This is a genomic window from Reyranella sp. (genome assembly GCF_044224635.1).
Lineage (GTDB): Bacteria > Pseudomonadota > Alphaproteobacteria > Reyranellales > Reyranellaceae > Reyranella.
In genome coordinates, this window is record NZ_JBGAKA010000006.1 from 1 (window position 1) to 55,267 (window position 55,267).

The 55,267-nt window shown below is 65.9% G+C and carries 52 protein-coding genes, 3 tRNA genes and 1 pseudogene; 35 read left to right on the forward strand and 21 right to left on the reverse strand.

Annotated features, from left to right (window positions below):
* A partial coding sequence (locus ACILR9_RS07435) for a hypothetical protein (RefSeq protein WP_395709276.1) occupies positions 1-542 on the reverse strand: 542 nt, incomplete at its 3' end.
* 295 nt (positions 543-837) lie between these two features.
* On the opposite strand from ACILR9_RS07435, the gene ACILR9_RS07440 reads away from it, so the two are divergent.
* Complete coding sequence (locus tag ACILR9_RS07440; RefSeq protein WP_395709277.1) at positions 838-1,608, forward strand: SDR family NAD(P)-dependent oxidoreductase; 771 nt, start codon at positions 838-840, stop codon at positions 1,606-1,608.
* 169 nt (positions 1,609-1,777) lie between these two features.
* Positions 1,778-2,746, forward strand: coding sequence for a Bug family tripartite tricarboxylate transporter substrate binding protein (locus ACILR9_RS07445; RefSeq protein ID WP_395709278.1), 969 nt, complete (start codon positions 1,778-1,780; stop codon positions 2,744-2,746).
* 144 nt (positions 2,747-2,890) lie between these two features.
* Here the strand turns inward: ACILR9_RS07445 and ACILR9_RS07450 are convergent, their stop codons facing one another.
* Complete coding sequence (locus tag ACILR9_RS07450) at positions 2,891-3,631, reverse strand: 2OG-Fe dioxygenase family protein (protein ID WP_395709279.1); 741 nt, start codon at positions 3,629-3,631, stop codon at positions 2,891-2,893.
* 196 nt (positions 3,632-3,827) lie between these two features.
* On the opposite strand from ACILR9_RS07450, the gene ACILR9_RS07455 reads away from it, so the two are divergent.
* The gene (locus tag ACILR9_RS07455) at positions 3,828-4,709 is read left to right on the forward strand and encodes an alpha/beta fold hydrolase (protein ID WP_395709280.1); all 882 of its coding nucleotides are present in this window, start codon (positions 3,828-3,830) and stop codon (positions 4,707-4,709) included.
* Between the two features lie 249 nt (positions 4,710-4,958).
* Here the strand turns inward: ACILR9_RS07455 and ACILR9_RS07460 are convergent, their stop codons facing one another.
* The 6 genes from ACILR9_RS07460 to ACILR9_RS07485 are packed head-to-tail and all read right to left on the reverse strand — an operon-like array spanning position 4,959 to position 11,625.
* On the reverse strand, positions 4,959-6,131 hold the full coding sequence (locus ACILR9_RS07460) for an ABC transporter substrate-binding protein (protein ID WP_395709281.1): 1,173 nt from the start codon (positions 6,129-6,131) through the stop codon (positions 4,959-4,961).
* A 39-nt stretch (positions 6,132-6,170) separates the two neighbouring features.
* Positions 6,171-8,033, reverse strand: coding sequence for an AMP-dependent synthetase/ligase (locus ACILR9_RS07465; RefSeq protein WP_395709282.1), 1,863 nt, complete (start codon positions 8,031-8,033; stop codon positions 6,171-6,173).
* A gap of 37 nt (positions 8,034-8,070) precedes the next feature.
* Positions 8,071-8,856, reverse strand: coding sequence for an ABC transporter ATP-binding protein (locus ACILR9_RS07470; RefSeq protein WP_395709283.1), 786 nt, complete (start codon positions 8,854-8,856; stop codon positions 8,071-8,073).
* A 1-nt stretch (position 8,857) separates the two neighbouring features.
* Entirely contained in the window at positions 8,858-9,616 is a 759-nt protein-coding gene (locus ACILR9_RS07475; RefSeq protein WP_395709284.1) for an ABC transporter ATP-binding protein, read from the reverse strand.
* Positions 9,613-10,755, reverse strand: coding sequence for a branched-chain amino acid ABC transporter permease (locus tag ACILR9_RS07480; protein ID WP_395709285.1), 1,143 nt, complete (start codon positions 10,753-10,755; stop codon positions 9,613-9,615). The genes ACILR9_RS07475 and ACILR9_RS07480 overlap by 4 nt, the downstream gene beginning before the upstream one ends.
* Before the next feature lie 9 nt (positions 10,756-10,764).
* On the reverse strand, positions 10,765-11,625 hold the full coding sequence (locus ACILR9_RS07485; protein ID WP_395709286.1) for a branched-chain amino acid ABC transporter permease: 861 nt from the start codon (positions 11,623-11,625) through the stop codon (positions 10,765-10,767).
* Between the two features lie 142 nt (positions 11,626-11,767).
* On the opposite strand from ACILR9_RS07485, the gene ACILR9_RS07490 reads away from it, so the two are divergent.
* From ACILR9_RS07490 to ACILR9_RS07500, 3 genes are read left to right on the forward strand one after another with little or no spacing between them, the layout of a single operon-like run.
* Positions 11,768-12,949, forward strand: a complete 1,182-nt coding sequence (locus ACILR9_RS07490; protein ID WP_395709287.1) for an acyl-CoA dehydrogenase family protein — start codon at positions 11,768-11,770, stop codon at positions 12,947-12,949.
* A gap of 9 nt (positions 12,950-12,958) precedes the next feature.
* Complete coding sequence (locus ACILR9_RS07495) at positions 12,959-13,447, forward strand: PaaI family thioesterase (RefSeq protein ID WP_395709288.1); 489 nt, start codon at positions 12,959-12,961, stop codon at positions 13,445-13,447.
* The gene (locus ACILR9_RS07500; protein ID WP_395709289.1) at positions 13,444-13,905 is read left to right on the forward strand and encodes a PaaI family thioesterase; all 462 of its coding nucleotides are present in this window, start codon (positions 13,444-13,446) and stop codon (positions 13,903-13,905) included. Before ACILR9_RS07495 ends, ACILR9_RS07500 begins: the two co-directional genes overlap by 4 nt.
* 135 nt (positions 13,906-14,040) lie before the next feature.
* Here ACILR9_RS07500 and ACILR9_RS07505 read toward each other — a convergent pair whose 3' ends face one another.
* Complete coding sequence (locus tag ACILR9_RS07505; protein WP_395709290.1) at positions 14,041-14,163, reverse strand: helix-turn-helix domain-containing protein; 123 nt, start codon at positions 14,161-14,163, stop codon at positions 14,041-14,043.
* A 268-nt stretch (positions 14,164-14,431) separates the two neighbouring features.
* Between ACILR9_RS07505 and ACILR9_RS07510 the strand changes: the two genes are divergently transcribed.
* From ACILR9_RS07510 to ACILR9_RS07525, 4 genes are all read left to right on the forward strand, one after another.
* Positions 14,432-15,160 (forward strand): transglutaminase family protein, encoded by a 729-nt coding sequence (locus tag ACILR9_RS07510; RefSeq protein WP_395709291.1) that lies wholly within the window; start codon positions 14,432-14,434, stop codon positions 15,158-15,160.
* Complete coding sequence (locus ACILR9_RS07515; RefSeq protein WP_395709292.1) at positions 15,157-16,374, forward strand: multidrug effflux MFS transporter; 1,218 nt, start codon at positions 15,157-15,159, stop codon at positions 16,372-16,374. Before ACILR9_RS07510 ends, ACILR9_RS07515 begins: the two co-directional genes overlap by 4 nt.
* 111 nt (positions 16,375-16,485) lie before the next feature.
* Positions 16,486-17,403: an SDR family NAD(P)-dependent oxidoreductase gene (locus tag ACILR9_RS07520; RefSeq protein WP_395709293.1), complete on the forward strand. Its 918-nt coding sequence runs from the start codon at positions 16,486-16,488 to the stop codon at positions 17,401-17,403.
* Between the two features lie 31 nt (positions 17,404-17,434).
* Complete coding sequence (locus tag ACILR9_RS07525) at positions 17,435-18,580, forward strand: M20 family metallopeptidase (protein ID WP_395709294.1); 1,146 nt, start codon at positions 17,435-17,437, stop codon at positions 18,578-18,580.
* Between the two features lie 168 nt (positions 18,581-18,748).
* Here ACILR9_RS07525 and ACILR9_RS07530 read toward each other — a convergent pair whose 3' ends face one another.
* Positions 18,749-19,363 (reverse strand): NAD(P)-dependent oxidoreductase, encoded by a 615-nt coding sequence (locus ACILR9_RS07530; protein ID WP_395709295.1) that lies wholly within the window; start codon positions 19,361-19,363, stop codon positions 18,749-18,751.
* Positions 19,360-20,259 (reverse strand): alpha/beta fold hydrolase, encoded by a 900-nt coding sequence (locus tag ACILR9_RS07535; protein ID WP_395709296.1) that lies wholly within the window; start codon positions 20,257-20,259, stop codon positions 19,360-19,362. The genes ACILR9_RS07530 and ACILR9_RS07535 overlap by 4 nt, the downstream gene beginning before the upstream one ends.
* A gap of 71 nt (positions 20,260-20,330) precedes the next feature.
* Here ACILR9_RS07535 and ACILR9_RS07540 point away from each other — a divergent pair, with 71 nt between their 5' ends.
* Complete coding sequence (locus ACILR9_RS07540; protein ID WP_395709297.1) at positions 20,331-22,034, forward strand: amidohydrolase family protein; 1,704 nt, start codon at positions 20,331-20,333, stop codon at positions 22,032-22,034.
* A 40-nt stretch (positions 22,035-22,074) separates the two neighbouring features.
* On the opposite strand, the gene ACILR9_RS07545 is transcribed toward ACILR9_RS07540, so the two are convergent.
* Together ACILR9_RS07545 and ACILR9_RS07550 are read right to left on the reverse strand one after the other, a co-directional pair.
* The gene (locus tag ACILR9_RS07545; protein ID WP_395709298.1) at positions 22,075-22,857 is read right to left on the reverse strand and encodes a hypothetical protein; all 783 of its coding nucleotides are present in this window, start codon (positions 22,855-22,857) and stop codon (positions 22,075-22,077) included.
* Positions 22,858-22,880: 23 nt separating this feature from the next.
* Complete coding sequence (locus ACILR9_RS07550) at positions 22,881-23,486, reverse strand: 2-hydroxychromene-2-carboxylate isomerase (protein WP_395709299.1); 606 nt, start codon at positions 23,484-23,486, stop codon at positions 22,881-22,883.
* Positions 23,487-23,548: 62 nt separating this feature from the next.
* On the opposite strand from ACILR9_RS07550, the gene ACILR9_RS07555 reads away from it, so the two are divergent.
* The 5 genes from ACILR9_RS07555 to ACILR9_RS07575 all read left to right on the forward strand — a co-directional run bounded on the left by ACILR9_RS07555 (position 23,549) and on the right by ACILR9_RS07575 (position 26,626).
* Entirely contained in the window at positions 23,549-24,289 is a 741-nt protein-coding gene (locus ACILR9_RS07555; RefSeq protein WP_395709300.1) for a glutamine amidotransferase-related protein, read from the forward strand.
* A 160-nt stretch (positions 24,290-24,449) separates the two neighbouring features.
* Complete coding sequence (locus tag ACILR9_RS07560) at positions 24,450-25,415, forward strand: SPFH domain-containing protein (RefSeq protein ID WP_395709301.1); 966 nt, start codon at positions 24,450-24,452, stop codon at positions 25,413-25,415.
* Positions 25,416-25,424: 9 nt separating this feature from the next.
* Complete coding sequence (locus ACILR9_RS07565; RefSeq protein ID WP_395709302.1) at positions 25,425-25,868, forward strand: NfeD family protein; 444 nt, start codon at positions 25,425-25,427, stop codon at positions 25,866-25,868.
* A gap of 84 nt (positions 25,869-25,952) precedes the next feature.
* Positions 25,953-26,192 carry a FitA-like ribbon-helix-helix domain-containing protein gene (locus ACILR9_RS07570; protein ID WP_395709303.1) on the forward strand — a complete coding sequence of 80 codons (240 nt, stop codon included), beginning with the start codon at positions 25,953-25,955 and terminating at the stop codon, positions 26,190-26,192.
* Positions 26,189-26,626, forward strand: a complete 438-nt coding sequence (locus ACILR9_RS07575) for a type II toxin-antitoxin system VapC family toxin (protein WP_395709304.1) — start codon at positions 26,189-26,191, stop codon at positions 26,624-26,626. Before ACILR9_RS07570 ends, ACILR9_RS07575 begins: the two co-directional genes overlap by 4 nt.
* 183 nt (positions 26,627-26,809) lie before the next feature.
* Here the strand turns inward: ACILR9_RS07575 and ACILR9_RS07580 are convergent, their stop codons facing one another.
* Entirely contained in the window at positions 26,810-27,748 is a 939-nt protein-coding gene (locus tag ACILR9_RS07580; protein WP_395709305.1) for an acetamidase/formamidase family protein, read from the reverse strand.
* 72 nt (positions 27,749-27,820) lie between these two features.
* Here ACILR9_RS07580 and ACILR9_RS07585 point away from each other — a divergent pair, with 72 nt between their 5' ends.
* The gene (locus tag ACILR9_RS07585) at positions 27,821-28,684 is read left to right on the forward strand and encodes a 23S rRNA (adenine(2030)-N(6))-methyltransferase RlmJ (protein ID WP_395709306.1); all 864 of its coding nucleotides are present in this window, start codon (positions 27,821-27,823) and stop codon (positions 28,682-28,684) included.
* On the opposite strand, the gene ACILR9_RS07590 is transcribed toward ACILR9_RS07585, so the two are convergent.
* Positions 28,626-29,864: an MFS transporter gene (locus tag ACILR9_RS07590; RefSeq protein WP_395709307.1), complete on the reverse strand. Its 1,239-nt coding sequence runs from the start codon at positions 29,862-29,864 to the stop codon at positions 28,626-28,628. The genes ACILR9_RS07585 and ACILR9_RS07590 overlap by 59 nt on opposite strands.
* Complete coding sequence (locus tag ACILR9_RS07595; protein ID WP_395709308.1) at positions 29,861-30,709, reverse strand: polyphosphate kinase 2 family protein; 849 nt, start codon at positions 30,707-30,709, stop codon at positions 29,861-29,863. The genes ACILR9_RS07590 and ACILR9_RS07595 overlap by 4 nt, the downstream gene beginning before the upstream one ends.
* 62 nt (positions 30,710-30,771) lie before the next feature.
* Here ACILR9_RS07595 and ACILR9_RS07600 point away from each other — a divergent pair, with 62 nt between their 5' ends.
* Genes ACILR9_RS07600 through ACILR9_RS07615 form a run of 4 tightly spaced genes read left to right on the forward strand, consistent with a single transcriptional unit; the run spans position 30,772 to position 34,534 of the window.
* Positions 30,772-31,929, forward strand: a complete 1,158-nt coding sequence (locus ACILR9_RS07600; RefSeq protein ID WP_395709309.1) for an MlaE family ABC transporter permease — start codon at positions 30,772-30,774, stop codon at positions 31,927-31,929.
* Positions 31,930-31,985: 56 nt separating this feature from the next.
* Complete coding sequence (locus ACILR9_RS07605; protein ID WP_395709493.1) at positions 31,986-32,762, forward strand: ABC transporter ATP-binding protein; 777 nt, start codon at positions 31,986-31,988, stop codon at positions 32,760-32,762.
* Positions 32,763-32,774: 12 nt separating this feature from the next.
* Complete coding sequence (locus ACILR9_RS07610; RefSeq protein ID WP_395709310.1) at positions 32,775-33,809, forward strand: MlaD family protein; 1,035 nt, start codon at positions 32,775-32,777, stop codon at positions 33,807-33,809.
* Positions 33,806-34,534, forward strand: a complete 729-nt coding sequence (locus ACILR9_RS07615; protein ID WP_395709311.1) for an ABC-type transport auxiliary lipoprotein family protein — start codon at positions 33,806-33,808, stop codon at positions 34,532-34,534. Before ACILR9_RS07610 ends, ACILR9_RS07615 begins: the two co-directional genes overlap by 4 nt.
* A gap of 45 nt (positions 34,535-34,579) precedes the next feature.
* Here ACILR9_RS07615 and ACILR9_RS07620 read toward each other — a convergent pair whose 3' ends face one another.
* On the reverse strand, positions 34,580-35,638 hold the full coding sequence (locus ACILR9_RS07620) for a phosphotransferase (RefSeq protein ID WP_395709312.1): 1,059 nt from the start codon (positions 35,636-35,638) through the stop codon (positions 34,580-34,582).
* Between the two features lie 139 nt (positions 35,639-35,777).
* Between ACILR9_RS07620 and ACILR9_RS07625 the strand changes: the two genes are divergently transcribed.
* Positions 35,778-36,794, forward strand: coding sequence for a hypothetical protein (locus tag ACILR9_RS07625; RefSeq protein ID WP_395709313.1), 1,017 nt, complete (start codon positions 35,778-35,780; stop codon positions 36,792-36,794).
* Positions 36,795-37,079: 285 nt separating this feature from the next.
* Here the strand turns inward: ACILR9_RS07625 and ACILR9_RS07630 are convergent, their stop codons facing one another.
* Complete coding sequence (locus ACILR9_RS07630) at positions 37,080-38,639, reverse strand: fatty acid--CoA ligase (RefSeq protein WP_395709314.1); 1,560 nt, start codon at positions 38,637-38,639, stop codon at positions 37,080-37,082.
* A 161-nt stretch (positions 38,640-38,800) separates the two neighbouring features.
* Here ACILR9_RS07630 and ACILR9_RS07635 point away from each other — a divergent pair, with 161 nt between their 5' ends.
* Positions 38,801-39,775, forward strand: a complete 975-nt coding sequence (locus ACILR9_RS07635; RefSeq protein WP_395709315.1) for a UDP-glucuronic acid decarboxylase family protein — start codon at positions 38,801-38,803, stop codon at positions 39,773-39,775.
* Positions 39,776-39,923: 148 nt separating this feature from the next.
* Here the strand turns inward: ACILR9_RS07635 and ACILR9_RS07640 are convergent, their stop codons facing one another.
* On the reverse strand, positions 39,924-40,946 hold the full coding sequence (locus tag ACILR9_RS07640; protein ID WP_395709316.1) for an NAD-dependent epimerase/dehydratase family protein: 1,023 nt from the start codon (positions 40,944-40,946) through the stop codon (positions 39,924-39,926).
* Between the two features lie 312 nt (positions 40,947-41,258).
* On the opposite strand from ACILR9_RS07640, the gene ACILR9_RS07645 reads away from it, so the two are divergent.
* The 3 genes from ACILR9_RS07645 (at position 41,259) to ACILR9_RS07655 (ending at position 45,051) form a co-directional block, all read left to right on the forward strand.
* The gene (locus ACILR9_RS07645) at positions 41,259-43,013 is read left to right on the forward strand and encodes a carbamoyltransferase (RefSeq protein ID WP_395709317.1); all 1,755 of its coding nucleotides are present in this window, start codon (positions 41,259-41,261) and stop codon (positions 43,011-43,013) included.
* A gap of 240 nt (positions 43,014-43,253) precedes the next feature.
* Positions 43,254-44,252: a UDP-glucose 4-epimerase GalE gene (galE, locus tag ACILR9_RS07650; RefSeq protein ID WP_395709318.1), complete on the forward strand. Its 999-nt coding sequence runs from the start codon at positions 43,254-43,256 to the stop codon at positions 44,250-44,252.
* A gap of 10 nt (positions 44,253-44,262) precedes the next feature.
* Positions 44,263-45,051, forward strand: coding sequence for a glycosyltransferase family 2 protein (locus tag ACILR9_RS07655; protein WP_395709319.1), 789 nt, complete (start codon positions 44,263-44,265; stop codon positions 45,049-45,051).
* A gap of 181 nt (positions 45,052-45,232) precedes the next feature.
* On the opposite strand, the gene ACILR9_RS07660 is transcribed toward ACILR9_RS07655, so the two are convergent.
* Positions 45,233-45,307: transfer RNA gene (locus ACILR9_RS07660), tRNA-Thr, on the reverse strand.
* Between the two features lie 316 nt (positions 45,308-45,623).
* Here ACILR9_RS07660 and ACILR9_RS07665 point away from each other — a divergent pair.
* The 6 genes from ACILR9_RS07665 (at position 45,624) to ACILR9_RS07690 (ending at position 52,727) form a co-directional block, all read left to right on the forward strand.
* Positions 45,624-46,889: an MFS transporter gene (locus ACILR9_RS07665; RefSeq protein WP_395709320.1), complete on the forward strand. Its 1,266-nt coding sequence runs from the start codon at positions 45,624-45,626 to the stop codon at positions 46,887-46,889.
* Between the two features lie 204 nt (positions 46,890-47,093).
* Positions 47,094-48,095 carry an ABC transporter ATP-binding protein gene (locus ACILR9_RS07670; RefSeq protein ID WP_395709321.1) on the forward strand — a complete coding sequence of 334 codons (1,002 nt, stop codon included), beginning with the start codon at positions 47,094-47,096 and terminating at the stop codon, positions 48,093-48,095.
* On the forward strand, positions 48,092-49,090 hold the full coding sequence (locus tag ACILR9_RS07675; protein WP_395709322.1) for an ABC transporter ATP-binding protein: 999 nt from the start codon (positions 48,092-48,094) through the stop codon (positions 49,088-49,090). Before ACILR9_RS07670 ends, ACILR9_RS07675 begins: the two co-directional genes overlap by 4 nt.
* Before the next feature lie 156 nt (positions 49,091-49,246).
* On the forward strand, positions 49,247-50,743 hold the full coding sequence (locus ACILR9_RS07680; protein ID WP_395709323.1) for an ABC transporter substrate-binding protein: 1,497 nt from the start codon (positions 49,247-49,249) through the stop codon (positions 50,741-50,743).
* 90 nt (positions 50,744-50,833) lie between these two features.
* Entirely contained in the window at positions 50,834-51,802 is a 969-nt protein-coding gene (locus tag ACILR9_RS07685; protein WP_395709324.1) for an ABC transporter permease, read from the forward strand.
* 13 nt (positions 51,803-51,815) lie between these two features.
* Positions 51,816-52,727, forward strand: coding sequence for an ABC transporter permease (locus tag ACILR9_RS07690; RefSeq protein WP_395709325.1), 912 nt, complete (start codon positions 51,816-51,818; stop codon positions 52,725-52,727).
* A gap of 51 nt (positions 52,728-52,778) precedes the next feature.
* On the opposite strand, the gene rlmB is transcribed toward ACILR9_RS07690, so the two are convergent.
* Entirely contained in the window at positions 52,779-53,561 is a 783-nt protein-coding gene (rlmB, locus tag ACILR9_RS07695; RefSeq protein WP_395709326.1) for a 23S rRNA (guanosine(2251)-2'-O)-methyltransferase RlmB, read from the reverse strand.
* Between the two features lie 150 nt (positions 53,562-53,711).
* Between rlmB and ACILR9_RS07700 the strand changes: the two genes are divergently transcribed.
* The 3 genes and pseudogenes from ACILR9_RS07700 (at position 53,712) to tuf (ending at position 55,161) form a co-directional block, all read left to right on the forward strand.
* Positions 53,712-53,798 (forward strand) — tRNA-Tyr (locus ACILR9_RS07700).
* A gap of 35 nt (positions 53,799-53,833) precedes the next feature.
* Positions 53,834-53,907 (forward strand) — tRNA-Gly (locus ACILR9_RS07705).
* A 66-nt stretch (positions 53,908-53,973) separates the two neighbouring features.
* Positions 53,974-55,161: pseudogene (gene tuf, locus ACILR9_RS07710) on the forward strand (elongation factor Tu).
* Positions 55,162-55,267 lie beyond the last annotated feature (106 nt).

Sequence of the window (55,267 nt, forward strand, 5' to 3'; positions counted from 1 at the left end):
GCAAAGCGGTTCTGCTGCTCGCTGAAGATCACGCGGAACAGCTCGCGAAACAGGCGCTCGATCCTGGGATCGGTCGGCCCCGAGGCGTCGGTCCAGGCGGTCGTGTAGGACAGCATGCGATCGTTGCGGCAGTAGATTGCGTAGACATAGAAGCGGCCGGGCTGCTGCGGCCGATGGCGGACCTGCGTCCCGGCGCAGACCGGATCGGCGTTGAGGTCGTTGGCCGGATCGAAGACCAGCACGAGCCGGTAGTTGGGCCGGGGCGGCGGAGATGGCTCGACGTAGCTGAAGGTGAGCGCGGGCCGCGGCTTGGCCGATTGCATCATCGGCAGCAGGTCGCGCGCCACGATCGACGGATCGATGCCGGGAAAGGGATTGCCGTCGAGCACCACCTGGAACGGTCGGCCGTCGGTGGCGGCCCAGAATTCGCGGAAGTCGTACTGCGGCGCGAAGTACGTGCCGCCGATCGTCGCGGCGAAGGCCGCGATCGATCCGACGAGCAAGGCCGAGAGGCCGACGGCGAGTCCGCGGAAGAGCCGCATTTGAGAACCTCGTTCGATGGATGCCGGACAGTATCGGACTCTTGCCACCACACGCGCCATCACGATGCGTTGAAACACGCAGCAATGATCCAAACACCGGGCAATGCCATTGTCATTTCACGCCAGCACAGGGCTTGTCCGTTGCCGGGTCGCTAGCGCCTGCCGGGCTGGTGATCCTGAGCGCGTCTCGCCGCACTGTTCGCGCATCGCGCGGGTCGAACGAGGGAGCCAGATTCCAGGTCCGTCGGCCGCACGCGTTTGCTATGAAGTTTCCGTCATCCCTGGAGGAAACCGCATGGCATCGCCGCTTTTCGACCTCACCGGCAAGGTCGCCGTCGTCACCGGCTCGAGCAAGGGCATCGGCAAGTCGATCGCCCTTCATCTCGCGCTGCAGGGCGCCAAGGTCGTGGTGTCGAGCCGCAAGGCGCCGGTGTGCGAGGAGACAGCGGCCGAGATCCGGAAGGCCGGCGGCGATGCCACGGTCATCCCCTGCAACATCTCGCAGAAGGAGCAGTGCGAGAACCTGATCGCCGAGACCCGCCGTCAGCTCGGTCCGGTCGACGTGCTGGTCTGCAACGCCGCCACCAACCCGTACTACGGGCCGACCGAGAAGATGCCGGATGAGGTCTTCATGAAGATCATGCAGAACAACATCCTGTCGAACATCTGGCTGATCAATCTCTGCCTGCCCGACATGCGCGCCAAGAAGGACGGCTCGATCATGATCGTGTCGTCGATCGGCGGCGTGCGCGCCAGCACGGTGATCGGCGCCTACTGCATCTCAAAGGCGGCCGACATGCAGCTCGCCCGCAACCTCGCCGCCGAGCTCGGGCCCGACAACATCCGCATCAACACCATCGCCCCCGGCCTGGTGCGCACCGACTTCGCCAAGGCGCTGTGGGACGATCCGAAGTATCTTGAGAAGCGCCTGGTGACTGCGCCGCTGCGTCGCATCGGCGAGCCCGACGACATCGGCGGCATCGCCGTCATGCTGGCCGGCAAGGCCGGCGCCTTCATCACTGGCCAGACCATCATTGCCGACGGCGGGGTGACGATCGGTGGCTGACATCAGGGGAGCCCCCAGTACGCCCGGCGCGCACCACGATGCCGAGGAAATGACAGTCGCTCATGGCTGGAGCGCGCCACTCCAGTGGCGCGTCTTCTCCGTGATCAACAATGATCGCGCCACTGGATGGAGTGGCGCGCCCCCAGCGCATTTTCATAGGAGGGGTGCCATGAAGTCGATGAAGCGTATCTGGCTCAGCGTCCTCGCTCTGCTGCTCGCCCTGCCGGCGGCGGCGCAGACCTATCCGGCGAAGCCCATACGCATCGTCGCCCCGTTCCCGCCCGGTGGCGTTGCGGACGTGCTGGCGCGGGCGCTGGCGCCAGAGCTGCAGGCCGCCCTCGGCCAGCAGGTGATCGTCGACAACAAGCCGGGCGCCGGCGGCAATCTCGGCGCCGAGATCGTCGCCAAGGCCGAGCCCGACGGCCACACGCTGCTGCTCGCCTCGGCTGGCATCCTGACGATCAATGAATTCCTCTATGCCAGGATGCCGTTCGACCCGGCGACGGCGTTCGCGCCAATCACCGTGGTCGGCGACATGCCCAACATCGTGGTCGTCCACCCGCGCACCGGCCTCACGACCCTGCAGGGCCTGATCGACAAGGCCAAGGCCGAGCCTGGCAAGCTCAATTTCGGTTCGGCGGGGAATGGCACGACAACCCATCTCGCCATTGTGCTGCTCGAGCAGGCGGCCCGGATCAAGCTCGCCCACGTGCCCTACAAGGGCGCGGCGCCGGCGGTGCAGGATCTGGTGGCCGGCCAGATCGACGGACTGGTCGACAACCCGCCGCTGGTGCTGGGCCATATCCGCAGCGGCGCCATCCGCGCGCTCGCCTGGGCGGCGCCGCAGCGCATGGCCATCCTGCCCGACGTGCCGACTGCCGCGGAAGCCGGCCTGCCGGGCTTCGAGGCTTCGTCGTGGTTCGCCCTGATCGCACCGGCCGGCACGCCGCGAGAGATCGTCGCCCGGCTGAACGCCGAGGCAGCGAAGATCCTGCGCGATCCCAAGCTCGTCGAGACCTTCGCCGGCCGCGGCGTGCGCCTGGTCGGCAACACGGTCGAGGACTTCACCGCTTTCATCCCGCGCGAGCGTACCCGCTGGGGCGAGATCGTGAAGGCCTCGGGCGTGAAGTTGGAGTAGGAATTCTCTTCCGGACCGCGGGCGTCTCGCCCGCTCAAGTGCACGAGCGGACGAAACGCTCGCGGTCCAGAAGATCATGACCCCGCCCTCGCCGTAAGACGGCGACACCTCCCCAGCGTTGGAGAGGAGAAGAGCGCGTAGATGTCAGGCCTTCTTGCGAAACGTCACCACCAGCACGTCACGGTAGGCTGGCTGGGCCGGGTTCTCCGGCTCGACCGGGGTTACGCCGTGATAGCAGCGGGCGTCGTCGACCAGCGCTGCATCGAGCGGGTCGGTCAGGGTAAAGCTGCCGAGCGTGCGCTTGTCGAGATCGTGCACCGTCGTGGTGCCGCTCCTGATGTTGCGCCGGTTGATCAGCAGCACCAGCACGTAGTCGACGCCGTCGCGGTGCATGCCCTCCGGAGTCGGCTTGCCGTGCTCGCCGCTGCGCGCCTCGATGCGGAACTGATGGACCTCGACGTGCCAGCGCGCCGTCTCGGGCGACAGGCGGCCGAACAGGGCGCGGCAATAGTCGAGGATGGTGCGCATCGATGCGCCATTGCCGATCTCCTCGGTGATCGGTTTGAACCAGCGCTCGATGCCGCCGTTCAGATGATTGTAGTCGAGCGTCTGGTAGTGCGGCCGGTGCGCGCCACGGGTGATGGCGTCCTGCTTGCCGGCCTCGTAGACGCCGAAGCGGCGCCTGCGATAGCGGCCCCCGTCGGCCATGTAGGTGTCGACCTCGAGATCGTTCCAGCTTTCTGCAAAGGCGGCCCAATCGGCCAAGGTGCCGAAGCGTAGCAGGGCGTTGCGCATGTCGGACGCTTCGACGAAGGCATACCCTGCCCGGGCCACCCCGTTGCGGATGCCCGTGGCGTTCTGAAGGCCGGTCCCGATCTCGCTCATAATTACAACTTTAACATTGGCGAGGCGCGATTGTTCATCCGGCGCCCATGAAGGATTCTAGGGGGCGGTGCGAGCGTATCGCAGTCCGGTCGCCCAACGGCAGGCCAGTGGACCTGTCGTGCCCTGACACGCCACAATCGACCGCCGCCGCGGCCTCGACCGCGGCGGCGATGCAAGGCTGCCAATGGGGGAGAGGATGCCGTTTGCCACCACGGATGACGGAGTGAAGCTCTACTACGAGGAGACCGGCGTCGGGGCTCCAGTCGTGTTCGTCCACGAATTCGCCGCCGACCATCGCTCGTGGGAGCTGCAGATGCGCCATTTCGGCCAGCGCTATCGCTGCGTCACCTACGGCGCCCGCGGCTATCCGCCCTCCGACGTGCCGGAGAAGCCGGAGCGCTACTCGCAGAACCGCGCCACTGATGACATCCTGGCGGTGATGGACCATTTGGGCATCGACAAGGCCCATGTCGTCGGCCTGTCGATGGGCGGTTTCGCCACCCTGCATTTCGGCTTCCGCCATCCGACGCGGGCGCGCTCTCTCGTGGTGGCCGGGGTGGGCTACGGCGCCGAGCGCGAGCAGCAGGCCAAGTTCCGCAGCGAGGTCGAGGTGGTGGCGGGCTCGCTCAAATCCGAGGGCATGGCGAAATTCGCCGAGAAGTACGCCTATGGACCCACCCGCGTGCAGTTCGAGAACAAGGACCCGCGCGGCTTCGCCCAGTTCAAGACGGAGCTGGGCGAGCACTCCGCTCTTGGCTCCGCCAACACCCAGATCGGCGTGCAGGGCCAGCGGCCGTCGCTCTACGACCTGGTCGACAAGATGAACGCGCTCACCGTGCCGACGCTGATCCTGACCGGCGACGAGGACTGGCCCTGCCTCACTCCCTCGGTGCTGATGAAGCGCGAGATTCCCTCGGCCGCCCTTGCCGTGATGCCGAACTGCGGCCACACGATCAATCTCGAGGACCCCGACCAATTCAATCGTATCGTCGGCGATTTCATCATCCAGGTGGAAGCCGGCCGCTGGCCCAGGCGCGACCCCCGGGCAATGGCCAATTCGATCACGGGGATGCGGTAGTCCCTTTGGATGGGGATCGAATGGCGACGCTTGCGGGGGCGGCGAGGCGGCCGACCTCGACGCCCGGGTCGCCATTGCCCAGTGCCAGGACGGCAACTATGCGGGCGGCATTCCGACCCTGCAGCAGAAGCTGCGGGATGCACGGGTCCCCGTGCCGCCGCCGCCGGCCTGATGGCAGGCAGCGTGACGGCAAAGAAAAACCCCGGGCGGCGAGGCCACCCGGGGTGAGAGGCGCGCCGTTCCGACCGGCTAGAAGCCGAGCGGCTCGGTCACGCGAACCCACTTGCCGTTCTTGACCTCGGCCAGGAACGAGGAGTTCGCGCCCTGACGGATGTTGGGACCGAAATTGACCTCGGGACCGTTGAAGATGTCCTTGTAGTTCTTGATCGCTTCCAGGCCCTTGATGAAGCTGTCGAGCGTCAGGTCCTTTCCGGCGTTCTTGAGGCCCTGGACGGCCAGGTCGGCGGCGACGTAGCCGTAGACCGCGCCGATGTTGGGGTCGACGTTGAAGCGCTTCTTGTAGTCCTCGACGAACTTCTTGACCGACGGGACCGGCGAATCGACGTACGGCATCTCGGTCAGGCCCATGGCATAGAAGCCGTCCATGCCCTGCGCCGCGCCAACGAACGAATCGTAGGACGAGGCGGCGCCGAGGAAGATCACGTCGTTCCAGCCGGCCTTGCGGGCGCTCGTGTAGGGCACAATCGAATCGCGCACGATCGAGCCCAACGCGATCAGCTCGCACTTGGCCTCGCGCAGCTTGGTGATCGGCGCGGTGAAGTCCTGGTCGGTCGGCTTGTGCGCCGTGGTCTCGACGATCTTGATGCCGAGCTTCTGGGCCTGTTCCTTGGCGCCTTCGAGGATTTCCTTGCCGAAGTCGGTGTCCTGGTACATCACGCAGACGTTCTTCACGCCCTTGTTCTTGACGAAGTAGTTGATGCCCGAGCGGATCTGGTCGACGTAGGATGCCGCCCCGTAGAACTTCAGCCGCTCATAGGGCTCGTACATCGAGCGCGCCGCCGACAGCGGGAAGAGGTTGGGCACGCCGGCCGCGAACTGGTCCTTGAAGCAGGCGTTGTTCATCGGCGTGCCGAGCGGGCCGACGAAGGCGAACACCTTGTCGCGGTTGATCAGCTTGTTGCAGGCCTGGACCGCCTTCGGCACCTGGTAGGCCTGATCCTCGACGATCACCTTGAGCTTGCGGCCGTTGATGCCGCCGGCCTCGTTGATCTCGTCGAAGCGCATCTTGACGCCGTTGGACGACGACACGCCGTAGGTCGCGGCCGGGCCCGACAGGTCGGTCGGCATGCCGAACACCACCTCGGTTGCCGTGACGCCTCGCGTTTGCGCCGAGGCGGCGGTGGCGAGCGTTGCGGCCGCAGTCGCTGCCGTCACCGCCTTGAAGATTGTCCACTTGCTCATCGCATTTCCTCCCTTGCGATTGGTTGCCACGTTAGCGGGTTACACAGTCTCGGCATACATGCCGTCGATCATCGCCTTGTACTTCTCGTTCACGAACTTGCGCTTGAGCTTCATGGTCGGCGTGACCTCGTCGTCCTCGGCGGTGAGCTGCTGCTCGATCAGCCGGAACTTCTTGATCGTCTCGACCCGCGCGAAATTCTGGTTCACGCGCTCGATCTCCCCCCAGATCAGGTCGTTGACCTCGCGCGCCCGGCACAGCGAGGCGAAGTCGGTGAACGGCACGTTGACGTCCTGGGCGTGCTTGGCGACGTTGTCGTAGTCGATCATGATCAGGCAGGTCAGGAACTTGCGCTTGTCGCCGACCACCACCGCATCGGAGATGTAAGGCGAGAACTTGAGCTGGTTCTCGATCTCCGACGGGGTGATGTTCTTGCCGCCGGCCGTGATGATGATGTCCTTCATGCGGTCGGTGATCTTGAGGTAGCCCTCGTTGTCCATCGTGCCGACGTCGCCGGTGTGCAACCAGCCGTCGCGCAGCGTTTCCGCCGTCTTCTCCGGCTGGTTCAGATACCCCATGAAGATATGCGGACCCCGCAGCAAAATCTCACCTTCCGGCGAGATCTTCGTCTCGGTGCGCGGGGCGGTGACGCCGACCGTGCCGAGCTTGATGCGGTCGGGCATGCCGGTTGCCAAGCCGCAATTCTCGGTCTGGCCGTAGACCTCGCGCATGTCGACACCGAGCGCGCGATACCATTTGATCAGGTCGGGCGCGATCGGCGCCGCGCCGGTGCCGGCAAAGCGAACCCGGTGCATGCCGATGGCGCGCTTGATGTTGTCCAGCACCAGGAAATCGGCGACGCGGTGCGCCGCCTTGAGGGCGGCCGACGGGCGGTCGCCGGCCAGCTCGGTTTCGGCGAGCTTCAATCCGACGCCGATCGCCCAGCCATAGGCCGTGCGGCCGAGCCAGGTCGCCTCCTTCATGCGGATGGCGATGCTGGAATAGAAGCGCTCCCAGATGCGCGGCACCGCGAAAAAGCTCGTCGGCGCCACCTCGCGGATGTTCTCGGGCACCGTCTCGACGCTTTCGGCAAAATTGGCGATGGCACCGGACCGCAGCGGCAGGAAGGCGGTGAAGGTGCGCTCGGCGACGTGACAGAGCGGGAGGAAGGCAAGCTGCTCGTCGTCGGTGCCCATCGGGATGAAGGCATCGGCATTGGATATCTGGAAGATCACGTTGCGGTGCGACAGCATCGCGCCCTTGGGTGGGCCGGTGGTGCCCGACGTGTAGACCAGCAGGGCGAGCTCTTCGGCCTTCGATCCGGCGACCAGCTTCTCCCACGCGCCGGGACTCGCCGCCTCGTGCGCCCGCCCCAGCGCCAGCAGATCGTCGAACGGCATGACCATAGGGTCGTTGAAGTCGGCCAGCCCCTCCATGTCGAAGACGAAGACCTTGACGATCGTCGGGCAGCGTTCGCGGATGTCGATGAACTTGTCGAGCTGCTCCTCGTTCTCGACGAACAGGAAGCGCGTGCGGCTGTCGTTGACGATGTACTCGACCTGCTTGGCCGAGTCGGTCGGATAGATGCCGTTGGAGACGCCGCCGGCGCCCGTCGTGCCCATGTCGGCGTAGAGCCATTCGGGCACCGTCTCGGCCAGGATCGAGACCACGTCGCCGCGCTGCAGGCCGAGCTTGGCAAGCCCCATGCCGACTGCGCGAGCGCGCTCGCCGTAATCCCGCCAGCCGGTGGCGCGCCAGATGCCGAGCTTCTTCTCGCGGAAGGCGGTGCGTCCGTCGCGCGCCTTCACCTGGTGCCAGAACAGCTTGGAGATCGTGTCGCAGCCTTCGATCTCGATCCGCTCGTTCGAGCCCGCCAACGTCCTCTCGCTTGCCAACCCGTCCATTGCATCGCCTCCCGACGGTCCTCGGCCCGTCGTCCGGTTATCTCCAGGTCTTGCGCTTCTTCCAGCGCCGCTTGCCGCGTGTGCCCTGCTCCTTGATGCCGAGATAGAATTCCTTGATGTCTTCCTTCTGCAGCAGCCGGGCGCAGGTATCGGCCATGACGATACGGCCGACTTCCAGCACGTAGCCATAGTCCGCGGTCTGCAGCGCCATGTTGGCATTCTGCTCGACCAGCAGGATGGTGACGCCGCGCTCGCGATTGATGCGCACGACGATCTCGAAGATCTCCTTCACCAGCTTGGGCGACAGGCCGAGCGACGGCTCGTCAAGCAGCATCAGCCTCGGCCGCGCCATCAGGGCGCGGCTGATCGCCAGCATCTGCTGCTCGCCGCCGGACAGCGAGCCGGCCCGCTGGTCGGCGCGCTCGCGCAGCACCGGGAAGTAGCCGAACACGTCCTCCAGGTCCTTGGCGACGCCGTCGGGATCCTTGCGCGTGAAGGCGCCCATGCGCAGGTTCTCGCGCACGCTGAGGAACGGGAAGACTTCGCGGCCCTCGGGCACGTGGCTGACGCCGAGCCGCATGACCTTGTCGGGGTCGACACCGCGGACGTCGCGGCCTTCGAACAGGACGCTGCCCTTCTGCGCATCCATGACGCCGGAGACGGTCTTCAGCACCGTGGTCTTGCCGGCGCCGTTGGCGCCCAGGATGGTGACGATGCCGCCCTTCGGCACCTCGAACGAGACACCACGGATCGCCATGATCGGCCCGTAGTAGGTCTCGATGTTGGAGACCTTGAGGAGGGGATCGGCTGCCGATGCGGTCATCTCACCCTCCCAGATACGCGCGGACGACCTCGGGATGCGACTGCACCTCGCCCGGCGTACCGGTGGTGATGGGGCGGCCGTAGTTCAGCGCCATGACCCGGTCGGAGACGGCGGAGACCAGGCTCATGTCGTGCTCGACCATCAGCACGGTGATGCCGAGAAGGTCGCGGATGTCCTGGATCCAGAACGCCATGTCGTCGGTCTCCTCGACATTGAGGCCGGAGGACGGCTCGTCCAGCAACAGCAACTTCGGATCGGTGCACAAGGCGCGCGCGAGCTCGGTGACCTTACGAACACCGTAGGGCAGGTTGACGATGAAGCTGTCGCGGTATTGTTGCAGGTCGAGGAACTCGATCACCTTCTCGACCGCCTCGCGATGCTCGAGCTCCATGCGCCTGACCGACGGCAGGAACAGCAGCTCGGAGAAGAAGCCCGAGCGTTTGTGGGCATGGCGTGCCAGCAGCAGGTTCTGCAGCAAAGTCGCATGCTCGAACAGCTCGATGTTCTGGAACGTGCGCGCGATCCCGAGCGCGGCAATGCGGTGCGGCGGCACGTTGGTGATGTCGTTGCTGTTGAAGATCAGCTTGCCGCCGGTCGGCTCATAGATGCGGCTCACCAGGTTGAAGATCGTGGTCTTGCCCGCGCCGTTCGGCCCGATGATGGTGAAGACCTCGCCCTGGTCGACGTCGAAGCTGACGCCATCGACCGCCTTGATGCCGCCGAAGTTGATGGACAGCCCGTCAGCCTGGAAGAAGCTCATCGCAGGCGCTCCGACCGCATGTAGGTTCGCTGACGCTTGAAGGTGGCGCGCTTGTACATCGGGAAGGTCGAGAAAAAGACACGGATCTTGATCCAGCGGCCGTACATGCCGAGCGGCTCGAGGAGGATGACCAGGACCAGGATCAGGCCGAAGATTCCGGCTTCGACGCCGGGCTTCTTGAGAAAGTTGCCGACTGCCTCGCCCAGGACGCCGATTGCCGAGATGCCGGTCGATTGTGCCGCATCGGTCATGCTGGCCGGGATCGAGTCGCGCAGGATGGCGATGACCGGCGGCAGGAGGGCGACGAAGATCGCCCCGAACACCGCGCCGTGCAACGACCCCAGGCCGCCCACGATCACCAGCAGCAGGAACTGGATCGACAGCAGGATGGTGAAGATGTCGGGCGCGAGATAGGCGATCTTGTGGGCGAACAGGGCGCCGGCCAGGCCCATCAGGGCCGCCGAGTAGGCGAAGGCGATGGACTTGTAGATCGCCAGGTTGACGCCCATCGACTGGGCGGCGATCTCGCTGTCGCGAATGGCGACCCAGGCGCGACCGGTCGGCGCGCGCAGCAGGTTGCGGGTCAGCCACAGCGCCAGCACCAGGAAGAACAGGCAGAGGTAGTAGAACGCCCGATCGTCGGCGAAGGAGATGCCGAGGATGACGGGCTTGTCGACCGGCATGCCGGCGAAGCCGTTCGTCACGTACTCCCAGCGGCTGAACACCTCCTGGATGATCACCGAGAAGGCGAGCGTGGCGATGGCGAGATAGATGCCGGTCATGCGCAGCGCCGGCAGGCCGACGATGATGCCCGATGCCGTGGTGATCAGGACGGCGAGGATCACCGATGGTATCCAGGGGATGCCGTGCTTCAGGAAGAAGGCGTGCGCATAGGCACCGATGCCGAGGAACGCGGCGTGCCCCAGCGACACCAGGCCGGTATAGCCGACCAGCACCATCAGGGAGATGCCGCACAGGGCGTAGATGAACACCCAGGCCGTCTCGCCGACGTAGTATTCGGACATCAGGAAGGGCAGGGCGATCACCACCACGCCAAGCAGCCCGTACCAGGAGGCGTCGACCCGGTCGCGGAAGATCTGGATGTCTTGCGCGTAGGAAGTCTTGAACAGGAAACGCATCGCCCGGGCCTACACTTTCTTGCGCGCCAGGGTGCCGAACAGACCCTGCGGGCGAACGATCAGCATGATCAGGAGCACGATATAGGGCGCCGTATCCTTGAAGCCCTCGGGCAGGGTGGCGCCAGCATAGAGCTCGATCAGGCCGATGATGATGCCGCCCAGCAGCGCGCCGGGGATCGAGCCGAAGCCGCCGAGCACGGCGGCGGCGAACGCCTTCAGCGCCACCGCGAGGCCCATGTTGATGTCGATCAGGGTCACCGGCGCCAGCAGGATGCCGGCGGCCGCGGCGACGCCGGCCGAGATCGCCCAGATCAGCGAGAAGATCAGCTTCACCGGGATGCCCATGTAGTAGGCCGCGAGCTGGTTCTGCGACGTCGCCTGCATGGCGACGCCGATCCGCGTGTGGTTGAAGAAGGCGTAGAGCACGCCGCACAGGACCAGGGTGCCGGCGACGATCGACAGGTACTGGTGGCTGAGCGTCACCCCGCCGACCTGCCACACGCCGCTGAAGGGCGTCGGCAGGGTGTAGATCTCGGAGCCCCAGGTGACGCTGGCGAACGTGCGGAACATGGCGCCGAGGCCGATCGTGAGCATAACAATGGCAAACTGGGGCTGCCCGATCACCTTGCGCAGCACGACGGCGTCGAGCAGGGCGCCGAAGGCGCCGACCGTCACCACCGAAAGCAGGAAGGCGAGCCAGTAGTCGAGTCCCCACCAGATGACCGCCATATAGGCGACGAAAGCGCCCAGCATGAGGAGGTCGCCCTGGGCGAAGTTGACCAGCTCGGTGGCCTTGTAAATCAACACGAAGCCCAAGGCGACCAAGCCATAGATGCAGCCGACCGCCAACCCATTGAGGGTGAGTTGCAAAAAAGTAACCAGTTTCCTACCCCTGCCAACAAGCGATCTGATGTCGCCTTGATTTCCAACCAATATGAACGGCTGTTCAGCGCTGTCAACGCGCTAGAGCCGTTTCTCGGAAAGTGTAACAACACTCAGTGAGGAGTGCCCGATGCCCATTGCCGATTCAGTGAGACCGCAGCTGCCCGAAGCCGTGCCGGCAAGCCCGTTCTACTCCGAGGAGCATCAGATATTCCGGCATACCGTCCGGCGCTTCGTCGAGCGCGAGATCATGCCACACGTCGACCAGTGGGACGAAGCAGAGGAATTCCCGCGCGAGCTTTACAGGAAGGCATCGGCCGCCGGCCTGCTGCAGCTCGGTTTTCCCGAGGAATATGGCGGCGTGCCGACCGACCCCTTCTTCGGCATCATCAAGGCCGAGGAGATGGCACGCCACGGCAGCGGCGGCCTGAATGCCAGCCTGAACAGCCATACGATCGGCTCGCCGCCGATCGCCGCCCTGGGGCCGGAATGGATGAAGCGCAAGGTGCTAACCGAGGTCCTGGCCGGCGAGAAGATCAGCGCGCTTGCCATCACCGAGCCGTCGGGCGGCTCCGACGTCGCCAACCTCAAGACCACGGCGAGACGCGACGGCGATCACTATGTCGTCAACGGCTCCAAGATGTTCATCACCTCGGGTATGCGGGCCGACTACTACACCGTGGCGGTGCGCACCGGCGGGCCGGGGGCGAGCGGCGTGTCGCTGCTGCTGATCGAGCGCGACCGCGAGGGCTTTGCCCGCACCAAGCTCAAGAAGATGGGCTGGTGGGCATCCGATACCGCACAGCTCTTCTTCGACAATGTGCGCGTGCCGGTCGACAACCTGATCGGCCAGGAGAACAAGGGCTTCATCGGCATCATGCTGAACTTCAATCAGGAGCGGCTCGGCATGTCGGCTGGCGCCTGCGGCTATGCCAAGGTCTGCCTGGACGAGGCGATCGCCTACGCCCGCGAGCGCCACACCTTCGGTAAGCCGCTGATCGCCAACCAGGTGGTGCGCCACCGCCTGGTCGACATGGCGATGCGCATCAACGCCGTGAAATCGACCCTCGAGCTGCTCGCTTGGCGGGTCGCGCAGGGCGAGAAGCCGGTGGCCGAGATCTGCATGCTGAAGAACCTTGCGACCTCGACCCTGGAGTTCTGCGCCAACGAGGCGGTGCAAACCTTCGGCGGCGCCGGCTACCTGCGCGGCGCCAAGGTCGAGCGCATCTATCGCGAGACCAAGGTGATGTCGATCGGCGGCGGCTCGGTCGAGATCATGAAGGACCTCGCGGCCCGGCAGATGGGTCTCTAGAAGGGCGCCATGAAACCGCCCCTCACCACCCGCGAGGAACGCCTCGCCTTCTTCCAGCAATGGTTCGCCGATACCATCCCGCACAGCCGGGCCCTGGGAATCAAGATCGTCGATGCCCGCTGCGGCTTTGCCGCCATGCGCCTCGAGTGGCGCCAGGAGTTGGTGGGTAACCCGGAAACCGGCGTGCTGGCGGGCGGGCCACTGACCGCCCTGCTCGACGGCTGCTGCGGCATGGCAGTGGCGACCATGCTGCGGGAGCCCAAGCCGTTCGCGACGCTCGATCTCCGCATCGACTACGTGAAGCCGGCGGCGCCGGGCCAGGCGGTGATCGCCGAGGCCGAGTGCTACCGGGTCACCCATTCGGTCGCCTTCACGCGCGCCTTTGCCCATCACGGCGACGCCAAGGACCCGATCGCCGCGGCCGCCGGCACCTTCATGCTCGACACCAAGGGCGAGGTGATCCGGGCTCAAACCGTCGGCTCGGAGGTGAAGCGGTGAGCTCTTTGCTCGAACGCCTCGCCGAGGTCCGCAAATCGGGTGAGGTTGGCCGGCTCGCCGAGGCGATTCCGTACGCCCGCTGGATGCGCATCGCGCCGGAGAACGGCACCGGCGAGCTCCTGACCCGCATGCGCTATCACGAGGACCTGATCGGCAACACGTTCCTGCCGGCGATCCATGGCGGCACGCTCGGTGCCATGCTCGAGATGACGGCGATCTTCCATCTCTTGTGGGAGACCGAGACCGAGACGGTGCCCAAGATCGTGAACATCACGGTCGACTATCTGCGCTCGGCGCGGCCGGCCGACGTCATTGCCTCGGCCAAGGTGACCAAGCAGGGCCGCCGCATGGTCAACGTCTTTGCCGAAGCCTGGCAGGACGACCGCTCCAAACCGGTCGCCACGGCGAACGCGCATTTCCTCGTCATTTCCCCGGACGACGCGCCACCGTCGCTGTAGTCTTCTCCTCCTCAGCGAAGCTGGGGAGGTGTCTCCGTCATACGGCGAGGGCGGGATCATAGGCCTGGAGCGCGCCACTCCGTGGCGCTCTTCTTGTCGATCATATCCCATGAGCGCCACAGACAGCTTGTGAGCTTATTGCTGATGTCGCTTTCGATCCGAAGTTGCAGCGATTTGCCGGACCGACTTGCCCGCTCGATGTAGCTCGGCAATGTGACACCGCTTGTCGAGCGTGATCTGATTGTAACGGGTTCCCATGACAACACCCTTCTAGCAAGGTGTTGCACTTCGTTTGAGACCCCGGGGGGGGACCTTTCCTTTCTCGGATCTGCAGCCAAAGTCGATGCCGCAAATAAATTCACAAGCTCGAAGCGGCGCGCTCCCGGCGAAGACTCATGACCCCTCCGTCCACGAAGATGTGTCCATTCCCGTAGCAGCGGAACTGGGGAGGGTGAGGCGCATGGGTGCCTTGCGCGTCGACTTGGCTCATGAAATCGCCGGCGGCTTGCAGTAAACCCGCGACACCATGGATTACGATGCGCTGAGGAATTCGGCCGACGATATCGTGCGCGACGGGGCGGCCTTCGAGGCCTACCTCCGTCCGGGCGACCTGATCGACTCGGAACATGCGCGAATTCAAGCCCACGCAACCGAGGTTGCCGGCGAGGGCAGCGACCGCGAGAAGTCGCTCCGCCTCTACTACGCGGTGCGTGACGGGCTGCGCTACGACCCCTACAACACGCCGATGAAGCGCGACGCCTATCGGGCGAGCGTCACGCTGGCCGCAGGGCATGGATATTGCGTGAACAAGGCGGGGCTGATGGCGGCGCTTTGCCGCGCAGCCGGCATCCCTGCCCGGGTCGGCTACGCCGACGTGCGCAATCACATGACCACCAAACGGCTCTCCGACCTGATGGGCAGCGACGTCTTCTACTACCACGGCTACACCGAGGTCTGGCTCGACGGCCATTGGGTGAAGGCGACGCCAGCCTTCAACAAGGAGCTGACGGAGCGCTTCGGCCTGAAACCGCTGGAATGGGACGGGGTCGCCGATTCAATCTACCACCCGTTCGATCTCGGCGGGCGGCGTCACATGGAGTACCTCGCTTATCGCGGCGTCTTCGCCGACATCCCGTTCGACGAAATCCGTGATGCCTTCCGTCGCTATTATCCCAAGATGAGCCGAGCCCAGGAGGCGATGCCGCTGGGCGGTGATTTCGGCGCCGAAGGGGCGTTGGAAGTCTCCAGGAAGTGACCATCGTTCCGCGTTCGGTCGGCTACGTCGCCCTCCTGGTGGCGTTGGGCAGCTTCGGCCCCCTGACGATGAGCATCTACACGCCGGTCATGCCGTCGGTCGGCGTTTCCTTCGGCGCCAGCTCCGATAGCGTGAAGCTCACCCTCACGACCTACATGCTGGGCTTCGCCGTCGGCCAGCTCTTCTACGGTCCCCTGAGCGATCGCTACGGGCGGCGGCCGATCCTGATGTTCGGCGTGCTGTTCTTCACCGTGGCGACCTTCGCCTGCTCCTTCGCGCCGTCCATCGCCGGCCTGATCGGCCTGCGCATCCTGCAAGGACTCGGCGCGGCGTCAGGGTCGGTCCTGAGCCGGGCGTTGACGCGCGATGCCTACAGCTTCCGCGAGATGCCGATGGTGATGAGTTGGATCTCGCTTTCCATGAACATTGCGCCTTCGCTCGCGCCGACCCTCGGCGGTTTCCTGGGCGAGAGTTTCGGCTGGCGCGCCACCTTCTGGTTCGTCGGCGGCTTCGCCCTGGTGCTGCTGGTCGTGGCGGCGCTCGGCCTCGGCGAGACCAATCGCCATCGCAGTGCGGCGCTCGATTTCAAGAGCCTGCTGCGCGGCTCGGGCGAGATGCTGCGCGACAGGCACTTCCTCGGCTACGTCCTGCCGATGGGTTTCGCGTTTGCCATCAATTTCGGCATGCTGGCGGGCACTCCCTTCATCCTGCAGGAAAGGCTTGGTTTCTCGCCGCAGGAGTTCGGGCTTATCGTGCTCATATCGGTCGGCGGTTTCACGGCCGGGACCTTCGTGAACAACCGCCTGATCGGTCGCGTCCCGTCGACCTCCATCATGCTGTGGGGCGGCTGGTTCCATGTCGCGGCGCTCGGCGCGATGGGCGCCCTGTCGCTGGCGGGCTTCGAGGCGTGGTGGGCCATCATCGGGCCGCACATGGTGCTGAGCTTCGGCTCGGGCTTCCTGGTGCCGACCAGCAGCGCCGGCGCGGTCGGCATGTTCCCCAGGCTGGCGGGAACCGCGGCCTCGTGGGTCGGGCTGGCTCAGATGGGGATGGGCGCCCTGGGCACGATCGCCGTTGCCCTGCTGACCATGGCCGGCAGCCGCTTCATCGCCATGCCGTTGGTGGTGGGCCTGCTGCCGTTTGCGCTGCTCACCGTGCTCAGTGCCCGCCTGCTGCGCAGCCCCCGCACGACGGCGATCGAGCCGCACGACTGAGCCGGTTTCGCCGCGCAAAGCGCGGTGGCGATCGGGCCTGCAACGAGGCTTCCCGGCGGAGATCGACCTGGGCTACATGCAGGTCAGGACATCACGACGGGAGAAGCGGACATGGCCGACATGCTGAAGGGTAAGGTCGTACTGGTTACCGGTGCAGGTGGCGGCATCGGCCGCGAGATGGCGCTGCTGGCCGCCAGGGAAGGCGCCAATGTCGTGGTTAACGACCTCGGCGGCGCCGTCGACGGCGAGGGCTCCGGCAGCGCGACGCCGGCGCAGAAGGTGTGCGACGAGATCAAGGCGGCGGGCGGCAAGGCGGTGCCCAATGCCGACAGCGTGACCGATCCGGCCGGCGCCGAGCGCATGATCAAGACGGCGGTCGAGAATTTCGGGCGCATCGACGGCGTCATCAACAATGCCGGCATCCTGCGCGACCGCATCTTCCACCGCATGAGCCATGTCGACTGGAAGATGGTGATCGACGTTCACCTGAACGGTGCCTTCAACGTCAGCCGCGCCGCCGCCAACCACTTCAAGGAACAGAAGTCGGGTGCCTTCGTGCACTTCACCTCGACGTCGGGCCTCGTCGGCAATTTCGGTCAGGCCAACTACTCGGCGGCCAAGATGGGCATCGTCGGCCTGTCGCGTTCGATCGCGCTCGACATGGCGGCCTTCAACGTCCGCTCGAACTGCATCTCGCCGTTCGCCTGGACGCGCATGATCGGGACCATTCCCGCCGACACCGAGGCGCAGAAGGCGCGCCTGGAGCGCTCCAAGCGGATGACGCCGGCCAAGATCGCGCCGATGGCGGTGTTCCTGCTGAGCGACGCCGCCGACGGCATCACCTCGCAGATCTTCGGCGTGCGCATGAACGAGATCATGCTGTTCAACGCCAACCGCCCGGTCCGCTCGGTGCACAATTCGGAGGGCTGGACGCTCGAATCGATCGCCGAGCAGGCCGTGCCATCGATGAAGCCCTACTTTACCGACATGAAGCGCTCGCCCGAGTACTTCACCTGGGATCCGGTGTGAGGGTCATTCATACACGGGAGTTTGCTGGACGATGCCAACGCAACGCGAGAACGAACCGAAGATCGATCCCCAGGAAGTGCTCGAAGGCATCGTCGAATGGATCAGCATCGAAAGCCCGAGCCACGACGGCAAGGCTGTCAACGTCATGGTCGACAAGGTCGAGGGCCAGTTCCGCGACCTCGGGCTCAAGCTCGAGCGCATCCCTGGACGTGACGGGTTCGGCGACATCCTGGAGGCCAAGACGCCGTGGGGCGAGGGCAGGGGCATCCTGGTGCTCGCCCATCTCGATACTGTCCATCCGATCGGCAGCATCGAGAAGGAGCTCAAGGTCCGCCAGGAAGGCGACAGCGTGTTCGGCCCGGGCATCTACGACATGAAAGCCGGCGGCTACATCGCCTACTACGCGCTGCGCCACCTGATCCGCCAGGGCAAGCGCCCGAAGCTGCCGGTGACCTTCCTGTTCATTCCCGAAGAGGAGGTCGGCAGCCCGACCTCGCGGGCGCGTATCGAGGAAGCAGCCAGGGGGCATAAATATGCGCTGGTCATGGAGCCAGGCCGCGACGGCGACCGCGTGGTGACGTCGCGTAAGGGCGTCGGCCGGTTCGTCATCACGGTGAAGGGCCGGGCCTCGCATGCCGGCGTGCGCCACGAGGACGGCCGCAGCGCCATCCTCGAGATGGCGCGCCAGATCCTGCGCATCGAGAGCTGGACCGACTATGCGCGCGGCGTTACCGTCAATGTCGGGCTGATCAACGGCGGCACCGGCGTCAACGTCGTCTCGGCCGAGTGCACCGCGGAGATCGATCTGCGCGTGCCCGATCCGCGCAGCGCCGAGGAGATGACGCATCGTTTCCTCAACATCGAGCCGATCGGCGCCGACGTCGAGGTCCGGGTCGAGGGCGGCATGAACCGGCCGCCCTACCAGAAGGACGCCGGCATCAGCGACCTGTTCACCAAGGCACAGGCGATCTACCGCGAGATCGGCAAGGAGCTTCAGGACGTTCCCCTGACCGGCGGCGGCAGCGACGGCAACTTCACGGCCGCGCTCGGCATCCCGACGCTCGACGGCCTCGGCGCCGACGGCAAGGGTGCGCATGCCGCCTACGAGCAGATCTACTTCTCCTCGCTGCAGCCTCGCACCTACCTCTGCGCCCGCCTGTTGGAGACGTTGGAGTAGGAAGAGCCTTCTCCTCCCCAGCTTCGCTGGAGAGGTGCCCCGTCATACGGGGCGGAGGGGTCATGAGCCTCAGTCTCGTTGCTCATGACCCCTCCGTCGCCGAAGACGGCGACACCTCCCCAACTGAGTTGGGGAGGAAAATGAGAGAGCTGGGGGAGGAGAGGCAGATCAATACCCCGCCGTGAACCGCTTGCGCAGATGCCTGGGCTTTTCGATCTCGTCCACGATGGCGACCGCGAAATCCTCTCGGCTGATGCGGCTCTCGCCCTTGGCATCCTCGATCAGCGTGTCCAGGGCGACGCGGAATTTGCCGGTGCGCTTGCCCGGGCCGATCGAGGCGGGCGGCGAGATCGCCGTCCAATCGTAATCGTCGATCTTGCGGATCTCCTCGTAGGCCTGCAGGGCTGGCAGCGAGGTCGGCGGTTGGACGCCCTTTTCGGACATGTAGTCGTAGTGCCGGCGGCCGTCGCTGCGCAGCAGGCTGCCGGCGCCGATCACGAACAGCGCCCGCTTGACGCCGGCCTGGCGGATCGTATCGATGACTCGCCGCACGTCGTTCTCGTTCCACTTCACCGAGACCACGACGACATCGTGGCCCTTCAGGATCTGCGTCAGGGCCGGCGCGTCGGTCGTGCTGGCGGCGCGGATGGTCATGCCGGGGCGTGGCGCGAGCTTGCGCGGGTCGCGCGTCAGCGCCGTCACCGGATGCTTGCGAGTCAGGGCCTCGTCGAGGATGCGGCTGCCGATATTGCCGCTGGCACCGATCAGCACGATGTTGGTCACGGGGCTGCTCCTTTCATGAGGTCTTGCAGGGCGTCGACCGTCGCGGCGGGCGCCTCCTGCGGCACGTTGTGGCCGATGCCCTGAAGCAGGCGCCGCTCGTAGGAACCGCTGAAGAAGGCGGCTTGCTGGTCGGTCGGCGGCGCCGAACCGACGCCGTCGTGACCGCCATGCAGGTTGATCGTCGGGACGCAGATCTTCGGTTGCCTGGCGAGCTGCGCCTCGATAGCGAGCAGGGCGGGATCGCCCGGCGCGTAGCCGTACCGGTGGCGATAGGACTGGATCACCACGTCGACGAAATCGGGATTGTCGAACGAGACGGCGCTCTTCTCGAAGGTCGCCGCGTCGAACCGCCATTCCGGCGACCACAGCTGCCACAGGAGCCGGCAGACGTCGCGGCGGTTTTGGGTGAGCCCGGCGCGGCCGCGCTCGGTGTGGAAGTAATACTGGTACCACAAGCGATGCTCCTGGGCGGCCGAGACCGGTTGGCCCGAGGCGGCGATGTTCTGGATGTTGTAGCCGGTGCAGCTCACCAGGCAGCGCACGCGCTCGGGCCACAGGGCGGCGACGATGCAGGCCGCGCGTCCACCCCAATCGTAGCCGGCCAGGGCGGCACGTCGGATGGCGAGCGCATCCATGAGCTGCAGCAGATCGTGGCCGAGGGCGGCCTGCTCGCCCGAACGCGGCGTGTTCGCAGAGAGGAAGCGCGTCGGCCCGTAGCCGCGCAGGTAAGGCACCAGCACGCGGTTGCCGGCTTCGGCAAGGGGCGGCGCCACCTCGTCGAAGGCGCGGACGTCGTACGGGAAGCCGTGCAGCAGGATGACGGCCGGCCCATCGGCCGGCCCGTGCTCCTCGTAGGCGATCTCCAGGACGTCGGTGCGCACGCGTTTCGATTTCATGATGCGAGCTTAGCGCGCTGCGTTGACAGAGTCGCGGGTGGCGCTCACGCTTTCCCGCAAACGGAGGAAACATGGCCCGGTTCGATCGCGTGATTCGTGGTGGCATGGTCGTCGACGGCAGCCGCATGCCGCGCTTTCGCGGCGATATTGGCATCAAGGATGGGCGCATTGCCTGCATCGGCCAAATCGGCGCCGGCGAGGCCGATGAGACGATCGATGCCGGCGGCCTGATCGTGGCGCCGGGATTCATCGACCTTCACACCCACTACGACGCCCAGTTGTTCTGGGATCCCTACTGCACGCTGTCGAGCTGGCATGGCATCACCTCGGTGGTGATCGGCAATTGCGGTTTTGGCTTCGCGCCGGTGCGCCCGGCCGAGCGCGACCGCGCCATGCTCACCATGACCCGGGTCGAGGCGATCCCGATGGCGTCCATGCAGGCCGGCATGCCGTGGGACTGGGTGACGTTCCCCGAGTTCCTCGACAGCGTCGAACGGGCGCCCAAGGCGGTGAACATCCTGCCCTACATGCCGATCTCGCCGCTCCTGATCTGGGTGATGGGCTTCGAGGCGGCCAAGGCGGGCAAGCTGCCGACGCCCGAGCAGCATGCCGAGATCAAGCACCTGCTGCACCAGGCCATGGATGCCGGCGCCTGCGGCTGGTCGGCTCAGCGCATGCTGCCGACCGGGCCGGCCGCCGTGCAGCGCGATCATGACGGCTCGGCGATGCCGAGCGACGTGATGCACGACGATACCTGCCGCGAGCTCGCCCGCGTGCTCGCCGAGCGCAATGCGGGCTTCATGCAGATGCTGCTGGTCTCGGGCGACAATGCGCGCGACCAGGCCTTCTACGAGGAGGTGGCGACACTGAGCGGCCGGCCGGTCATCATGAACGTGGTGCAGGCGTTCGATCACAAGCCGCACATCCATCGCCGCGTGCTGGACTGGCTGCGCAGCTGCCGTGAACGCGGCATCCGCGTCGTCGGGCAGGGACTGACCACCGACGCAGGCTTCACCTTCACCTTCGAGGACTGGAACCTGTTCGACGATTCCCAGCCCTGGTGCGACGCCACGACCGGCACGCGGGAGGAGCGTCTCGCCAAGCTCGCCGATCCGGCGCGCCGTCCGGCGCTGCGCGACAAACTGCCGATCACGGCGACCGGCCCGCTGCCGCAGATCGCCATCGTCGGGCCCAAGCTCGACAAGAACAAGAAGTGGCTCGATTACACGCTGGCCCATGCCGGCGAGAAGACGGGCAAGCATCCGGTCGACGTCATGCTCGACATGGCGGTGGAGGAAGATCTCAAGACGGAATTCTTTGCAGCACCACCCAACGGCCGCATCGATTACCTGAAGGAGCTGGTCGACGATCCCTACGTGCTGTTCGGCGTGTCGGACGGCGGCGCCCACACCAAGTTCCTGACGGCAGGCCGTTATCCGACCGAGACACTGTGCAAGGTCGTGCGCGAGCACAAGATGCTGAGCCTCGAGGACGTGCACTGGCGGCTGTCGGCCCTGCCGGCCGAGGTCGCGGGCTTCCGCGGTCGCGGCGTGCTGAGGCCCGGCGCGCCGGCCGACATCGTGATCTACGATTTCGAGGCGCTGCGCGTGCTACCCGACGAAATCGCGCATGATTTGCCGGGCGGCGAATGGCGCCGCATCCAGCGCGCCACCGGCTACAAGCACGTGCTGGTCAACGGCGAGGTCACCATCCGCAATGACCTGCCGACCAATTCCTTCTCTGGCCAGCTGCTGCGCCACGGCGGCGCCGGATGAGCTCGCATCGGCGACTTGATATTTGACCAGGGTCCGTTGCTCAGGGCGTGGGGCAGGGGAAGACGTTCATGTCGGGCCCGAGGTCGTAGGGCGGCGGCACCTGCGTGAGCGTCGTGACCTGCTGGGACAGCGCCCAGTCGAAGGCTCGCTTGGCGCGCGCGCAAAACTCCTTGTCGGTGGGCGCCCGCTGCGCCGTGCGATTGGCAAACTCGGTTACCACCTGGTCGACATTCAAGCGTTTGCGGCCGGCGAGCTGATTGATGGCGCGGCCATTGGCGGCGAGGTCGCTCTGGAACTTGGCGAGGAAGTTGCGGTACTGCGTCTCGTAGGCGCGGGTGCCGTTGGTATTCTGGCACTGCAGGGTGGCGACGTTCAACTCCATCTGCACCATGCGCGCGCGATAGATCGCGATGTCTTCGGTGCTGTAGCAGATGCCGCGGGTGGCAGATGCCGGCGGCGCGGCCGCGTTGGCCATCTGATAGTCGGCCGCCGGCGGCTTGTTTGCGGGAGCGGAAGAGGTCGAGGACTGACCCAGCGTGCAGGCACCCACAGCCATCACGCCGACAACCGCGATTGCCGCCCGCGAAATCGTTCTGATCATCAATATCACTCCCAACGCATGGCCGGAGACCGCAAGCCGGTACAACAGTTGAAGGCCTGATTCAAATCGAAATCCCGTGCCCGCCCCTCCGGCAGGCGGAAAACCTTGATCTTTCGGCGTGTCGCGCTCGGGTGCCCGGTCGAACATCTCGAGACCGAGGGCGATCCCGGCGGGATCGATGGTGATCGGCGGCGCTGTACGGAAGATGCTGGCCCGCCCCACGCCGTCGCGCTCGTCGTTGGCGTTCAGGCTGCTTCCAGCGCGGCGCGCACCAGCGGCAGGCGGTCGTTGCCGAAGAACATCGCCGAGCCGACGAACATGGTCGGGCTGCCGAAGCCGCCGCGCGCCATGAGCTCGTCGGTGTTGGCGCGCAGCCGTGCCTTGCAGGCGTCGGTCTCAATGGCGGCAAAGAAGCGCTGCCGTTCGAGGCCGGCGCGGCTTGCGATGTCGGCCAGCACGTTCTCGCGCGCGATGTTGCGATTGTCGCCCCAATACGCCTCGAACGCCGCGGTGGCGAACGGCACGAGCTTGCCCTCGTCGAGTGCCACGAAGGCGCCGCGCATGCACTTGACGCTGTTCACGGGGAACACGTCGGGCGGGAAGACGATGCGCAGGCCGTACAGGCTGGCCCACGCGGCGAGATCCTTCAGCATATAGGCCTGCTTCAGAGGATTGGGGTTGGCGCGGCTGTCGTAGACGGTGCGGTTCACCGTGTTGAACACGCCGCCGACCAGGATCGGCTTCCAGACGATGTCGGCGCCGAGCTCGGCGGCCAGCGGCTGCACAGCGTGGAAGGCGAGGTAGGTCCACGGGCTGGAGCAGTCGAAGTAGAAGTCGAGTTGCCGCGCCATTTCGTCCCTCCGATTCCGGTTCACCTTGTCGATGCCACAGCCCGCACGTATCTTGCAAATCCATGACAGTACCGGCTGAAAAGCCCAAGAAGATTGGCGCGAAGCAGATAGCCATCGTGGTGCATCAGGAGCACTCCCGGCCTGGACGGGTCGGCGCCCTCCTCGAGAAGCGCGGCTACGGTCTCCACCGCCTCTGCCCGAATCTCGGCTGCGAGCTGCCCGAAGACATGTCGGACTATGCGGGCGTGGTGATTTTCGGCGGGCCGATGTCGGCCAACGACTGCGGCAGTCTGGCTGGCATCAAGTGCGAGCTGGACTGGATCCCCAAGGTGGTCGAGGCGGGGGTGCCGTATCTCGGCCTGTGCCTCGGCGCCCAGCTCCTGACGCGCGCCGTCGGCGGTTGTGTGGCGCCGCATCCCGAGGGCAAGGTTGAGGTCGGCTATGCCGAGATCGTGCCGACCGAGGCTGGCCGTGAATGGATCAGTCGCCCGATGAAAGTCTACCAATGGCATCGCGAAGGCATGTCGATTCCGGCCTGCTGCGAGCTGCTGGCGACCAGCCAGACCTACCCCGTCCAGGGCTTTCGCTGCGGGCCGAATGCCTTCGGCTTCCAGTTCCATCCCGAGGTCACCTTGGAAATGAAGGACCAATGGACGAGCGAACCGGGCGAGAGCATGCGCAGGCCGGGAGCCCAGCAACGAGGCGTGCACCTCTCCATGCACCCGTTCTATGACCCCCCGCTCGACCGCTGGATCGACGGCTTCCTCGATCGCTGGCTGGCCACCGACACGCGGTCTCATTGAGCGCCATCTTCTCCAATCCTCCCCGATGACGGGGGAGGAACGCGAAGGGCGTGTCCACTCCCGACGCCGAGCTGGGCGGAGAGTGATCTTCCATCCCGTGGCCTCCCAGTCGGCGTTGCGGTAGGGTTTGGAAGATTACCAATCCGGGGGAGACGCATTGATGTCGGGTGCTCTGATCTTCGTGCTTGCCTTGGTCGTCGTCGCGCTCGTGCTGGTCTTTGCCGGGGTCAAGACGGTGGCGCAAGGCACCAACTGGACCATCGAGCGGTTCGGCCGCTACACCCGCACCTTGGCGCCCGGCCTTCACCTGATCGTGCCGTTCATCGATACGGTCGGCCGCAAGATGAACATGCAGGAGAACGTCCTCGACATCCCCGGACAGAAGGTTATCACCAAGGACAATGCCACGGTCCAGGTCGACGCCGTCGCCTTCTACCAGGTGGTCGATGCTGCGCGCGCGGCTTACGAGGTGCAGAATCTCCATCTTGCCATCACCAACCTGGCGCTGACCAACATCCGCAGCGTCATGGGCAACATGGCGCTTGACGAGGTCCTGTCGAAGCGCAACGAGATCAACAACACGTTGCTCGCCGTCATCGATCAGGCGACCGGCCCGTGGGGTGTCAAGGTGTTGCGCATCGAGCTCAAGGATATTGCGCCGCCCGATGATCTCGTGGTCGCGATGGGCCGGCAGATGAAGGCCGAACGGGAGAAGCGCGCCACCATCCTCGAGGCCGAGGGCGTACGCGAATCGAGCATTCAGCGCGCTGAGGGCGAGAAGCGGTCGGCGATCCTCACCGCCGAAGGCCGGCGCGAGGCAGCATTCCGTGACGCCGAGGCGCGGGAGCGCCAGGCCGAGGCCGAGGCGAGGGCGACCGCCGTCGTCGCCCAGGCGATCGCCGGCAACGGCGTGCAGGCGACCAACTACTTCCTCGGCACCAAGTATGTCGAGGCACTGTCGCGCATGGGCGCCAGCAGCAATTCCAAGGTGTTCTTCCTGCCGGTCGAGGCCGCGGGCATCATGGCCTCGATCGCCGGTATCGGCGAGCTCGCCAAGGAGGCGCAGGCGCGGGGCCTGGGCGACACGAACCGGCCGCGCGGTTCGGTTCCTACCTCTGGCGGCTGAAAGGGCGCCATGACCTTCAAGGTGATCTTCTGGCACTGGTGGGCGATCGCAGCGGTGCTGCTCGTGTTCGAGATGCTGCTGCCCGGGGTCGTCTTCATGTTCCTGGCGATCGGTGCGATCGCATCCGGACTTGCCGTGCTGGTTCTGTCCGACCTGCCTCTCGAGCTCCAGCTCACGATTTTCGCGATCGTGTCCGTCGCGTCGGCCGTTGCTCTGCGCCGCTTCCTGCGCCGCCTGGCCCATGGAAAGGCGGCCGACCGGACGATCAATGCCCGCGCCGACGCGCTCGTCGGACGCACGATCGTGCTCGATTCCCCGATCTTGGGCGGGCAGGGCCGTGTAAAGCTGGGCGACGGCAGCTGGGCGGTCAGCGGCCCCGACATGGCGGCTGGCACCCGGGTCCGCGTCACCGGGGTCCGGGGTACTGAGCTCAAGGTCGAGCCGGCGCCGTAGGGACGGGTCCCCCGGCCGATGCGGTGGCTTGACCGGAACTTCGCTCGCTGAGATCATTGCTATCAATGATCTCAGGGTGATCAGATGGCCGGAAATCTGCATGTCCGCAATCTCGAGGACGAACTCATCGTCAAGCTGAAGCGTCGCGCTGCCCGACACGGCCGTTCGACCGAAGCCGAGCACAGGGAAATACTGCGTCAGGCCCTTGCCGGCGAAGACGAACCCTCCTTCGAAACGCTCGCGGCCGAGTTGCGAAAGTTGACCAGGCGGCGAAAGCAGACGCCGTCGGAGGTTCTGCTGCGGGAGGGGCGGGACGAGCGGTGATATCGTTCGTCGTAGACGCCAGCATCGTGGTCAAGTGGGTAATCGAGGAAGAGGGAACGGAAGACGCGTTGTCCCTTCGCCATAAGGCGAGGCTCATCGCGCCCGACCTTCTCGCTGCGGAGTGCTCGAATATTCTATGGAAGAAGGTGCGGCGCGGCGAGCTTGTGAAGGACGAAGCTCTGCTCGCCGCCAAGCTTCTGCAGAACGCTGACCTCGAGCTGCTGCCGACACGCCCGTTGCTCGAAAGCGCGACGCGCCTGGCCGTCGAGCTGGATCATCCCGGAAGGCAAAGATGGTTCGAAGAGGACGTCCTGATGCTGATTGCAGACTCGTCTGGCTCTCGGCAAGTCCCTGGCAGTTCACGACGCCGAATGGAAGGCGGTGGCAACTCGATAAGGGATGTGTCGGCCATGCGATGGCGAACGGCGTGCTAGAGATATCGGACGTCATCGCATGGAGTTTCTGCGGCGTGTCCCAAAGGATCGGGAGCAATAGGCGTCATCTCGCCACCTTCGCTGGCTCTCGACCTTGAAACTTCGCAGAAACCGTCACGACTCTCTGATCAGCCGCCTGGTATCGCCAGCCGCCTGGTCTCGAATTGCTCGTTTCTGACGCCGCTATCCACCGATGATCTTCTTGGCGATCAGGCAGTGGATACCCTTGTTGCCGTCGACCGTCTGGGTGACGTGCAGGTCGGCCTGCAAACTGCACAGCATGTAGGCGTCGGCGGCGGACAGGCCGGTCCTGGCGGTGATCAGCCGGATCATGTCGCGCAGTGCTTCCTTGGCGGCGTCGTCGAGGTCCTGGTCGAAGCCATGCGTGATCCAGTGCGTCGCCGTCTCTGCGCGCGGATTGACGAGTTTCATGTCCTTGCGCACGGTGAAGCGGAAGGTGCCGGAGAGCGACGTCTCGAGCGCCGTCAGGTTGACCTCGCCGTCGCCCTGCACGCCATGGCCGTCGCCGGTCGAGAACAGGCCGCCCTCGGCGAACACCGGCAGGTAGACCGTCGTGCCGACCTGAAAATGCTTGTTGTCGATGTTGCCGCCGAAGGCGCGCGGCTCGACCGAGCTGCAGGCGCCCCATTCCGGCGGCGGCGCCACGCCCATGATGCCGAAGAACGGCTTGAGCTCGATCTCCAGCCCCCACGGCATGGTGCAGACGCCACGGTTGGAATCGATCGGGATATGGGTCAGGCGATGGAACGGGAAGTCCTCGGGCAGGGTGCCGGCGTGTGGGCGCTGGACGTTCCAGCCCCAGTTCGTGCGGAACTTGATGTCGAGCACCTCGACGGCAAGCACGTCGCCACGTTCGGCGCCCTCGACATGGACCGGGCCGGTAAGGATGTGCCGGCCGAGATGGGGCGTGAGCTTCGACAGCACCTCGCGATGCTCGGGCAGCACGTTGAAGGGCTCGCCGGGCAGGATCTCGGCAGACCCGGACACGCAATGGATGGTGGCGATGTCGCCCGATTTGATGCGCAGCGACGGCTTCAACTTGCTGTCGAAGTAGCCCCAGTGGCAGGTCTCCGGCGATGAATGCAATTCGTACGTGGCCATGGCGATTCCCCTTCGCGTGGCTTGAAGCACAGACCGTGCCCCGAAATCCATCGCTGATGCTATAGGCAGGGCATGAACTATCGCCATGGCTACCACGCCGGCAACTTCGCCGATGTCCTGAAGCACGTGGCGCTGTGCGAGCTGCTGCGCCTGCTGACGGCCAAGGACAAGAAGCTGTTCGTGCTCGACACCCATGCCGGTGCCGGCGGCTACGACCTGGCCGGCGACCTGGCGCGGCGGACCGGTGAATCCGAGAGCGGCGTCCGCCGTCTCGCAGCGGCGCCGCGCGCCGGCATGCCGGCGGCTGTGATGCGCTACCTGGCGGCGGTCGCGGCCTACGATCGCAGGTTCGGGCCGGCCGCCGAGGGGCTGCGTCGCTATCCCGGCTCGCCGCGCCTGGTGCGGGCAGCGCTGCGGCCGGGTGATCGTTTTGTCGCCTGCGAGTTGCATCCGGTCGACGCCCTGGCTCTCAAGCGTGAGTTTGCCGGCGACCGCGCCGTCGAGGTGCGCCAGGCCGACGGCTACAACGCCCTGAAGGCGTTGATGCCGCCGGTCGAACGGCGCGGCCTAGTGCTGATCGATCCGCCGTTCGAGGCGCCGGACGAGTTCGAGCGACTCCTGCGTGCCTTGCGCCACGCGATGCGCCGCTTTGCCACCGGCTGCTATGCGCTGTGGTATCCGATCAAGGATGAGGCGGCGCAGTCCTTTGTCGGCGCGCTGGCGGACCTGGAGCCGTTGCGTCTGACCCTCGATCTCGGGAGCGGCGAGGCAGGCAGGCTCTCGGCCTGCGGCCTCGCGGTGGTCAATCCGCCGTGGCGCTTCGACGAGGCGATGCGCGCGGCGCTGCCGTGGATCGCCGCCCGGCTCGGGCCCCGGGTCAGCGCGGCTGTTGATGGCGGGCGAGCCACTCCCGCGGTTCCGGCATCATCAGGGTGATCAGGAACGAGACCAGGCAGAGCACGGCGCCGACCAGGATGGCGCCGGTGTAGGAGCCGAAGAAATCGAAGGCGTAACCGGCGGCCGGCGAGCCGAGCAGGGCGCCGAAGCCGACGCCGCTGTAGAGTGCGCCGATGATCGAGCCGAGCGCCCCGGCGCCGAAATAGTCCGCGGCGAGGGACGGCGCGATGGCGACGAAACCGCCGTAGAAGGCGCCGAACAGCAGGGCGAAGACCACCAGGGCGGGCGCGCTGGTCGACAGCGACCACACCACCAGCATGACGGCCGCGCCGACATACATCATGGCGAATGATCGGCGCCGGCCGATCCAGCCCGTCACGCTGGCGAACAGGAAGCGGCCGACGGTGCTGCCCAGGCCCAGCAGCACGATCAGCAGCACGCCGAAGCCTTCGCCCAACCCGATATCGCGGGCGTAGGGCGCCAGATGGACGAACGGCACGAACAGGCCGAACGACATCAGGAACGCGCCGACATAGATTACCCAGAACGGGCCGGTGCGCGCCGCGCCGCCGAGGCTATAGCCGGTCGGCACGGCGCTGCCACCACCGGGCCGCGGCGGATCGCCGTCGGGAAACAGGCCGTAGCGTTCCGGCCCGGGCCGCACCAGAGCGCCGGCCACGATCGCGCCGACGACCGTCAGGCCGGCCAGGACGAGGTAGGCCTGGCGCCAGCCGATAATGGCGATCAGCTCGTGCGCGAGCGGCGCCCCCACCAGCGTGCCGACGCCGATGCCGGCCACGGCAAGGCCACTCGCCGCGCCGCGCCGGCGCACGAACCAGCGCTGGACCGCGGCGATGCTCGGCACGTAGGAGAAGCCGACGCCGACGCCGACGCCGAGCCCATAGCCGACATAGATCTGCCACAGGCTGCTCGCGCGCGCCGCGACGACGAGGCCGGCGGCGACCAGAATCAGGCCGCCGATCACCATGGGACGCGGCCCGGTATGGTCGGCGATCAGGCCGGCTGGCAGCCCGAACTGGAAGTAGAGAAAGGCCGCGATCGAGAACACCAGCGCGGTCTCTCCGCGGCGGGCGCCGAACTCGCTTTCCAGGACACCGAAGAAGGCGGCGAAAGAGTAGGCGACGGCGTAGCCCGTCAGCATGCACAGGAAGGCGCCGGCGACCACCCACCAGCCGGCGAACACCTTCGAACGGCTCACTTCTTGTGGCCGTGCTTCTTGTGCTTCATGTTGCTCTTGTCGTTCCTCGATTCGCCGGGCTCCCAGCCCCACAGCTTGCGCGCCGCGGAGACGATCTGCTGGTTGAGCGGCAGCGGCTCCGCGTCGACGCCTTTTCCGACGTGCCTGGCGACAATCTCCAGGCCCGACAGGCGCGCCCGCTGCTTGTTGTCGGAGGCGATGACGTGCCACGGCGCGTGGTCGGTGTCGGTGCGGTTCAGCATGTCGCTGTAGGCCTCGAGATAATCCTTGCGCCGGGCGATGTTGCGGAAGTCTTCGAGGCCGATCTTGTAGTGCTTGTGCGGATCATTCAGCCGATCGATCATGCGGCGCTTCTGTTCCTCGGCACTGACATGGACCAGCAGCTTGACGATGTGCACGCCGTCGTCGGCCAGCGTCCGCTCGAACTCGTTGATCTCGCGATAGCCGCGCTCCCACGCTTCGTCGTTGCACAGCCCTTCGATGCGCTCGACCAGGACCCGGCCGTACCAGGTACGATCGAAGATCGCCCAGTTGCCGGGCGCCGGCAGGCGGTTCCAGAATCGCCAGAGATAGTGCCGGCCCTGCTCCTCCGGCGTCGGCGCCCCGATGCGCCAGACGTGCGTCGATTTGGGCTCCAGCCCGGCGACCAGCCGCTCGATCATTCCGCCCTTGCCGGCGGCATCCCAGCCGTCGATGCCGATGATCACACGGCCGCCGGTGCGCAGATGCATCGTCTGCAGGTCGAGCAGCCGGTGCTGGAGCGCCGCCAGCTCGTCATCGTAGGTCTTGTCGTCGACCGGACGGTCGTCCATCTCGACGTCGTCCAGGATCGGCCATTTGCCCATCGTTTCCTCCGGCATCGATCGTGCCAGCGCCCGTCGGGTGAGGCAACGTTGGGAGATTGACAGTGCCTGCCGGCGTGACGACAAATCCCGCGATGGCCGATGCCGAACCCACCATCCGCTTCACGATGCGCGGCGGACAATCCGTGGTCGAGGTCGGCGGCGCCTGGACCGTGTTCAGCCTGCGCGGCTTCCGGCAGAAGGCGGCGAAGGCCCTGAAATCTGCCGGCTCGGGCAGATCCGCCGCCCTGGTCGATGCCAGCGCCGTGCAGCGCCTCGACACGGCCGGCGCCCTCGAGATTCTGCAGCTCGCCGGCGACGGCCCTCACGTCAAGGTCGAGGCGGCCGACAAGGCCCACGCCGACCTGTTCGAGGTGGTGCAGAAGAACATGTGCGCCGCGGCGCCGGAGCGGCGCGTCAACTGGTTCGCGCACTGGCTCGAGGAAGTCGGCCGCAATGTTGTCGAGATCTACCACCAGCTCGTCAATCTGTGCGCCTTCTTCGGCGAGATCCTGGTGGTTTTCCTCGAGGCCTGCCTGCAGCCGCGCCGCTTCCGGGCGAGCGCGGTGGTCCGCCAGATGTACGAGGTCTGGGTCCGCGCCCTGGTGATCGTGGGCGTGCTGACCTTCCTGATCGGCGTCGTGATCGCCTATCAGGGCGTCCAGCAGCTGCGCCAGTTCGGCGCCGAAACCTTCACCGTGGAGGCGGTCGGTATCGGCATGTTCCGCGAGCTCGGCGTGCTCCTGACGGCGATCATTGTCGCAGGCCGCTCCGGCAGCGCCTTCACGGCCCAGATCGGCACCATGCAGGTCAACCAGGAGGTCGACGCCATGCGCACGATCGGGCTCAACCCGATCGAATGGCTGGTGCTGCCCCGCATCACCGCCCTGGTGATCTCGATGCCGCTGCTGACCTTCTGGGGCGACATGACGGGCGTGCTGGGTGGGGCGGTCGCCTGCACGGTCTATCTCGATTTCACCTTCGTGCAGTTCTACGACAGGCTGCGGGATATGGTCGGTCCCTGGCACTTCTACATCGGCATGATCAAGGCGCCGGTATTCGGGGCGGTGATCGCCATCATCGGCTGCTTCGAGGGGCTGCAAGTGCATGGCAGCGCCGAGAGCGTCGGCCAGCTCACGACCAAGTCGGTGGTCGAGGCGATCTTCTCGGTGATCGTGCTCGATGCCATCTTCTCGATCATTTTCCTGCTGGCCAACGTGTGATGCCGGAGGCGGTCACCCACGTGGAAAGACCGCTGGCCGCCGAAGGCGGCCAGATCATGGACCATCGCGGCGGCCGTGACGTCGTGCTGCGCCTGCGCGGTGTGCGCACGCAGTTCGGCCCGAAGATCATCCACGATCATCTCGATTTCGACGTATTTCGTGGCGAGATTGTCGGCCTCGTCGGCGGATCGGGGACCGGCAAATCGGTTCTGCTGCGCACCATCATTGGCCTCAACCAGGCAAGCCAGGGCACGATCGAGATGCTGGGCGTCGACACCCACACCTTGCACGGCGAAGCCTTGCGCCGGATGCAGGCGCGAACCGGCGTGCAGTTCCAGGACGGCGCGCTCTTCTCGTCTCTGAGCGTCGCCGAGAACATCATCGTGCCGATCCGCGAGCATGCCGGCCTCGACGAAGAGCTGATGCGCGAGATTGCGGCGCTCAAGATCGCCCTGGTCGGCCTGCCGGCCGATGCCTCGGACAAGCATCCGTCGGAACTCTCGGGCGGCATGCGCAAGCGCGCCAGCCTGGCGCGGGCGCTGGCCCTGGATCCGGAGCTGCTGTTCCTTGACGAGCCGACGGCCGGCCTGGATCCAATTGGCGCAGCCCATTACGACGAGCTGGTGAAGGGTCTGAGCCGCAGCCTCGGTTTGACCGTCCTGATGGTCACTCACGATCTCGACAGCCTGAATGCCATCTGCGATCGAATTGCCGTCCTGCTCGACAAGCGCGTGGTGGTAGGTACGATGCAGGAATTGTTGACCTACGACCATCCTTGGGTCCGGGAGTATTTCCATGGGCCGCGCGGACGCGCGGCGGCCCGGCAGGAGTAGAGACGGCGTCTCATGGATAGAAAATCGCCCTATGTGCTGGTCGGCGCGGCCATGATCCTGTTCATCGCCTCGATCGCGGGCTTCGTCATCTGGAAGCTGCGGGCAGGCGATCGCACGGCGTACGCATACTACGACATCCTGTTCTCCGGTGAGGTCCAGGGTCTCACCAACGATTCGCCGGTCTTCTATCGCGGCCTGCGGGTCGGGCGGGTCACCAATATCGCGCTGACGTCGCGGACCGATGTCCAGCGCGGCAGCGGACGGCAGCGCCCCGCCGAGAAGATCGAGGTGACTGTCGCGGTCGACTGGAACATCGATATCCGCGAGCGCTCATATGCGGTGTTCGAGAAGCCGTTCATCGCCGGAGCGGCCTTCATCCAGATCGTCGGCCGCCTGGATGTCGACCAGATCAAGCCCAAGAGGAGGCTGGGCGAGAAGCCCTATCCGGAAATCCGCGAAGGGGCCTCGTTCCTGCAGGCCACGACCTCGTCGGCCCAGGAGCTGCTCGCCAAGGCCAACACGACGGTCGACAAGCTGAACGAGCTGCTGAGCCCCGACAACATCGCGATGGTTACCGAGACCCTGCACAGCATCTCGACGGTGGCGGCGGGCATCGCCAAGCAGGATTCGGCCATCCAGACGACCCTGTCGGAGCTGCCGGTTACAGTTGCCGAGCTGCGCAAGACCTTCGACAAGGTCAATTCACTGACCGAATCGCTCAGCCAGATCGCGCTCGAGCTCGGCCCGCAGGACGACGCCACCAAGAAGGCGCTGGCGGGCAAGGCGCCGGGAGAGATCCGCAAGGTGGTGGCCGAGGCGCGGGCCGCCTTCGCCAGCATCGACGCCGCCGCCGGCCAGCTCGGCAAGCTGGTCGCCGAGAACAAGGGGCCGATCAAGCAATTCTCCGAGAGCGGGCTGACCGAGCTGTCGCTTACCATCCGCGAACTGCGCCAACTCACTGCCAACTTGAACGTCATCGCTACCCGGCTCGAGCGCGACCCGGCCGGCTTCGTGTTCAGCGGCAAGCAGGGATACACGCCGAAATGATCTTCCGTCTGGCCGTCGCAGCGATGGCCGCCGTTTCGCTTGTCGCCTGCCAGCTGATCGATGCCGCGACCGAGCCGACCGATCTCTACACGGTAACGCCCAAGAGCACCTTCGATCCGGACCTGCCGGCGGTCTATTGGCAGCTCGCCGTCGAGGTTCCGGCCGCTGCCGCCAGCCTCAACACCGGCCGCATTGCGATCGCCATGACGCCGACCTCGACCGACTACTACGCCAAGGTGGCGTGGACCGACCGGGCGCCCCTGATGGTGCAGACCCGGATCGTCGATTCCTTCGAGGCCACCCGCAAGATCGTGGCGGTGGCGCGCGAATCGATCGAGTTGCGCGCCAACTACGTGCTGCAGCCCGACCTGCGCAATTTCGAGGCGATGTACTATTACGGCCCTCAGCCGATCGTCCGGGTCCGTATCATCGCCAAGCTGGTCCGCATGCCCGATCGCCAGATTATCGGAGTCGGCTCGTTCGAGCGTTGCGTGCGGGCGCGCGCCGACAAGGTGCCCAAGGTGGTCGAGGCGTTCGACCAAGCCCTGGGCAGCGTCATGAAGCGCCTGGTATCGTGGACGTTGCGCACGCCGCCGCCGCGACCTCCCGGCGATTCGGCAAGCTACGACATCGAGCGCTACCGCAATCCGGCCAATGCCGTGAACGACAGCGAAGGTTGCCCGCGCGGCAGCAACGACGCGGGCGTGCCGCTGGCCGACGAGTGACTTCATCCTGCTCCCCAGCAAGGCTGGGGAGGAGTGAAGAGCGAGCTACTTTCCGACCATCGACCACGCGAGGTCGGCCATGGCGCGGGCCCGGTTGCCGTACTTGGTGGCGGTCTCCGAGGATGCGTTTCCGTCGAGGCCGCGCTTGTAGACGCCCTGTACGATGGCGGCGAGTCGGAAAAGCGAGAAGGCGAGATAGAAGCTCCATGACGGTACCTTGGCCCGTCCGGTCCGGCGTGCGTACGCGGCGAGATATTCCTCCTCGGTCGGAATGCCGAATTCCTTCAGGTCCATACCGGCGTATCCGCCGGAGGCGCCGAAGCCCTCGCCGAAATGGTACATCATGCAATTGTAGCCGAGGTCGGCCAGCGGATGACCGAGCGTGCTGAGCTCCCAGTCGAGCACGGCGATGATGCGCGGCTCGGTCGGGTGCACGATGGTATTGCCGAGGCGATAGTCGCCGTGGTTGATGCGCGTCTCGTCGCCCGGCGGAATATTGGCGGGCAGCCAGACCTTCAGGGCTTCCATCGACTCGATATGCTCGGTCCGTGAAAGGTCGTACTGGCTCGACCAGCGATTTATCTGTCGCTCGATATATTGGCCTTCGCGCCCGAAATCGCCGAGGCCGACGGCACGATAATCGACGTTGTGGATACGGGCGAGCACGTCGTTCAGGGAATCGAATATCTTGCCGCGATCGGTTGGAGATATCCCCGGCATTTTCGGATCGCCGAGAATGCGACCGGGCAGAAACTCCATGAGGTAGAAGTCGGTGCCGATCACCGATTGGTCACGGCAGAGCGCGTACGGCTTGGGCACCGGTACATTAGTATGATCGGCGAGGGCTTTGATGACCCGATACTCGCGATCGACTTGATGGGCCGACGGCAGCAGCTTGCCAGGCGGCTTCTTTCGCAGCACGTACATGCGGCCTGCGCCATCGGTCACGTGAAAGGTCGGATTGCTTTGCCCTCCCTCGAACTGGAGGACTCGAATGGTGCCGTGAAAGCCGTCGACATGGGCTTTCATGTAACCGGCGAGCCGCTCCTCGTCGAGCACGTGGGCGGGACGAACGGGTGTCAGGTTTTCTGGCAATTCGGACATTGGTGTGGCGTTGGTGTGTCGTTTACCGGACGTTCGGTTCTAGCCGCAGCACGATGAAATATCGAGGGATGTTTGTCGATGCATAGGCGTAGCGTTTCACAAGACGGTGCATCCGCCGTCGAATCCGAACGAGGGAACAATGTCCATACTCCGCCATCTTCCTTATGCGGTTCTGTCGGCGGGCCTGCTCGCGGCAGGCAGCGCCTCCGCCCAGTCGATGTGGTCCATAGACCAGCGCGAGGCCAATCAGCAGGAGCGCATTGATCAGGGAAGGCGCAACGGCTCGCTGACGCGCGGCGAGTACTACCGCCTCGACCAGAGCCAGGATCGCATCGAGAACTACGAGCGGCGGGCGCGCGCCGACGGCATCGTGACGCAGCACGAGCGCCAGCGACTCGACAACATGCTCGATCGCCAGGGGCGCGAGATCTATCGCCAGACGCAGGACAATCAGCGCGCCGATGGCCGGGGATGGGGCGACCGCGACGGCTGGCGGCACAGCGGCTGGGACCGCAACGACGGGCGCCGCGATGGCTGGGGTCACAATGACTGGCGCCGTGACGGTTGGAACAATGGCGGGCATGAAGGATGGACGCGGGGCGAGCACAATGGCTGGGACGGCAATCGCCCGCCGCGCGTCGAGCGCCGCGATGCGCGGGCCGAGCATCGCATCGACAACGGCCGAAGCGACGGTTCCCTGACCTACGGCGAGGCCAGTCGCCTGCAGCATCAGCAGAACCGGATCGATCGCTACCAAGGCCACGCCCGTGCCGACGGCAACGTCTCGCCGTACGAGCACAATCGCATCAACAACATGCAGAACCAGCAGAGCCGCGATATCTACAACGCCCGCCACAACGACCGGACGGTGCCGACCGGCACCCAGCCGGGCGGCTCTCACAACTGGGGCGGCTGGCAACAGCAGCCGCAGCAGGCGAGCAACCCGCAGCCGCAAGGCGGGTCGCGCAATTGGGGCGGCGGCTGGCAGCGTCAGCCTCAGGCGACCAACCCCGCACCCGCACCGGCTCCGCAGCGGTCTTCCGGCAACAATGGCGGCTGGGGGATACGCCAGGCCAGTGCGCCGGCTCCCGCGCCGACCATGCAGCCGTCCGGTGGCAACCGGAGCTGGGGAGGCGGCGGCGGACGCGGTCGCTGATCCGCTTTGTCTGAGAGGTCGCGAGCGTAGATGCAACTCGAATCCCTCCCCCGCAATCGGGGGAGGTGAGCGAAGAAGACGAGCGCCATCGGGGTGGCGCGCTCCCAGCGGAAGAGTCTGTTTCTGGTTGGGGTTTGTAACGAAGCAAGTGCTTCATTTCGCGAGATGGCTGCCCTCAGCAAGGTCTTTGTCGCGTGCGCCACCTGCTAGTATCGGAATCTGAAGTACTTACTCCGTCACAGGCCCTTAGTGGAGCGCTTCCGGCGCATGACGTCTTCACCGGCGTCAGTGGACCTGGCGCTGCCTGTCGCCCCAGTACGGATTGCGCAGCTCGCGCTTCAGGATCTTGCCGGTCGGATTGCGCGGCAGAGCGTCGACGAAATCGACCGACTTGGGCAGCTTGTAGCCGGCGATGCGCTCGCGTGCCCAGGCGATCAGCGCGGCCGCCGTGACCTCGGCATCCGGCTTCTTTACCACGATGGCCTTCACCGCCTCACCCCAGCGCTCGTCAGGCACGCCGATCACGGCGACGTCGGCGACGTCCGGATGCCCGAACAGCGCGCTCTCGACCTCGGCCGGGTAGATGTTCTCGCCGCCTGACACGATCATGTCCTTGACGCGGTCGTAGATGTAGAGATAGCCCTTGTCGTCGAGATAACCGGCGTCGCCGGTGAAGAACCAATCGCCCTGGATGGCGCGCTCCGTCGCCTCGGGCAGGCGCCAGTAGCCGCCCATGATCTGCGGCGAGCGTACGGCGATCTCGCCGACCTCGCCCACCGGCAGGTCGCGGCCATCCTCGCCGACGATGCGCAGCTCGACGCCCTTCTGGGCGTAACCGCACGACAGCAGCTTGCGAAGGTCGCCCGGATCGTGATCGTGCGGCGGCAGCAGCGTGATGGCGCCGGTCGTCTCGGTGAGCCCGTAAACCTGCTGGAAGCCGCAGGGAAAGATCTCCAGCGCTTGCCGCAGCAGCTCGGCGGGGATCGGCGCCGCGCCATAGACGATCAAGCGCAGGCTCTCGAGCCTGGTCTCGCGGATCTGCGGTGCCTGGACCAAGAACAGGATCATCGCCGGCACCAGCAGCATCACCTGGAGCTGCTCGTGCTCAATGATCCGCAGGATCTCGACCGGCACGAACTCGCGAACCACGTGATTGGTCGCGCCGCTGAACAAGCCGGCGATGCCCCAGCCGGCGCCGCCGATATGGAACATGGGCAGGCAGATGAGATTGGGGACCCCGGGCCCGAGCAGCCAGGTCTCGGTCCACAAGGGCAGCATCCAGGTGAAATTGGCGTTGGTGAGCTCCGCTCCCTTGGGCAAGCCGGTGGTGCCGCTGGTGTAGAACTGGACGGCCGTATCGTCCGGCCTGACGGGAAGGGCGGGGTCGGTGGGCGCGTGCCGGTCGCGCCACTCTTCGAAGGGCTCCCAGGCGGGATGAGTGCTGCCCATGGTCACGATCTTGCGGACGGTCTTGAGCTGGTCGCGGATCTTGTCGATGACGGGAAAGAATTCCTCGCCGACGAACAGCAGCTCGGCCTCGGCATCGTTGACGATATGGAGCACCTCGGGCGGCGCGAGCCGCCAGTTCACCGAGACCATGACCGCGTTGGCTTTCGCCGCGCCGAAAAACAGCTCGAAGAACAGGTTGCTGCTCTTGTCGAGATGGGCGACGCGGACCTGTGGGTGGACCCCTTCCGTGATCAAGCCGTTGGCCACCCGGCTGGCGGCGCGGTCCAGAGCGGCATAGGTCGTCGTGCGCCCCGCATGAACGATGGCCGGGGCGTCGGGACGCTCGGCGGCATGTCGTCTGGTGATGTCGGCCAAACCCGCGATCTCGATGCCCATTCGTTCCCCGTTCCTCGTCCTTCGTGTAACGCGCTTCCCCGAGGGGCCGGCATATGCGGTTGTTTTGCCGCGATTTCAAGAATCGGTTCGCCCGCGGCACATTCCATCCGGTCGAAAAGCGCTCTAGGGTGGACCGATATCGACAGGGATTCGATGAGGATATGAGCAAGAGAATTCTGGTAACCGGCGGCGCAGGCTTCCTGGGATCGCATCTCTGCGAACGCCTGCTGGCGGACGGCAACGACGTGCTGTGCGTCGACAACTATTTCACCGGCAGCAAGCAGAACATCACGCCTTGCCTGGGCAACCCGCGCTTCGAGTTGATGCGCCACGACGTGACCTTTCCGCTCTATGTCGAGGTCGACGAGATCTACAACCTCGCTTGCCCGGCCTCGCCGATCCACTACCAGCATGATCCGGTGCAGACGACCAAGACCAGCGTGCACGGCGCGATCAACATGCTGGGCCTGGCCAAGCGGACGCGCGCCAAGATCTTCCAGGCCTCGACCAGCGAGGTCTACGGCGATCCCACCGTGCATCCTCAGGTCGAGAGTTATCGCGGCAACGTCAATCCGTTGGGGCCGCGCGCCTGCTACGACGAAGGCAAGCGTTGCGCCGAGACGCTGTTCTTCGACTACTGGCGTCAGCACAAGCTGCGCATCAAGGTCGCGCGCATCTTCAACACCTATGGGCCGCGCATGCATCCCAACGACGGTCGCGTGGTGTCGAATTTCATCGTCCAGGCGCTCCGGGGCGAGGACATCACGATCTACGGCGACGGCATGCAGACCCGCGCCTTCTGCTACGTCGACGACCTGATCGCCGGGTGGCTGCGTCTGATGGATCACACACCGGACGATTTCACCGGCCCGGTCAATCTCGGCAATCCGGTCGAGATGCCTATCAAGCATCTGGCAGAGAAGGTCATCCAGATCGTCGGAGGCAAGTCGAAGATCGTCCAGGCGCGCCCGCTGCCGGTCGACGACCCGCTGCAGCGCTGCCCCGACATTTCTCTGGCGCGCGACAAGCTGAAGTGGGAGCCCAAGGTCCCGCTCGATCAGGGGCTCACCAAGACGATCGAGTATTTCGACGGCCTGCTGCGCAGCAACAGCCAGGTCAGTCGAGTCGGGCGGTAAGTCATACCTCCTCCCCAAGCGAAGCTTGGGGAGGTGTCGCCGTCTTCGGCGACGGAGGGGTCATGAGCCTCAGGTTCACCCCTCTCTCATGACCCCTCCGTCGCGTATGACGCGACACCTCCCAGCGAAGCTGGGGAGGTGAAGAGCACTACTGCGCCGCCACTGCTTTCGGCAGGGCGTTGACCACCGAGGCGCGGCCCGAGGTCATCTCGTCGTGGATCCACTTGTAGGTCTTCTCCATGCCGTCCTCGAGGCGGATGGAGGGGGCCCAGTTCATCAGCTGCTTGATCAGGGTGTTGTCGCTGTTGCGGCCGCGCACGCCCTTCGGCGCGTCGAGCTTGTAGCTGCGCTTCAGCTTCACGCCGGCGATCTTCTCGACGATATCGACCAGGCGGTTGATGCTCACCAGCTCGTCGCTGCCGATGTTCAGCGGCTCGATGATGTCGCTCGCGGCCAGGCGGATCGTGCCGTCGGTGCAGTCGTCGATATACATGAAGGAGCGGGTCTGCTCGCCGTCGCCCCAGATCTCGATCTCGTGCTTGCCGGAGAGTTTGGCGGCGATGACCTTGCGGCAGATCGCGGCCGGCGCCTTCTCGCGACCGCCGTCGTAGGTGCCTTCCGGGCCATAGACGTTGTGGTAGCGGGCAACGCGGGTGGCGATACCGTAATCCTCGCGATAGTGGCGCGCCATGCGCTCGCTGAACAGCTTCTCCCAGCCGTAGCCGTCCTCCGGCATGGCGGGATAGGCGTCCTCCTCCTTGAGCGCGGTGACGTCGGTGCGGGTCTGCTTGTCGCCGTTGTAGACACAGGCCGACGACGAATAGAAGAAGCGCTCGGTGCCGGCCTCCTTGGCGGCCACCAGCATGTGGGTGCTGACCAGCACCGACAGCATGCACTCGGCCTTGTGGGTCTCGATGAAGCCCATGCCGCCCATGTCGGCGGCGAGGTTGTAGATCATGCGGGCGCCCTTGGCGGCGGCACGGCAGGGTTCGAGCTGGGCGAGATCGCCGACCTGGTTCTCGACGCCGGGAGTCTTCTGGTACCACTCGTCGAGCGGCTTTACGTCGACAGCACGGATTTTGGTGTGGCCGCGTTGCTGCAGAACACGCACCAAATGGCCGCCGATGAAGCCACCGGCGCCGGTGACGACCACAAGATCATTCTTCGACATGGATAGGCCTTTCACACCAAGAGAGGGCATTTATCAAATATTTCAAAGACTTGCCAGATTGGCCGGGGCGGGCTCGGCAGGCCGGCCGCAGCGCTCCGGGGTTGGGCTCGCCGGGCTGCTCGTTTGCGCGCCCCAGGCTTTGCCGTCAAGTCGGTCCGTCGGCGTGGACGACGGGTCATGCGCTCAGCGCGCGCCCCATGTCAGAAATCGATGGCCGCTTCCAGGGATCTCCTATAGCACTCGCGAAACTCTTCCCTGTCGAGGCGTCGTGCCGGCCGTTGCTGCTTTCGTCATCCAGACCGGATCGGGCGGATGACCTACGTTCTCGGGCTCAACGCCTTTCATGCCGATGCTGCCGCCTGTCTGGTCAAGGATGGCGCCTTGGTGGCCGCCGTCGAGGAGGAGCGCTTCCGGCGGATCAAGCATTGGGGCGGTTTCCCGAGCGAGGCCGTCAGGTACTGCCTGGCCGAGGCCGGCATCGACCTCGCCGAAGTCGACCACGTCGCCGTAAACAGCGACGACCGGGCCAACCGCTGGCGCAAGCTCGCTTATGTCCTGACATCGGGCGTCAGCCCGTCCTACGTCCTGAGCCGCCTGCGCCAGCGCGGCGAGCGCGCCGACGTGGCCGGCAATCTTGCCCGCAGCCTGCCCGGCGAATCGTTCCGCGGCACCGTCCACGCCGTCGAGCACCATCTTTGCCATCTTGCGTCGGCCTTTCTGGTGTCGCCCTACGGCAAGGCCGTGGCGGTGTCGGTCGACGGCTTCGGCGACTTCTCCTCGGCCGCTTGGGGGCTGGGCGAGGGGGGCTCGCTCTCGGTCGATGGCCGTGTCTATTTCCCGCATTCGCTTGGCGTGTTCTACGAGGCGATGACCCAGTTCATCGGCTTTCCGCACTATGGCGACGAGTACAAAGTGATGGGTCTCGCGCCCTACGGCGAGCCGCGCCACGTCGAGGCCATGAAGCAGATCGTACGCCTCGAGGCGGACGGCACCTTCGCCCTCGATCTGCGCTACTTCCGGCATGCTTCGGGGGAGGGCGCGAACTACCAGGTGAAGGACGGCATCCCGTCAGGCGGGAGGCTGTGGAGCGACGGGCTGGTCGCCCTGCTCGGGCCGGCGCGCGACCCGGCGGCGCCGCTCGAGGACCGCCATCGCGACATCGCCCGCTCGGCCCAGGTGACCTACGAGAACGCCTTCTTCAATCTCCTGGAGGCGGTCCATCGGCGCTACGGCGTCGACTCGCTCGTGCTGGCAGGCGGCTGCGCCTACAACTCGGTGGCCAACGGCAAGGTGCTGGAGCGCTCGCCGTTCAAGAGACTCTATGTCCAGTCGGCCGGTGGCGACGCCGGCGGCGCGATCGGGGCGGCCTTCGCGACCTGGCACAAGGTGGGAGGCGCCCGTGCCAAGCGGCACTTCGTGATGGATCACGCCTATTGGGGGCCATCGGCGACGCCGGACCAGATTGCGGCCGCGGTAGCCGAGCGCCGCACGGATTTCGACTCGGCGAACTGCACCATCGAGCGCATCGCCGACGAGGCGACCTTGTGCCGGCGCACCGCCGAGGCGATCTCCGAAGGCAAGGTGATCGGCTGGTTCCAGGGCCGCCTGGAATGGGGACCGCGCGCGCTCGGCAACCGCTCGATCCTGGGCGATCCGCGGCGCGCCGACATGAAGGACATTCTCAACCTCAAGATCAAGCGGCGCGAATCGTTCCGGCCGTTCGCGCCCTCGATCCTGCGCGAGGCGGTGCCGGCATGGTTCGAGACCGACGACGACGTGCCTTTCATGATGCAGGTCTTCCGCATCCGCGAGGACAAGCGCAAGCAGATCCCGGCCGTCACTCATGTCGACGGCACCGGCCGGCTGCAGACCGTGACCTGGGCCGGCAACCCGCGCTACGCCCGCCTGATCGAGGCATTCAACGGCCTTACCGGCGTCCCGATGGTGCTCAACACCAGCTTCAACGAGAACGAGCCGGTCGTGTGCAAGCCGGAGGAGGCGATCGATTGCTTCCTGCGCACCAGGATGGACGTTCTCGTGCTGGGCGATACGCTGATCGCTCGATGATCTCGTTCACCGTCAACGGGACGGTACGCGAGGTCGACGGCGGTCAATTCGACGATCGTGCGGGCGCAGATGGAGAGCGGCAGCGTGTGCGGCCCGTCGCCCGCTCGTGAATGACGAGCGGACGTCCGCGACCCGGAAGAGCGTTATGCGAAGATCACAGGCGGCAGAGGCAGCGCCGGCCAGGTTGATGTAGCATCACCGCGGCGTCAGGGTGCCGAACAGGAAAGCGAGGATCGGATCGTGCGTGTCTTGGTTGCGGGCGGAGCGGGCTATATCGGCTCGCATACGTGCAAGGCGCTTGCCGAGGCCGGCCACCTGCCGATCGTCTACGACAACCTGCACACCGGCCACGAATGGGCCGTCAAGTGGGGCCCCCTCGAACGTGGCGACCTGAATGATCCGGCCGGGCTTGGCGCCGTGATGCGCCGGCATCGACCGGAGGCGGTGATCGACTTCGCCGCGCTGGCCTATGTCGGCGATTCGATGAAGGAGCCGACCGAGTACTATCGCGTCAATGTCGGTGGGACGATCGCGCTGCTCGAGGCGATGCGGGCGCACGATGTCGGGTCGATCGTGTTTTCCAGCACCTGCGCCACCTATGGCGTGCCCCAGCGCATGCCGATCGTCGAGACCATGGAGCAGCAGCCGATCAATGCCTATGGGCGCTCCAAGCGCATGGCCGAGGAGATTCTGCGCGACGCCTGCGCGGCCCATGGCGTCGGGGCGATCGCGCTGCGCTATTTCAACGCCGCGGGCGCCGATCCCGACGGCCAGCTCGGCGAGGAGCACGATCCGGAGCCCCATCTGATTCCCTTGGTGCTGCAGACGGCCCTCGGCCTGCGCCCGTCGGTCGCGATCTTCGGTACCGACTACGACACGCCGGACGGCACCTGCGTGCGCGACTACGTGCACGTGAGCGATCTCGCTTCGGCCCATGTCGCCGCGCTCACGGCCTGCCACCCCGGCCAGCTCGCCGCCTACAATCTCGGGACCGGTCACGGCGCCAGCATCAACGAGGTCGTCGCGTGTGCGCGTGTCGTCACCGGCCGGCCGATCGTTGCAGAAGCTGCCGCCCGGCGTCCCGGGGATCCGCCGTTCCTGGTGGCCGACGCCTCGCTGGCCAGGCAATCCCTGGCGTGGAGCAGCCCGCGCTCGGCTCTCGACGGGGTCATCGAAACGGCATGGCGCTGGATGACCACGCATCGCACGCAGGCGATGGCCGCACCCAGGCCGCGCTGAAGCCCATCGCATGCCGCTCATCGACGACATCACGCCGCTACTGATCACCTACGACGAAATCCAGAACATCGAGCGCACGCTCGCCAAACTCGCCTGGGCGCGGCGCATCGTGGTGATCGACAGCGGCAGCACCGACGGCACTCTCGAGGTTCTGGCCAGGACTCCCGGCGTCGAGGTCCATCATCGCACCTTCGACAGCTTCGCCGGGCAGTGCAATTTCGGCTTGGAGGCCGTGACGACGGACTGGGTCCTGTCGATGGATGCTGACTATGAGCTCAGCGACGCGTTGGTTGCCGAGCTGTGCGCGCTGCGGCCCACGGAGGGGCAGGCCGGGTTCCGCGCGCGCTTCGTCTATTGCATCCATGGCAGGCCGTTGCGTGGCTCGCTCTATCCGCCGCGGACCGTGCTGTACCGCGTCGCCGGCGCGCGTTACGAGAACGAGGGGCACGGCCATCGCCTCCGGCGCGACGGTACGGTCACCGACCTGAAAGCGCCGATCTATCACGACGACCGCAAGCCGCTGGCGCGCTGGCTGAGATCTCAGCTGGGCTACGCCGCGCGCGAGGCTGCCCACCTGCTGTCGGCATCGCGTGCGAGCCTGTCGCGCGCCGATCGCATCAGGCTGATGGGCTGGCCGGCGCCGATGCTGGTGTTTCTCTACGTGCTGATCGCCAAGGGAGCGCTGCTCGATGGTCCGGCCGGTTGGTTCTATGCCTTCCAGCGCCTGCTCGCAGAGGTGCTGCTGGCCCTGGAGCTGCTCGACCGTCGGCTGGCAGGCAGGCCGTCCCGCTCGGGCTGACAGGCGAGGCACCGGCCAGCGCGAGGCAATTCCCCTCCTGCCGAAGGGTCTTGGGCCGCAGCGGGTCGCGGACCTACCTATTGAACGCGTGTGAGTCGGAATGCCTTTAACTAAGGAGAGGGTACGATCCTATGGGTCGCTGCCCATCGCGGCCCACGTAGTCCAAGGGCGCGACGAAGGATGGTGCCGGGTAAGGGATTTGAACCCCTGACCTTCGGTTTACAAAACCGCTGCACTACCGCTGTGCTAACCCGGCAAACTTGTTGAACTTGCAGCACTTTCAGGACACCGGCGACTCCATGTGCACCAGGATGCGCGGAGCCGCCGGACGTGCTCCTGATACGCCATGCCGATGGGGCAGGCAACGGCCCGGCGACCCGCTGGCGGCTCGGTCATCGGCTGCAGGCTTCCAGGAGCTTGCCGATCTGCCGTCCGTAGCTCTCCTTGGCGAGGATGGCCTGTCGAGCACGTTCATTTTCCGGACCACTAGGCGCTGCATTCGCACGGCCACCGCGTCCGCGGTCCGGCATTTCCTGTTGTAGGCGGCGTCTGCCTCGGTCGAGATTGTCGCCGTGACCCCTCGCGTCGACCCGCCGCTTCTGCCGCGCCTGCTGGTACCCCGCCTCCCGTTCTTCTACGGCTGGGTCGTCCTCGGTTGCCTCTGCTTGGCGGGCTTCGCGCGCCAGGGGCCGGCAGTGGCCGTATTGTCGGTGTTCGTCGTGCCGATGACCGACGCGTTCGGCTGGTCGCGCACCGAAATGGCCGGGGCGGTGTCATTGGGCGGCGTGCTGGCGGCCATCATCTCGCCGGTCATCGGCCCGGCGCTCGACCGCCGCGGCGCCCGGCTGGTGCTCTGCCTCGCCGTGCTCGGCATCGGCCTCTCGACCATGGCGCTCTCGCTCATCCAGTCGCTGCTGATGTTCTACCTGCTGTTCTGCTTTGCGCGCATGATCTGGGCCGGACCGTACGATCTCGGCCTCTACGGCGCGCTCAACAATTGGTTCGTCGCCCGGCGTGCGCGGGCCACCTCGATCGCCACGCTCGCCCAGATGTCCGGCTTGGTCGTCCTGCCGATCATCGCCCAGCTCGCCATGCGCGAGGAGGGCTGGCGCGGCGGCTGGATCGCCATCGGCGCCACGGTCCTGGTCGTGGGCTTCCTGCCGGTGTGGCTGCTGGTGGTGCGCCGGCCGGAGGATATCGGCCTGGTGCCGGACCGGCTGGTTGCCGCCGCCGACAGCCCTCGCACTGCCGCGCCGGAACCGCGCTTCACCCGCCAACAGGCGATGCGCACCCAGGCCTTCTGGTTGCTGTCGCTGTACACGGTGCTGGTCTATCCGGTGCAGGCGGGCGTCAGCCTGCACCAGGCGCCGCACCTGATCGAGCATGGCCTGTCGCCGATCAGCGCGGCCACCGTGATCAGCTTCTTCTCCGCCATGTCGGCGGTGGCGAGCTTCGGGGTCGGCTTCCTGCCGCGCCGCTGGCCGATACGCTACCCCATGCTGTTGTCGGCGCTGCTGCTGAGTGCCGGATCGTTTGGCCTGATCTGGGTCGGCTCGGCCGAATCGGCCTATCTGTCTGCCGGCCTGTTCGGACTCGGCATCGGCGGCATTTCGACGCTGCTGCCGATGGCGTGGGCCGACTATTTCGGCCGCGAGAGCTACGGCGCAATCCGCGGCGTCGCCCTGTCGCTGCAGGTGCTGGCGCAAGCCGCGGGTCCGCTTGCGTCCGGCCTGCTGCGCGACTGGAGCGGGACTTACGTCACGTCACTCACATTATTCGGCGTTCTGGCGGCCTTGGCTGCGGGGGCGGCGCTTGCAGCGCGCCGCCCCATCCCCTAGATTTTCCGCAACCCGAAAGAGGTTGCGCCGTCGGTCCGTGATGATTGGCGGCAGCGTGATCGAGGAAGCAGGCTTCACAGTAGAGACAAAGTAGTCGCCAGGACGTGCGCTCGTGGGTTGGGGTCCGCGAGCGGCCGGGGTGCCAGCGAACAGAGCTTCGCGGTGGCCGGGGTCGGATTCCGGGGTGACAGCACGGAGAGACCTATGCCGCCGTTGCTGGAGGTCAAAGGGCTCCATACAGAGTTTCGTACCGGCGCCGGCACCGTGCGCGCGGTCGACGGCGTATCGTTCGCCGTCGAGCCGGGCGAGACAGTGGCCGTGGTGGGCGAAAGCGGCTCGGGCAAGTCGGTGAGTGCGCTCTCGATCCTGCGCTTGGTTGCCGATCCGCCGGGCCGCATCACTGGCGGCGCGATCCTGTTCGACGGCCGCGATCTCCTGAGACTCACCGAGCCGGAGATGCGCGAGATTCGCGGGCGCGACATCGGCATGGTGTTCCAGGAGCCGATGACCTCGCTCAATCCGGTGCTGACGATCGGCCGGCAGATCACCGAGACGCTGGAGCAGCATCAGGGTGCCGAGCGCGCGACGGCGGCGCGGCGCGCGCTTGAGCTCCTGGAAATGGTAGGCATCGCCGATCCGGCGCGCCGGCTCAGACAGTACCCGCACCAGCTGTCGGGCGGCATGCGCCAGCGGGTGATGATCGCGGTGGCGCTCGCCTGCAATCCCAAGCTGATCATCGCCGACGAGCCGACGACGGCGCTCGACGTCACCATCCAGGCGCAGATCCTGGAGCTGATGAAGTCGCTGACCCGCGAGCTCGGCGTCGCTCAGATCATCATCACCCACAATCTCGGCGTGGTTGCACGCTACGCCAGCCGGGTGAACGTGATGTATGCCGGGCGCATCGTCGAGGCTGGCGAGGCCGACGACATCTATCACGATCCGCGGCATCCCTACACGATTGCGCTGCTGGGCTCGGTGCCGCGGCTCGATCAACCGCGCCGGGCCCGGCTCGATCCGGTGGAGGGCCAGCCGCCCGATCTCACCCGGCTGGACGGCGGCTGCGCCTTCCGGCCGCGCTGCCGGTTCGCGGTCGAGCGGTGCGCCGAGGCGCGCCCGCCGCTGGCGCCGACGGGAGCAGGGAGCCATCTCGCGGCCTGCTTTCGCAGCGCCGAGCTCGGCGCGGCACGCGAGGCCGCCGAATGAGCGCGCCGGCAGCAATCGCGGCTCCGCTGCTGGATGTGCGTGGTCTCACCATGCATTTCCCGATCACCGAAGGCATCGTGCTGTCGCGCAAGGTCGGCGACGTGAAGGCAGTCGACGGGGTCGATTTCACCATCGGGCGCGGCGAGACGCTGGGCCTGGTCGGCGAGAGCGGCTGCGGCAAGACGACGACCGGCCGCTGCATCCTGCGCCTGGAGAAGCCGACGGCGGGGCAGGTGCTGTACGACGGCCGCGACGTCGCCCGCATGGAACGCGACGAGCTCACCGCGCTGCGGCGGCGCATGCAGGTGATCTTCCAGGACCCCTACAGCTCGCTCAATCCGCGCATGAAAGTGGGCGACATCATCGGCGAGCCGATCAAGGTGCATGGGGTCGAACCTGACGGGCGACGGCGTCACGCAAAGGTGCGCGACTTGCTCGCGGTGTGCGGCCTCGATCCGAAGTTCGCCGACCGCTATCCGCACGAAATGTCGGGCGGGCAGCGCCAGCGCGTCGGCATCGCACGGGCGCTAGCGCTCGATCCGGAGTTCATTGTCTGCGACGAGGCCGTGTCGGCGCTCGACGTGTCGATCCAGGCCCAGGTGGTCAACCTGCTCGAGGATCTGCGTGAACGATTCGGGCTGACCTACCTGTTCATTGCCCACGATCTGTCGGTCGTGCGCCATCTCTGCCAGCGCGTTGCCGTGATGTATCTCGGCCGCATCGTCGAGATGGCCGAGTCCGACGAGCTGTTCGACAACCCGCTGCATCCCTACACGCAGGCGCTCCTGTCGGCGGTACCGATCCCCGATCCGCGCATCGAGGCGGCGCGTGCCTTTCGGGTCACCAAGGGCGAGGTGCCGAGCCCGATCAATCCGCCGTCCGGTTGCGTATTCCATCCGCGCTGCCCGATGGCGGTGACCGGATGCAGCCAGACCAAGCCCGCCTTGCGGGAATTGCGCCCCGGCCACTGGGTGGCCTGCAGCGAGGCGCGCTGACGACACGAGGAGAGCTCAGGGAGAGACAAACAAGTCAGGGAGGAAGCGATGCGTGTTCGAGCTGGCGTTTGGAGCGTATGCGTTGCGTTGACGGCCGCGTTGGCGGGAATCCCTGCGGGAGCGGAGACCCCCAAAAAGGGCGGAACGCTCATCTACATGATCCCAGCCGACTCTCCGCCGAGCTTCGACGGCCATCGCGAGACGACGTTCGCGACGGTCCATGCTGGGGCGCCGTTCTACAGCGTGCTGATCCGCGTCCCCCCCGATAATCCGGCGTCGACCACGGATTTCGTGTGCGATCTGTGCACCGAGATGCCCAAGCCGACCGATGGCGGCAAGACCTATACTTTCAAGATCCGGCAGGGCGTCAAGTTCCACGACGGCTCGCCGCTCACCGCGCAGGACGTCGGCGACAGCTGGCGCCGGATCGTGTTCCCGCCGCAGGGTACGGTCAGCGCCCGCGTCAGCTACTACGCCATGGTCGACAAGATCGAGGTGCCGGATGACAGCACCGTGATTTTCAAGCTCAAGTACGCCACCACCGCGTTCCTGCCGGCGCTCGCCGATCCGTTCACCTGGATCTACAAGAAGACGATCCTCGAGAAGGATCCGCATTGGTACGAGAAGAACATCATGGGCTCTGGGCCGTTCAAGTTCGCGGGCTACGAAGTCGGCCAGTCGATCAAGGGCGTGCGCAATCCCGACTACTATCATCCGGGCCAGCCCTATCTCGATGGGTTCGAGGCGATTTTCGCCGACAAGCAAGCGGTCCGCGTCGACGCCATCCGCGCCGATCGCGCCGCCATGGAGTTCCGCGGCGTACCGCCGTCGGCGCGTGACGAGCTGGTCAAGGAAGGCGGCAAGTCGATCGTCATCCAGGACAGCGACTGGAACTGCGGCAACATCATCACCTTCAATCACAAGAAGAAGCCGTTCGACGACGTCCGGGTACGGCGCGCCCTGACCCTGGCCATCGACCAATGGAAGGGCGCGCCGGCACTGGCCAAGATCGCAGTAGTGCGCAGCGTCGGCGGCATCGTGTTTCCCGGTTCACCGCTCGCCTCTACCAAGGAGGAACTCGAGAAGATCGCCGGCTACTGGCCAGACATCGAGAAGTCGCGTGCCGAGGCGAAGCGTCTTCTGAAGGAGGCCGGCGCCGAGAACCTGAAGTTCGAGCTGGTCAACCGCAACGTCGACCAGCCCTACAAGTTCATCGGCATCTGGGTGATCGGAGAGTGGAAGAAGATCGGCGTCAACGTCGAGCAGAAGGTGGTTCCCACCGGCCCGTGGTTCCAGGCGATGCGCAGCGGCACCTTCGACGTCGTCGTCGAGGCCAATTGCCAGAGCGTCGTCAATCCCGTGCTCGACACTGGCAAGTACCTGCCGTCAACCGTCTATCCGGAGAATTTCGGCCAGTACGACGATCCCAAGTCAGTCGAGCTCTACAACAAGATGCAATACGAGACCGACCCAAAGGCGCAGCGCGCCGCCATGCGCGCCTACGAGTTCCACACGCTCGATACCATGGCGCATGCGATCGTCATGCCCTACTGGTACCGCATCATTCCCGAGCGCTCCTACGTCAAGGGCTGGAAGATCAGCCCGAGCCACTATTTGAACCAGGACCTCGCCAACATCTGGCTCGACAAGTAGGCGGCGGGATTTCCGCCGTGCCGGCTTTCATTTCCTCCCCAGCTTCGCTGGGGAGGAAATGAACTTCAAATCCACCGATCCGGAGCGCACATGTACCGCTACATCGTGAAGCGGCTGCTGCTGGCGATCCCCACGCTGGTCGGGGCCGCGGTGCTGGTGTTCGTGCTGATGCGCCTGGTCCCCGGCGACGTCTGCGTGATCCGGCTCGGCTCGGGTGGCGCGGTCAGCCAGTCGGCAGTCGATCTCTGCCGCCAGAACCTCGGGCTGAACGATCCCTGGATCGTCCAGCTCCTAACCTTCCTCACCGACTACGCCACATTCAACTTCGGTACGTCGATGTGGTCGGGCAATCCGGTGGCGCGCGAGATCGCGGTCCGCCTGCCGGTGTCGCTCGAGATCGCCATCATGGCGACCGTGATCGCCATCGCCATCGCCATCCCGCTCGGCACGATCTCTGCCCTCAAGGAGAACACTTGGCTCGATCATTTCGTGCGCGTCGTCGCCATCACCGGCATCGCCACGCCCTCGTTCTGGCTCGGCATCATGTCGCTGGTGCTGGTGCTCGACATCACCTACCTCGCCACCGGCAAGGCCTGGATGCCGCCGATCGATTACGTGCCGATCTGGCAGGATCCGATCCGCAACCTGTCGATCGTGCTGCTGCCGGCCATCACGGTCGGCTACCGCTACTCGGCGGTCACCATGCGTCTCACCCGATCGGCCATGCTCGAGGTGCTGCGCGAGGATTACATTCGCACCGCGCGCGCCAAAGGCCTCGTGGAGAAGCTCATCATCAACCGGCACGCGCTCAAGAACGCGCTGCTGCCGGTCGTCACCCTGATCGGCATCGAGTTCGCCTTCCTGATCGGCGGCCTGGTGGTGACTGAGCAGGTGTTCAACCTGAATGGTATCGGCCGGCTGTTCGTCCAGGCCGTGCAGAACCACGACAACGTTCTCACCCAGGCCCTGGTCATGCTGGTCGTGACCATCTTCGTCATCACCAACCTCGTGGTCGACCTGCTCTATGCCTGGCTCGATCCGCGCATCCGCTTCTCATGAGGGACATTCGGGCATGACAGTCGTCGCACCCAATCGTGGCCTCACGAACGGCCTTGTCGAGGAGGCCGTCGAGCGCAAACGCTCGCTGCTGCATCTCGTCCTGAACTTCGTGCGGCGCCAGCCGCTTGGCACCGTCGGCCTCGCGATCGTGCTGGTCATGCTGCTGGCCGGGCTCGCCGCCGACTGGATCGCGCCGTTCGATCCGGAGGAGAACGACTTCAACGCCATGATGGAGGCGCCGAGCTGGACCCATCTCCTCGGCACAGACCAGGTCGGCCGCGATATCTTCTCACGCCTGGTGTACGGCGCCCGCACGGCGCTGATCGTGGGCTTCAGCGCGGCTACCTTCGGCGGCCTTGCTGGCCTCGTGCTGGGCGTGGCCAGCGCTTATTTCGGCGGCTGGTTCGATCTCGTCTTTCAGCGCGTGCTCGACGTGCTGATGGCGTTTCCGCTGATCATCCTGGCGCTTGCCGTCGTTGCGGTATTCGGCACCGGCATATTCAATGTCATCGTCGCCATCACCATCCCGCTGGTGCCGCGCTGCGGGCGCATTGTACGGGCGAGCGCGCTCGCCATTCGCGAGATCCCCTATGTCGATGCCGCGCGCGCGCTGGGCTTCGGCCACGCCCGCATCGTGCTGCGCCACATGCTGCCCAACGTCGTGGCACCGTTCCTCATCCTGCTGTCGGCTTTCGTCGGCCAGGCGATCCTGGCCGAGGCATCGCTGTCCTATCTCGGACTCGGAGTGCAGGAGCCGGTAGCGGCATGGGGCCTGATGCTGCAGGGCGGGGCCGAGGAGTATGCAACCACGGCGCCATGGATCGCCGTTTTCCCCGGCCTCGCCATCGTGCTCACGGTGCTCGGCGTCAGCCTGTTCGGCGACGCCCTGCGCGATGCCCTCGATCCCAAGCTGCGGGATCGGTGATGGGCGATCGAATCCTGCCCGATTACGAGGGAGGAAGATTGAAAATTGTATCTACTGCTTGATTGCGGCCGCCCGCTGGCGCGCCCATTCGTAGGCAGCGACGGCGGCGGCGTTGGAGACGTTGAGGGCGGCGAGCCGAGGATCGGTCGGGATGGTGACCAGGCGGTCGCACTTCGCGGCAGTCAGGCGGCGCAGCCCGTCGCCCTCGGCGCCGAGCACGATGGCGGCGCGGCCGGCGAGGTCCAGGCTCATGATGCCGACGTCGCCGCGCTCGTCGAGGCCATACAGCCAGAAGCCGGCCTCCTTCAGCTGATCGAGGGCGCGCGCCAGGTTGACAGCACGGACCAGCGGCACGAGCTCGAGCGCCCCCGAGGCCGCCTTGGCGAGCACGCCGGTGTCGGTCGGCGCATGGCGCTCGGTGACGATCACGCCTGCCACGCCGAAGGCCGCGGCCGAGCGCAGGATCGCCCCGACATTGTGCGGATCGGTAACCTGGTCGAGCGCCACGACGAGGGCGTGCTCGCCGCAGCGGGCGAGCAGATCCTCGAGCTGTGCCTCCTCGAGCGGCGCGACCACGGCGGCGATGCCTTGGTGGACGGCGCCGGCAGGCAGGCGCTGTCCCAACTCCTCGCGGGTCAGGATCTCGGTCCGGGTCGCCAACCGGCCGAGCTCGGCCTCCAGGCGCTCGGCGGATTCGCGCGTCGCCAGCACTCGCTCGACCCGGCGCTCGGGATTGGCGAGCGCGGCCAGGACGGCATGTCGGCCGAACAGCCACACGGCTTGATGGCCGCCGCGCGCCGGGCGGGGCGGCCGGTGGTGAGGTCGCGAGCGCATGGCAGAGATTCTTATGGTGCGGCGCGGCGGGCGGCAAATCGGTCGCGGTCATGGATTTCGGTCTTGACGCAACCCATTGGATTTGCGAGCAACGCCCGCCCGTTCCGACGGGCTGATGAGGCTAATCTCGCGCCGCGTTGACGCAGGTTCGGAGGGGTGGCCGAGCGGTCAATGGCAGCAGACTGTAAATCTGCCGACTTCGCGTCTACGAAGGTTCGAATCCTTCCCCCTCCACCAGCGGCCACTGCAGCGAGACAGCCTTTTCAGAGATTGCGGGTGTAGCTCAATGGCAGAGCTCCAGCCTTCCAAGCTGGCTATGCGGGTTCGATTCCCGTCACCCGCTCCAGTTCTGACGAGGTCCGGTGGACCCGTATTTGTCGTAGGCTGAAAGCATCACGAGGATCGTGAGACAATGGGCAAGGCGAAATTCGAGCGCAACAAGCCGCACTGCAACATCGGCACGATCGGCCACGTCGACCATGGCAAGACGTCGCTGACGGCGGCGATCACGAAGATTCTGGCGAAGACGGGTGGCGCGACGTACACGGCGTACGACCAGATCGACAAGGCGCCGGAGGAGCGCGAGCGTGGCATCACGATCTCGACGGCGCACGTCGAGTACGAGACGCAGAATCGGCACTACGCGCACGTCGACTGCCCGGGCCATGCCGACTACGTGAAGAACATGATCACGGGTGCCGCCCAGATGGACGGGGCGATTTTGTGGTGAGCGCGGCGGACGGCCCGATGCCGCAGACGCGCGAGCACATCCTGCTGGCGCGCCAGGTCGGGGTTCCGGCGCTGGTTGTGTTCATGAACAAGACGGACATGGTGGACGATCCGGGCTTCTGGACCTGGTCGAGCTTGAGGTTCGCGAGCTGTTGAAGAGCTACCAGTTCCCGGGCGACGACATCCCGGTGATCCGCGGCCTGCGCTGTGCGCACTGGAGGACAAGCAGCCGGAGATCGGCGAGCAGGCGGTGCTGCAGCTGATGGCGGAGGTCGACCGCTACATCCCGCAGCCGACGCGCGACAAGGACAAGCCGTTTCTGATGCCGATCGAGGACGTGTTCTCGATCTCGGGCCGCGGCACGGTGGCTATGGCCGCGTCGAGCGCGGGATCGTGAAGGTTGGCGAGGAGATCGAGATCGTCGGTCTGGAAGGCGACGACGAAGACGGTCGTGACGGGCGTCGAGATGTTCCGCAAGCTGCTGGACCAGGGCGAGGCGGGCGACAACATCGGTGCGTTGCTGCGCGGCGTGGGTCGCGAGGACGTGGAGCGCGGCCAGGTTCTGGCCAAGCCGGGCTCGATCACGCCGCACACCAACTTCGAGGCCGAGGCGTACATCCTGACGAAGGAGGAGGGCGGCCGTCATACGCCGTTCTTCACCAACTACCGTCCGCAGTTCTACTTCCGGACGACCGACGTGACCGGTGTGGTGACGCTGCCGGAAGGCACCGAGATGGTGATGCCGGGCGACAATGCGCGGATGGTGGTGGAGCTGATCCAGCCGATCGCGATGGACGAGGGCCTGCGTTTCGCCATCCGCGAGGGCGGCCGAACCGTCGGCGCCGGCGTCGTCACCAAGATCGTCAAGTAATCAACGTCTTCCGGACCGCGAGCGTCTCGCTCGCGGTCCGGAAGAGTATGAATTCCTCAGGGTGAGGATGTAGTGCTATAGAGAGTTCATGTCGTCGGCTCATGGC

What these genes read in the sequence shown, in the direction of transcription:
- ACILR9_RS07445 (WP_395709278.1), top strand. Translation starts at nt 1,778, where the DNA reads ATGAAGTCGATGAAGCGTATCTGGCTCAGCGTCCTCGCTCTGCTGCTC.
- ACILR9_RS07630 (WP_395709314.1), bottom strand. Translation starts at nt 38,639, where the DNA reads ATGGGCATCGAGATCGCGGGTTTGGCCGACATCACCAGACGACATGCC.
- ACILR9_RS07490 (WP_395709287.1), top strand. Translation starts at nt 11,768, where the DNA reads ATGCCCATTGCCGATTCAGTGAGACCGCAGCTGCCCGAAGCCGTGCCG.
- ACILR9_RS07455 (WP_395709280.1), top strand. Translation starts at nt 3,828, where the DNA reads ATGCCGTTTGCCACCACGGATGACGGAGTGAAGCTCTACTACGAGGAG.
- ACILR9_RS07510 (WP_395709291.1), top strand. Translation starts at nt 14,432, where the DNA reads ATGGATTACGATGCGCTGAGGAATTCGGCCGACGATATCGTGCGCGAC.
- ACILR9_RS07640 (WP_395709316.1), bottom strand. Translation starts at nt 40,946, where the DNA reads ATGTCGAAGAATGATCTTGTGGTCGTCACCGGCGCCGGTGGCTTCATC.
- ACILR9_RS07655 (WP_395709319.1), top strand. Translation starts at nt 44,263, where the DNA reads ATGCCGCTCATCGACGACATCACGCCGCTACTGATCACCTACGACGAA.
- ACILR9_RS07440 (WP_395709277.1), top strand. Translation starts at nt 838, where the DNA reads ATGGCATCGCCGCTTTTCGACCTCACCGGCAAGGTCGCCGTCGTCACC.
- ACILR9_RS07520 (WP_395709293.1), top strand. Translation starts at nt 16,486, where the DNA reads ATGGCCGACATGCTGAAGGGTAAGGTCGTACTGGTTACCGGTGCAGGT.
- ACILR9_RS07670 (WP_395709321.1), top strand. Translation starts at nt 47,094, where the DNA reads ATGCCGCCGTTGCTGGAGGTCAAAGGGCTCCATACAGAGTTTCGTACC.
- ACILR9_RS07685 (WP_395709324.1), top strand. Translation starts at nt 50,834, where the DNA reads ATGTACCGCTACATCGTGAAGCGGCTGCTGCTGGCGATCCCCACGCTG.
- ACILR9_RS07450 (WP_395709279.1), bottom strand. Translation starts at nt 3,631, where the DNA reads ATGAGCGAGATCGGGACCGGCCTTCAGAACGCCACGGGCATCCGCAAC.
- ACILR9_RS07525 (WP_395709294.1), top strand. Translation starts at nt 17,435, where the DNA reads ATGCCAACGCAACGCGAGAACGAACCGAAGATCGATCCCCAGGAAGTG.
- ACILR9_RS07610 (WP_395709310.1), top strand. Translation starts at nt 32,775, where the DNA reads ATGGATAGAAAATCGCCCTATGTGCTGGTCGGCGCGGCCATGATCCTG.
- ACILR9_RS07555 (WP_395709300.1), top strand. Translation starts at nt 23,549, where the DNA reads ATGACAGTACCGGCTGAAAAGCCCAAGAAGATTGGCGCGAAGCAGATA.
- ACILR9_RS07470 (WP_395709283.1), bottom strand. Translation starts at nt 8,856, where the DNA reads ATGACCGCATCGGCAGCCGATCCCCTCCTCAAGGTCTCCAACATCGAG.
- ACILR9_RS07550 (WP_395709299.1), bottom strand. Translation starts at nt 23,486, where the DNA reads ATGGCGCGGCAACTCGACTTCTACTTCGACTGCTCCAGCCCGTGGACC.
- ACILR9_RS07595 (WP_395709308.1), bottom strand. Translation starts at nt 30,709, where the DNA reads ATGGGCAAATGGCCGATCCTGGACGACGTCGAGATGGACGACCGTCCG.
- ACILR9_RS07495 (WP_395709288.1), top strand. Translation starts at nt 12,959, where the DNA reads ATGAAACCGCCCCTCACCACCCGCGAGGAACGCCTCGCCTTCTTCCAG.
- ACILR9_RS07480 (WP_395709285.1), bottom strand. Translation starts at nt 10,755, where the DNA reads ATGCGTTTCCTGTTCAAGACTTCCTACGCGCAAGACATCCAGATCTTC.
- ACILR9_RS07540 (WP_395709297.1), top strand. Translation starts at nt 20,331, where the DNA reads ATGGCCCGGTTCGATCGCGTGATTCGTGGTGGCATGGTCGTCGACGGC.
- ACILR9_RS07625 (WP_395709313.1), top strand. Translation starts at nt 35,778, where the DNA reads ATGTCCATACTCCGCCATCTTCCTTATGCGGTTCTGTCGGCGGGCCTG.
- ACILR9_RS07505 (WP_395709290.1), bottom strand. Translation starts at nt 14,163, where the DNA reads ATGGGAACCCGTTACAATCAGATCACGCTCGACAAGCGGTGTCACATT.
- ACILR9_RS07635 (WP_395709315.1), top strand. Translation starts at nt 38,801, where the DNA reads ATGAGCAAGAGAATTCTGGTAACCGGCGGCGCAGGCTTCCTGGGATCG.
- ACILR9_RS07680 (WP_395709323.1), top strand. Translation starts at nt 49,247, where the DNA reads ATGATCCCAGCCGACTCTCCGCCGAGCTTCGACGGCCATCGCGAGACG.
- ACILR9_RS07585 (WP_395709306.1), top strand. Translation starts at nt 27,821, where the DNA reads ATGAACTATCGCCATGGCTACCACGCCGGCAACTTCGCCGATGTCCTG.
- ACILR9_RS07615 (WP_395709311.1), top strand. Translation starts at nt 33,806, where the DNA reads ATGATCTTCCGTCTGGCCGTCGCAGCGATGGCCGCCGTTTCGCTTGTC.
- ACILR9_RS07620 (WP_395709312.1), bottom strand. Translation starts at nt 35,638, where the DNA reads ATGTCCGAATTGCCAGAAAACCTGACACCCGTTCGTCCCGCCCACGTG.
- ACILR9_RS07605 (WP_395709493.1), top strand. Translation starts at nt 31,986, where the DNA reads ATGGACCATCGCGGCGGCCGTGACGTCGTGCTGCGCCTGCGCGGTGTG.
- ACILR9_RS07565 (WP_395709302.1), top strand. Translation starts at nt 25,425, where the DNA reads ATGACCTTCAAGGTGATCTTCTGGCACTGGTGGGCGATCGCAGCGGTG.
- ACILR9_RS07645 (WP_395709317.1), top strand. Translation starts at nt 41,259, where the DNA reads ATGACCTACGTTCTCGGGCTCAACGCCTTTCATGCCGATGCTGCCGCC.
- ACILR9_RS07465 (WP_395709282.1), bottom strand. Translation starts at nt 8,033, where the DNA reads ATGGACGGGTTGGCAAGCGAGAGGACGTTGGCGGGCTCGAACGAGCGG.
- ACILR9_RS07535 (WP_395709296.1), bottom strand. Translation starts at nt 20,259, where the DNA reads ATGAAATCGAAACGCGTGCGCACCGACGTCCTGGAGATCGCCTACGAG.
- ACILR9_RS07690 (WP_395709325.1), top strand. Translation starts at nt 51,816, where the DNA reads ATGACAGTCGTCGCACCCAATCGTGGCCTCACGAACGGCCTTGTCGAG.
- ACILR9_RS07560 (WP_395709301.1), top strand. Translation starts at nt 24,450, where the DNA reads ATGTCGGGTGCTCTGATCTTCGTGCTTGCCTTGGTCGTCGTCGCGCTC.
- ACILR9_RS07460 (WP_395709281.1), bottom strand. Translation starts at nt 6,131, where the DNA reads ATGAGCAAGTGGACAATCTTCAAGGCGGTGACGGCAGCGACTGCGGCC.
- ACILR9_RS07475 (WP_395709284.1), bottom strand. Translation starts at nt 9,616, where the DNA reads ATGAGCTTCTTCCAGGCTGACGGGCTGTCCATCAACTTCGGCGGCATC.
- ACILR9_RS07675 (WP_395709322.1), top strand. Translation starts at nt 48,092, where the DNA reads ATGAGCGCGCCGGCAGCAATCGCGGCTCCGCTGCTGGATGTGCGTGGT.
- ACILR9_RS07570 (WP_395709303.1), top strand. Translation starts at nt 25,953, where the DNA reads ATGGCCGGAAATCTGCATGTCCGCAATCTCGAGGACGAACTCATCGTC.
- rlmB (WP_395709326.1), bottom strand. Translation starts at nt 53,561, where the DNA reads ATGCGCTCGCGACCTCACCACCGGCCGCCCCGCCCGGCGCGCGGCGGC.
- ACILR9_RS07580 (WP_395709305.1), bottom strand. Translation starts at nt 27,748, where the DNA reads ATGGCCACGTACGAATTGCATTCATCGCCGGAGACCTGCCACTGGGGC.